Source organism: Marinimicrobium locisalis (assembly GCF_039822625.1).
Taxonomy (GTDB): domain Bacteria; phylum Pseudomonadota; class Gammaproteobacteria; order Pseudomonadales; family Cellvibrionaceae; genus Marinimicrobium; species Marinimicrobium locisalis.
Window position 1 is genome coordinate 1 of sequence record NZ_JBDLLG010000031.1, and the last position, 45,616, is coordinate 45,616.

General features: G+C 55.5%; 41 protein-coding genes, 4 tRNA genes and 1 pseudogene. 34 read left to right on the forward strand and 12 right to left on the reverse strand.

Going from position 1 to position 45,616, the window contains the following annotated elements:
* Window positions 1-152: 152 nt before the first annotated feature.
* Together AAE514_RS16740 and AAE514_RS16745 are read right to left on the reverse strand one after the other, a co-directional pair.
* Window positions 153-644, reverse strand: a complete 492-nt coding sequence (locus tag AAE514_RS16740; protein ID WP_347332709.1) for a hypothetical protein — start codon at window positions 642-644, stop codon at window positions 153-155.
* An 11-nt stretch (window positions 645-655) separates the two neighbouring features.
* Window positions 656-1,870, reverse strand: a complete 1,215-nt coding sequence (locus AAE514_RS16745; RefSeq protein ID WP_347332710.1) for a pyridoxal phosphate-dependent aminotransferase — start codon at window positions 1,868-1,870, stop codon at window positions 656-658.
* Window positions 1,871-1,974: 104 nt separating this feature from the next.
* Between AAE514_RS16745 and msrB the strand changes: the two genes are divergently transcribed.
* Window positions 1,975-2,370 carry a peptide-methionine (R)-S-oxide reductase MsrB gene (gene msrB, locus AAE514_RS16750; protein WP_347332711.1) on the forward strand — a complete coding sequence of 132 codons (396 nt, stop codon included), beginning with the start codon at window positions 1,975-1,977 and terminating at the stop codon, window positions 2,368-2,370.
* Window positions 2,371-2,481: 111 nt separating this feature from the next.
* Here the strand turns inward: msrB and AAE514_RS16755 are convergent, their stop codons facing one another.
* Window positions 2,482-3,264, reverse strand: coding sequence for a hypothetical protein (locus AAE514_RS16755; RefSeq protein WP_347332712.1), 783 nt, complete (start codon window positions 3,262-3,264; stop codon window positions 2,482-2,484).
* Window positions 3,265-3,482: 218 nt separating this feature from the next.
* On the opposite strand from AAE514_RS16755, the gene AAE514_RS16760 reads away from it, so the two are divergent.
* The 3 genes from AAE514_RS16760 to AAE514_RS16770 all read left to right on the forward strand — a co-directional run bounded on the left by AAE514_RS16760 (window position 3,483) and on the right by AAE514_RS16770 (window position 4,560).
* Window positions 3,483-3,558 (forward strand) — tRNA-Glu (locus AAE514_RS16760).
* A 2-nt stretch (window positions 3,559-3,560) separates the two neighbouring features.
* Window positions 3,561-3,635, forward strand: a tRNA-Gly gene (locus AAE514_RS16765).
* Between the two features lie 361 nt (window positions 3,636-3,996).
* Window positions 3,997-4,560, forward strand: a complete 564-nt coding sequence (locus AAE514_RS16770; protein WP_347332713.1) for a type 1 glutamine amidotransferase domain-containing protein — start codon at window positions 3,997-3,999, stop codon at window positions 4,558-4,560.
* A 270-nt stretch (window positions 4,561-4,830) separates the two neighbouring features.
* Here the strand turns inward: AAE514_RS16770 and AAE514_RS16775 are convergent, their stop codons facing one another.
* Window positions 4,831-5,247, reverse strand: coding sequence for a PA2817 family protein (locus AAE514_RS16775; protein WP_347332714.1), 417 nt, complete (start codon window positions 5,245-5,247; stop codon window positions 4,831-4,833).
* A gap of 61 nt (window positions 5,248-5,308) precedes the next feature.
* Here AAE514_RS16775 and AAE514_RS16780 point away from each other — a divergent pair, with 61 nt between their 5' ends.
* The 3 genes from AAE514_RS16780 to queF are packed head-to-tail and all read left to right on the forward strand — an operon-like array spanning window position 5,309 to window position 7,923.
* The gene (locus AAE514_RS16780) at window positions 5,309-6,307 is read left to right on the forward strand and encodes an ABC transporter ATP-binding protein (RefSeq protein WP_347332715.1); all 999 of its coding nucleotides are present in this window, start codon (window positions 5,309-5,311) and stop codon (window positions 6,305-6,307) included.
* Complete coding sequence (locus tag AAE514_RS16785) at window positions 6,297-7,070, forward strand: ABC transporter permease (RefSeq protein ID WP_347332716.1); 774 nt, start codon at window positions 6,297-6,299, stop codon at window positions 7,068-7,070. The genes AAE514_RS16780 and AAE514_RS16785 overlap by 11 nt, the downstream gene beginning before the upstream one ends.
* 19 nt (window positions 7,071-7,089) lie before the next feature.
* Window positions 7,090-7,923 carry an NADPH-dependent 7-cyano-7-deazaguanine reductase QueF gene (gene queF / locus AAE514_RS16790; protein ID WP_347332717.1) on the forward strand — a complete coding sequence of 278 codons (834 nt, stop codon included), beginning with the start codon at window positions 7,090-7,092 and terminating at the stop codon, window positions 7,921-7,923.
* Window positions 7,924-7,944: 21 nt separating this feature from the next.
* Here the strand turns inward: queF and AAE514_RS16795 are convergent, their stop codons facing one another.
* Window positions 7,945-9,339, reverse strand: coding sequence for an adenylate/guanylate cyclase domain-containing protein (locus tag AAE514_RS16795; RefSeq protein ID WP_347332718.1), 1,395 nt, complete (start codon window positions 9,337-9,339; stop codon window positions 7,945-7,947).
* 267 nt (window positions 9,340-9,606) lie between these two features.
* Here AAE514_RS16795 and AAE514_RS16800 point away from each other — a divergent pair, with 267 nt between their 5' ends.
* The 5 genes from AAE514_RS16800 (at window position 9,607) to AAE514_RS16820 (ending at window position 12,129) form a co-directional block, all read left to right on the forward strand.
* Window positions 9,607-10,170 carry a nitroreductase family protein gene (locus tag AAE514_RS16800; protein WP_347332719.1) on the forward strand — a complete coding sequence of 188 codons (564 nt, stop codon included), beginning with the start codon at window positions 9,607-9,609 and terminating at the stop codon, window positions 10,168-10,170.
* 210 nt (window positions 10,171-10,380) lie between these two features.
* Window positions 10,381-10,468: transfer RNA gene (locus AAE514_RS16805), tRNA-Ser, on the forward strand.
* Window positions 10,469-10,987: 519 nt separating this feature from the next.
* Window positions 10,988-11,512: a hypothetical protein gene (locus AAE514_RS16810; protein WP_347332720.1), complete on the forward strand. Its 525-nt coding sequence runs from the start codon at window positions 10,988-10,990 to the stop codon at window positions 11,510-11,512.
* A complete protein-coding gene (locus tag AAE514_RS16815; protein WP_347332721.1) occupies window positions 11,512-11,718 on the forward strand; it encodes a hypothetical protein in 207 nt (68 codons plus the stop codon). The genes AAE514_RS16810 and AAE514_RS16815 overlap by 1 nt, the downstream gene beginning before the upstream one ends.
* Window positions 11,719-12,052: 334 nt before the next feature.
* Window positions 12,053-12,129 (forward strand) — tRNA-Arg (locus AAE514_RS16820).
* Between the two features lie 126 nt (window positions 12,130-12,255).
* On the opposite strand, the gene AAE514_RS16825 is transcribed toward AAE514_RS16820, so the two are convergent.
* On the reverse strand, window positions 12,256-12,657 hold the full coding sequence (locus tag AAE514_RS16825; RefSeq protein ID WP_347332722.1) for an HVO_A0114 family putative DNA-binding protein: 402 nt from the start codon (window positions 12,655-12,657) through the stop codon (window positions 12,256-12,258).
* 439 nt (window positions 12,658-13,096) lie between these two features.
* Between AAE514_RS16825 and AAE514_RS16830 the strand changes: the two genes are divergently transcribed.
* The 4 genes from AAE514_RS16830 to AAE514_RS16845 are packed head-to-tail and all read left to right on the forward strand — an operon-like array spanning window position 13,097 to window position 20,894.
* Window positions 13,097-15,598: a type I restriction-modification system subunit M gene (locus tag AAE514_RS16830; protein WP_347332723.1), complete on the forward strand. Its 2,502-nt coding sequence runs from the start codon at window positions 13,097-13,099 to the stop codon at window positions 15,596-15,598.
* Complete coding sequence (locus AAE514_RS16835; RefSeq protein WP_347332724.1) at window positions 15,591-16,883, forward strand: restriction endonuclease subunit S; 1,293 nt, start codon at window positions 15,591-15,593, stop codon at window positions 16,881-16,883. The genes AAE514_RS16830 and AAE514_RS16835 overlap by 8 nt, the downstream gene beginning before the upstream one ends.
* 13 nt (window positions 16,884-16,896) lie before the next feature.
* Window positions 16,897-20,202, forward strand: coding sequence for a type I restriction endonuclease subunit R (locus AAE514_RS16840; RefSeq protein ID WP_347332725.1), 3,306 nt, complete (start codon window positions 16,897-16,899; stop codon window positions 20,200-20,202).
* On the forward strand, window positions 20,199-20,894 hold the full coding sequence (locus AAE514_RS16845) for a M48 family metallopeptidase (RefSeq protein ID WP_347332726.1): 696 nt from the start codon (window positions 20,199-20,201) through the stop codon (window positions 20,892-20,894). The genes AAE514_RS16840 and AAE514_RS16845 overlap by 4 nt, the downstream gene beginning before the upstream one ends.
* Before the next feature lie 43 nt (window positions 20,895-20,937).
* Here the strand turns inward: AAE514_RS16845 and AAE514_RS18625 are convergent, their stop codons facing one another.
* Window positions 20,938-21,333 (reverse strand): type II toxin-antitoxin system YafO family toxin, encoded by a 396-nt coding sequence (locus AAE514_RS18625; protein WP_430623914.1) that lies wholly within the window; start codon window positions 21,331-21,333, stop codon window positions 20,938-20,940.
* A gap of 681 nt (window positions 21,334-22,014) precedes the next feature.
* On the opposite strand from AAE514_RS18625, the pseudogene AAE514_RS16850 reads away from it, so the two are divergent.
* A pseudogene (locus tag AAE514_RS16850) lies at window positions 22,015-22,209 on the forward strand (M48 metallopeptidase family protein); the annotation flags it as partial.
* A 21-nt stretch (window positions 22,210-22,230) separates the two neighbouring features.
* Here the strand turns inward: AAE514_RS16850 and AAE514_RS16855 are convergent.
* Window positions 22,231-22,593, reverse strand: a complete 363-nt coding sequence (locus tag AAE514_RS16855) for a hypothetical protein (RefSeq protein WP_347332727.1) — start codon at window positions 22,591-22,593, stop codon at window positions 22,231-22,233.
* A gap of 399 nt (window positions 22,594-22,992) precedes the next feature.
* On the opposite strand from AAE514_RS16855, the gene AAE514_RS16860 reads away from it, so the two are divergent.
* The 3 genes from AAE514_RS16860 to AAE514_RS16870 are packed head-to-tail and all read left to right on the forward strand — an operon-like array spanning window position 22,993 to window position 34,059.
* Complete coding sequence (locus AAE514_RS16860; RefSeq protein ID WP_347332728.1) at window positions 22,993-24,696, forward strand: ShlB/FhaC/HecB family hemolysin secretion/activation protein; 1,704 nt, start codon at window positions 22,993-22,995, stop codon at window positions 24,694-24,696.
* Window positions 24,697-24,709: 13 nt separating this feature from the next.
* The gene (locus tag AAE514_RS16865; protein ID WP_347332729.1) at window positions 24,710-33,736 is read left to right on the forward strand and encodes a two-partner secretion domain-containing protein; all 9,027 of its coding nucleotides are present in this window, start codon (window positions 24,710-24,712) and stop codon (window positions 33,734-33,736) included.
* Window positions 33,733-34,059, forward strand: coding sequence for a hypothetical protein (locus tag AAE514_RS16870; RefSeq protein WP_347332730.1), 327 nt, complete (start codon window positions 33,733-33,735; stop codon window positions 34,057-34,059). The genes AAE514_RS16865 and AAE514_RS16870 overlap by 4 nt, the downstream gene beginning before the upstream one ends.
* Before the next feature lie 862 nt (window positions 34,060-34,921).
* Here AAE514_RS16870 and AAE514_RS16875 read toward each other — a convergent pair.
* On the reverse strand, window positions 34,922-35,083 hold the full coding sequence (locus AAE514_RS16875) for a hypothetical protein (RefSeq protein ID WP_347332731.1): 162 nt from the start codon (window positions 35,081-35,083) through the stop codon (window positions 34,922-34,924).
* Window positions 35,084-35,227: 144 nt separating this feature from the next.
* Between AAE514_RS16875 and AAE514_RS16880 the strand changes: the two genes are divergently transcribed.
* From AAE514_RS16880 to AAE514_RS16900, 5 genes are all read left to right on the forward strand, one after another.
* A complete protein-coding gene (locus AAE514_RS16880) occupies window positions 35,228-35,593 on the forward strand; it encodes a hypothetical protein (protein ID WP_347332732.1) in 366 nt (121 codons plus the stop codon).
* 30 nt (window positions 35,594-35,623) lie between these two features.
* Complete coding sequence (locus AAE514_RS16885) at window positions 35,624-35,959, forward strand: hypothetical protein (RefSeq protein WP_347332733.1); 336 nt, start codon at window positions 35,624-35,626, stop codon at window positions 35,957-35,959.
* Window positions 35,952-37,277 (forward strand): hypothetical protein, encoded by a 1,326-nt coding sequence (locus tag AAE514_RS16890; protein ID WP_347332734.1) that lies wholly within the window; start codon window positions 35,952-35,954, stop codon window positions 37,275-37,277. Before AAE514_RS16885 ends, AAE514_RS16890 begins: the two co-directional genes overlap by 8 nt.
* Window positions 37,270-37,512, forward strand: coding sequence for a hypothetical protein (locus AAE514_RS16895; RefSeq protein WP_347332735.1), 243 nt, complete (start codon window positions 37,270-37,272; stop codon window positions 37,510-37,512). Before AAE514_RS16890 ends, AAE514_RS16895 begins: the two co-directional genes overlap by 8 nt.
* Window positions 37,513-37,592: 80 nt before the next feature.
* On the forward strand, window positions 37,593-38,090 hold the full coding sequence (locus tag AAE514_RS16900; RefSeq protein WP_347332736.1) for a hypothetical protein: 498 nt from the start codon (window positions 37,593-37,595) through the stop codon (window positions 38,088-38,090).
* Between the two features lie 26 nt (window positions 38,091-38,116).
* On the opposite strand, the gene AAE514_RS16905 is transcribed toward AAE514_RS16900, so the two are convergent.
* Window positions 38,117-38,353 carry a helix-turn-helix domain-containing protein gene (locus AAE514_RS16905; RefSeq protein ID WP_347332737.1) on the reverse strand — a complete coding sequence of 79 codons (237 nt, stop codon included), beginning with the start codon at window positions 38,351-38,353 and terminating at the stop codon, window positions 38,117-38,119.
* Window positions 38,354-38,515: 162 nt separating this feature from the next.
* On the opposite strand from AAE514_RS16905, the gene AAE514_RS16910 reads away from it, so the two are divergent.
* The 7 genes from AAE514_RS16910 (at window position 38,516) to AAE514_RS16940 (ending at window position 43,722) form a co-directional block, all read left to right on the forward strand.
* The gene (locus AAE514_RS16910) at window positions 38,516-38,884 is read left to right on the forward strand and encodes a hypothetical protein (protein ID WP_347332738.1); all 369 of its coding nucleotides are present in this window, start codon (window positions 38,516-38,518) and stop codon (window positions 38,882-38,884) included.
* A gap of 30 nt (window positions 38,885-38,914) precedes the next feature.
* Window positions 38,915-39,250: a hypothetical protein gene (locus tag AAE514_RS16915; RefSeq protein ID WP_347332739.1), complete on the forward strand. Its 336-nt coding sequence runs from the start codon at window positions 38,915-38,917 to the stop codon at window positions 39,248-39,250.
* Window positions 39,243-40,742: a hypothetical protein gene (locus AAE514_RS16920; protein WP_347332740.1), complete on the forward strand. Its 1,500-nt coding sequence runs from the start codon at window positions 39,243-39,245 to the stop codon at window positions 40,740-40,742. Before AAE514_RS16915 ends, AAE514_RS16920 begins: the two co-directional genes overlap by 8 nt.
* A gap of 310 nt (window positions 40,743-41,052) precedes the next feature.
* Window positions 41,053-41,346 (forward strand): hypothetical protein, encoded by a 294-nt coding sequence (locus tag AAE514_RS16925; RefSeq protein WP_347332741.1) that lies wholly within the window; start codon window positions 41,053-41,055, stop codon window positions 41,344-41,346.
* A 161-nt stretch (window positions 41,347-41,507) separates the two neighbouring features.
* Complete coding sequence (locus tag AAE514_RS16930) at window positions 41,508-41,807, forward strand: hypothetical protein (RefSeq protein ID WP_347332742.1); 300 nt, start codon at window positions 41,508-41,510, stop codon at window positions 41,805-41,807.
* A gap of 637 nt (window positions 41,808-42,444) precedes the next feature.
* The gene (locus AAE514_RS16935) at window positions 42,445-42,936 is read left to right on the forward strand and encodes a tetratricopeptide repeat protein (protein WP_347332743.1); all 492 of its coding nucleotides are present in this window, start codon (window positions 42,445-42,447) and stop codon (window positions 42,934-42,936) included.
* Window positions 42,937-43,164: 228 nt separating this feature from the next.
* Window positions 43,165-43,722, forward strand: coding sequence for an NHL repeat-containing protein (locus AAE514_RS16940; protein WP_347332745.1), 558 nt, complete (start codon window positions 43,165-43,167; stop codon window positions 43,720-43,722).
* Here AAE514_RS16940 and AAE514_RS16945 read toward each other — a convergent pair.
* Window positions 43,711-43,962, reverse strand: coding sequence for a helix-turn-helix domain-containing protein (locus AAE514_RS16945; protein ID WP_347332747.1), 252 nt, complete (start codon window positions 43,960-43,962; stop codon window positions 43,711-43,713). The genes AAE514_RS16940 and AAE514_RS16945 overlap by 12 nt on opposite strands.
* 108 nt (window positions 43,963-44,070) lie before the next feature.
* Here AAE514_RS16945 and AAE514_RS16950 point away from each other — a divergent pair, with 108 nt between their 5' ends.
* Window positions 44,071-44,436 (forward strand): hypothetical protein, encoded by a 366-nt coding sequence (locus AAE514_RS16950; protein WP_347332748.1) that lies wholly within the window; start codon window positions 44,071-44,073, stop codon window positions 44,434-44,436.
* 30 nt (window positions 44,437-44,466) lie between these two features.
* Window positions 44,467-44,742, forward strand: coding sequence for a hypothetical protein (locus AAE514_RS16955; RefSeq protein ID WP_347332749.1), 276 nt, complete (start codon window positions 44,467-44,469; stop codon window positions 44,740-44,742).
* A 76-nt stretch (window positions 44,743-44,818) separates the two neighbouring features.
* Here the strand turns inward: AAE514_RS16955 and AAE514_RS16960 are convergent, their stop codons facing one another.
* Window positions 44,819-45,130 carry a hypothetical protein gene (locus AAE514_RS16960; RefSeq protein WP_347332750.1) on the reverse strand — a complete coding sequence of 104 codons (312 nt, stop codon included), beginning with the start codon at window positions 45,128-45,130 and terminating at the stop codon, window positions 44,819-44,821.
* Between the last annotated feature and the right edge of the window lie 486 nt (window positions 45,131-45,616).

Genomic DNA, 45,616 nt, shown 5'->3' on the forward strand with positions numbered 1-45,616 from the left:
TTCCCTATCTTGGCACATCGCGATGCCGGTTAAAGAGGGGAGGAGACCATCTCATCGCCCTACAGAACGTTGTGTAGGGCGGATAAGCTTGCGCATCCGCCATATCATGGGGCGGACCGGCGCGTCGGAGCCGGAAGGCCCAACGCCACTTCTCAAATATGATGCCGTGCCTGCCGGAACAGCTCCAACACCACCTGCTCAATTGCCGTGGAGGAGCCGTGCTTCAATACGTCCCGGACCAACTGAATACCATTGTGCGCCTCGGCCGCCGCCTGGGTGGCGTCTAATACCGGCGCTTCCTCGCCCGGTTCTTCATCGGGCAGGGGCACATCAAACCCCACCACATCCTGCACCGGCAGGGGCGAGGCCAGCAGGGTAAAGCCCCGTTGGGTCAGCACCGCCTGGTCCATGGCCTCCTGACGAATCAGACTTTGGTAGGTCAGGTAACCGGACTGTACCAGCCAGAGCATGGTCGCCAGGCAGGCTTGGTGGCGGGGGCTGTGCAGACCGAACTCATCCGGGGTATCCGGCCCGGCAATGTCTTCCACGAATATCGTGGTCGGGCGCGGGAACTGGTTGTATAGCTGAACCAGAATCCGTGCCGCGTCTTTGTAGAAGTCCGCGATATGAATGTCCGCCGCCATAACGCCTCCGGCTACTGGGAGTAGTGTTCCAGAAAGCGCCCAAAGCGCTGAATGGCCTTGGTCAGGTCATCTTCGCGGGGCAGGAAGACAATGCGCAGGTGGTCTTTGTGGGGCCAGTTAAAGGCGGTGCCCTGAACCAGCAGCACTTTTTCCTGAATCAGAAAGTCGAGCACCATCTGCTGGTCGTCTTTGATTTTGTAGCGGCTCAGGTCCAGTTTCGGGAACAGGTACAGAGCGCCCTTGGGTTTGACGCAACTTAGCCCGGGAATCTCTTCAATGGCCTTCAGGGCCGCATCGCGCTGGTCCCGCAGGCGCCCGCCAGGGATGATAAGCTCGTTAACGCTCTGGTACCCCCCCAGGGCCGTCTGAACCGCATACATGGCGGGTACGTTGGCGCACAGACGCATGGAGGCCAACATCTCCAACCCTTCGATGTAACCCTTGGCTTTGTGCTTGGCGCCGCTGACGGTCATCCAGCCCGAGCGGAAGCCCGCCAGGCGGTAACATTTGGACAGGCCGTTAAAGCTGATGCACAGCACATCATCGGCGAGCTTGGCCATGGGGACGAATTCAGCATCGTCGTACAAAATTTTGCTGTAAATCTCGTCCGCGTAAATAATCAGGTTGTGTTCCTGAGCCAGTTTGACGATCTGCTCCAGCACATCCTGGCTGTAAACCGAGCCGGTGGGGTTGTTTGGGTTAATGACCACGATGCCCCGGGTCCGGTCGGTGATCTTACTGGCAATATCTTCCACATCGGGAAACCAATCGGACTGCTCGTCGCACAGGTAATGCACGGCCTTGCCGCCGGCCAGGTTCACCGCGGCGGTCCACAAAGGGTAGTCGGGGGAGGGCACCAGCACTTCATCGCCATTGTTCAGCAGCGCCTGCATGGCCATGACAATCATCTCGCTGACGCCATTGCCCAGGAAAATATCATCAATCTCCACGCCTTCGATGCCCATGCGCTGGCTTTCCTGCATAATCGCCTTGCGCGCGGCGAACAGTCCGCGGGATTCGGTGTAGCCTTCCGCATTGGGCAGGTTGTAGATCACATCCTGAATAATTTCATCCGGCGCCGCAAAGCCAAACGGGGCAGGGTTGCCGATGTTCAGCTTGAGGATTCGGTGGCCTTCTTCCTCGAGGCGGTTGGCGTGCTCCAGGACCGGGCCACGGATGTCATAGCAAACGCCTTCGAGCTTGGTGGATTTATTGACGGTGCGCATCTACAGTATTATGTCCAAAACGGCGGGTTGAAAGAGGGTGGGCAGGCCACCAGAAAGTATCTGAATCATCCCGTCTCTCTACAGCCTCTGTCAAGGAGCAGCCCATGAGCGATTTAAAAAAACGCAGCGAAGCCGAGTGGCGCCAAGAGCTCTCGCCAGAGGAATACCACGTCTGCCGGGAAAAAGGCACCGAACCGCCGTTCACCGGTGACTACTGGAATGTGTTCGAAGAGGGGACCTACCGGTGCCGCTGCTGTGGCGAGCCTCTGTTCGACTCCGATACCAAGTACGATGCGGGATGCGGTTGGCCGAGCTTCTATGCGCCCAAGGACGAAGAAGTGATTGAGGAAGCTTTTGATAGCAGCCTGGGCATGCGCCGCACCGAAGTGCTTTGTCGCAAATGCGGCTGCCACCTGGGCCACGTCTTCCCGGACGGCCCCGAGCCCACTGGCCTGCGTTATTGCATCAACTCCGCCTCCATCAGCTTGGAAAAGCCTTGAGCGGGAGCCTGTTGGAAACAGCCTTGAGCGAAGGCAAATGGGAACGGCCTTGAGCGAAAGCCGATGGGAACAGCTCTGAGCGAGAGCGGTTCTATGGGCCCGCGCGGCCCCTTAGTCGTAGAGTTGCTTCTTTTTCCAGTCCGTCTGTTGCTCGAACTCCTTCCACTCTTTCTTCTCCTCGGGGGCTGGGCCCGCTGAGGCGGCGTCGGGGCTGGTGGCTTCTTGTTGAGTCATCTGCGCTTCGAGCTTCTTGATAATACCGTTAATCTGCGCCAGCTGCTTCTGGTAGCCCTGTCCGCCTTTTTCCTGGGTAATCATTTTGCGGGCCAGGTTGTAGTAATGGATTGCCAGGCGAGGCTTTCCCGCGGCTTGGGCTTGGCGCGCCTGAATCGCGTTGGCATCCACCGATACCTGCAATGCCAGACGCCGAATCTGTTCACGGTACGTTTGCCCTTGAGCTTGTCCCAAATTCCCCCGATCCGCCTGCTGGGCAATAAACCGGTACAGCTCCTGCAGAAGGCGCCGGATTTCCCCCGCCTGCTCGGGCTGGTCCAGCCGAGCGCGCTCGGCTTGAGAGCGATGTTTGACCTCCTCCAGCTCCGCGGAGTACTGCGTGAAATCCTGCATGTGGGTCGGATCTTTCGGCTCCAGCCGGCTCAGCTGTTCACAGGCATCCAACAGGGCCCGGTAGATAATCAGCGTCAGATCCTTGGTAAGAAATCCGTCCGGAAAGCCTGAGAGCATGAACTTGAAATTGCGCTCACGGTGCTTCAGAGCCGTCAGCAAGCGCTGACGACGCTGGCGACGCTTCTCCAGCGCCTGGTACACAAAGGCATACCCGACCAGCAGGACAAGCAAGGCAAAGATGATGCTGGCAATGAGCAATGAGGACATAGGCCGCCGGTCTTTAGTAGCGCGGTGAATGGATTTTGGCGTCGGAGGTGAGTATAGCACTAATGGTTACGGGGCCGGAGGGGGCGGTAATGCTAAGTCGTTGTTTCCCCCCAATAAAAAATTTTAAAAAAGTGTTGACAGGTGCCGGGTCGCTCCCTAGAATGCGCACCACTTCTTGAGGGCAACGCCACACGGCAAAGCGCTCACGGAGGTCCAGGGTCCCCTTCGTCTAGAGGCCTAGGACACTGCCCTTTCACGGCAGTAACAGGGGTTCGAACCCCCTAGGGGACGCCATTGCGGGAATAGCTCAGTGGTAGAGCATCGCCTTGCCAAGGCGAGGGTCGCGAGTTCGAATCTCGTTTCCCGCTCCAAACATTAAAAAGTCGGCTTCGCGGCCGGCTTTTTTTGTGTCTGAAATTTGGGCGCGTTCGCTTCGCCCGGAAAACGAGTCTCGTTTCACGAGCCACATCCATGTGGCTCGCCCTTCGGGCAGCCTTCGGCTGTGCAAATCGGCGTCCTGCCGATTTGTCCCGCTCCGGTGCTAGTAGGTTGGCAAGGAGCATGCTCCTTTCCGTGTTCTTCTGGCTACTCATCTCCTCTCTTTGGATTGAAAGGAACGGGGCCCATTTTCTATGGTCCCTCGTTACACGGTCTATTGAAGCGTTTCGACAGTAGTCGGAGGGCTGCCGCTTTTATTGACGTATTTAATTACCGATCTAAGAGGGCTTAGTTATGAGTAAGGAGTTAGAGGGTAAACGTATTGCTTTTTTGGCGACAGACGGTTTTGAGCAGGTTGAGCTGACCGAGCCTTGGGAGGCCGTCAAAGAGGCTGGCGCGCAAGTTGAGTTGATTTCGTTGGAAGCTGGCGAGATTCACGGCTTTAACCACCTGGAGAAGGCCGACAGTTTTAAGGTGAACAAAATAGTCGCTGACGCTTCCGCCTCGGATTACGACGGCTTGGTACTGCCGGGCGGGTTGGCTAATCCCGATGCCCTGCGCATGAACTGGGAGGCTGTCACCTTCGCGAAACGCTTTTTTGAGCAGCACAAGCCCGTGGCGGCGATTTGCCACGCCCTGTGGCTTCTGGTGGAAGCTGACGTGGTGCGGGGGCGCACGCTCACCTCATGGCCCAGCCTGCAAACCGACATTCGCAATGCCGGAGGCAACTGGGTCGATAAGCGGGTGCATGTGGATCAAGGCCTTGTGACCAGCCGAAAGCCGGATGACCTGAAGGCCTTCTGCGTGAAAGCGGTCGAGGAGTTTGGTGAAGGCAAGCATTCGGGCCAAACGCCCTAGCCACTACTCCCAATTGGTGGCGCCTTCCTTACGATGGCTTTGGCACTTAGGTGCCGTGCGAGGTGACCCCTTGCAAGACCGTGGAGCGGGGGACCCGCGATTCGAGCCCCCAGGGGCCGCTCCATGGCATCCATGCCATCGCGGCATTAGTGAATCCCTTCACGTCATGTATTCACGGCGTGTCTTGGAAGGGTGTACCGCACTGCAGACCGGGCGTGATGCCACTCCCACCTAAGATATCTGCTAAACTGTCGCGCTTAATTGCGCGGCTCAATGCATCCCGAAAATCTTGGCACGCTCGTCCTCGTAGGAAAACGCCCGGCCCTCGGCCAGAGCCTCGTGGCGGCGCTCGTCCAGAAGCTGGAAATTAGCAATCTCCTCATCGGGCATGTAATGGAGACAATCTCCGCCGAAAAACCACAGCAAATCACGGTGCAAAAACGGCATCAAATGGCCGTAAGCGGCAATTACGCGGCCCATCAGCTGCTGGCCCTCGTGGAGAAAATGCTCCTCCTCATGGTCGCCGGGTAAAGCCTCAAGCCGCTGGAGAAACTCCAAATCCTCCGCCGGGCAAGCCTCCTCCACGAAAGGTGGCTGCTGTTGCACATGGCGAATAAAATCGCGCAACAGCCGCAAATGGTAATCCCGGTGTTGGGTTTCCGCGTAATGATTCAGTTGAGTCGACACACTAAGCTCCCCGGTGGCACTGCTGCCGCCACCGCTTTAATGAATGAGTGAAACCGACATTATGACAGCTGCACTTTCGATAAGAAATCTCACCAAAGTCTACGACAGCGGTTTCCACGCCCTGAAGGGCATATCCCTGGAAGTCCAGCCCGGCGACTTTTTTGCACTGCTCGGCCCCAACGGCGCCGGCAAATCCACCACCATTGGCATTCTGTGCTCCCTGGTGCGCAAAACCGAAGGCGAAGTGGAAATCTTCGGCCGAAACATCGACACCCACTTCTCCGAAGCCAAAAAAGAAGTGGGCATCGTGCCTCAGGAGTTTAACTTCAGCCAGTTTGAAAAAGTGCAGGACATCGTGCTCCAACAAGGCGGCTTCTACGGCCTGCCCAAGCGCACCGCCCGTGTCCAAACGGAAAAATACCTGAAAAAACTCGGCCTGTGGGACAAGCGCGACACGCCGGCGCGGATGCTCTCCGGCGGCATGAAACGCCGCTTGATGATCGCCCGCGCCCTGGTGCACGAGCCCAAACTGCTGATTTTGGACGAACCCACCGCCGGCGTGGACATTGAGCTGCGCCGCTCCATGTGGGAGTTCCTGCGCGAAATCAACGCCGCCGGCACCACCATTATTCTGACCACCCATTACCTGGAAGAAGCGGAAAGCCTGTGCCGGCATGTGGCCATTATTGACCAGGGCCAAATCGTAAAAAACACCACTATTCGCAGCCTGCTGACAGAACTTAACCGCGAAGTGTTTATATTCGACTGCGCCGATTCGGTATGGGAGGCGCCCAAGATCGAGGGCTTCACCACCCACCTGGTGGACGAGCACAGCTTTGAAGTGGATGTCCAAAAAGGCCAGTCCCTCAACCACGTGTTTGAGGCGCTCAGCGAGCAAGGCATGAACATCGTCAGTATGCGTAACAAAGCCAACCGGCTCGAAGAGCTGTTTGTCGCCATGACCGGTAACGGTCAGCCCGATGAAACCCAGGCACCGAGTGAACCAGAGGGCGAGCCCGCCGCCGCACCATCGACAGGAGGTAATCGTCGTGGAACTTAGAGAACAGTGGATCGCCTTTATGACCCTGCTGCGCAAGGAAATTCGGCGCTTTACCCGTATCTGGGTGCAGACCCTGCTGCCCCCGGCCATCACCATGGCCCTGTATTTTGTGATCTTCGGTAAACTGATCGGCAGCCGCATTGGGGAAATGGGAGGCTTTGACTACATCCAATTCGTGGTGCCGGGGCTGATTATGATGGCGGTGCTGACCAACTCCTACTCGAACGTCAGCTCCTCGTTTTTCAGTGCCAAGTTCCAGAAGAGTATTGAAGAGCTGCTGGTTTCGCCCACGCCTAACTACATCATTTTGCTCGGTTATTGCCTGGGCGGCGTCGCCCGCGGCCTGGCAGTGGGCGTGGCGGTAACGGCGCTGTCCCTGTTCTTTACCGACCTGCCGATTTACAGCTGGTTTATCACGGTTTCCATCGTGATTCTGACGGCGGTTCTGTTCGCGTTGGCCGGGTTTATCAACGCCATGTTCGCCAACACCTTTGACGATATTTCCATCGTTCCGACTTTTGTCCTCACGCCGTTGACCTACCTCGGTGGGGTGTTTTTCTCCATCGAGTTGCTCTCGGGCTTCTGGCAGGGCGTGGCCAAGTTAAACCCGATTCTGTACATGGTGAACGCCTTCCGCTACGGCATGCTGGGTGTCTCCGATGTCAATATCGGCCTGGCCTTTGGGGGGCTGGTGCTCTGCGTCATCGTACTATTCGCGGTGGGCCTGCACTTGCTTAAATCCGGCAAGCGCCTGCGCGCCTAACCAAAGTGGGAGAGGCATGATGACCGATAATACGACCCCCAGCCACGGCCCGCTGGGCCAGCAGACGACCTACGCGGCCCAGTATGATCCCGGCCTGTTGTTCCCCATCGCTCGACCGGACACAAGAGCCCCTCTGGGGCTGAAAGAGGGCGACCCCCTGCCGTTTTACGGGGTGGACATGTGGACGGGCTACGAGCTCTCCTGGCTGGACGAGAAGGGCAAGCCGGAAGTCGCCCTGGCGCGTTTTCGGGTTCCCTGCGATTCGCCCCACCTGGTGGAATCCAAATCGTTCAAGCTGTACCTGAACTCCTACAACCAGACGGTTATGCCGGGCCCGGACGAGGTGCGCGAGCAGTTGGTCGCCGACCTGAGCGCGGCCACCGGCGGCGAGGTGCAGGTGGAGCTGGAGCGAATACACTCGGCGCTCCAGCCGGTGCAGTCCGTTCGGGGGGAGAACATCGACCACCTGCCGGTTGCGATCGAGCACTACCACCCCGCCCCCCAATGTTTGCAAGTAGGGGGCTCGGTAGTGGAGGAAACCCTGAACAGCCATCTACTGAAAAGTAACTGCCCGGTCACGGGCCAGCCGGACTGGGCCACGGTGGAAGTGAGTTATCGGGGGCCGCGTATCGACCGGGAAGGGCTGTTGCGCTACATCGTCTCTTTCCGTGAACATCAGGATTTTCACGAGCACTGCGTGGAGCGGATGTTTCTGGACCTGAGCGAACGCTGCCGGCCGGAGCGCTTGAGCGTGTACGCGCGCTATACCCGGCGCGGCGGGCTGGACATTAACCCCTACCGCAGCTCGGAAGCGGGGGAGGGGCCCGCCTTTGAGCGGTTGGTCCGGCAGTAAGCCGGGCCGGCGGGCGCGGCGCTAGACAATCACCTTGTCTTTTAGCTTTTCCGCGGCGGTCTGCAGGGCCTTGATGACCTTGGCTTTCTCGTAATTGCGGACCTTCTCCAGGTCCAGGTACATGGAGAAGCCTTCGGCCCGGTCCTCGAAGTAACTCTGGTTCTGGCCCAGGTTTTTGCGGAAGTCCGCCACTTGGTATACCTTCACCGGCTGGCTGAAGCCCTTTACGTTAATCTCGCCCTTATCCCGGCACATAATCGACTCCTTCACCAGAGACCAAGTCTCGTGGGAAATCAGAATCTCATCCGGTGAGGCCGCTGACTCCAGGCGGCTGGCCAGGTTCACGTGGGTGCCCAGCACCGTGTAGTCCAGGTGGCTGGAGGTCCCGAAGGTCCCGACGGTGCAGTAGCCGGTGTTAATTCCCATGCGAATTTGGAGGGGCTTCTTAATGCCCTGGTTGTACCACTCCTGCTGCAGGGACTTCATGCGCTTTTTCATGGCAATGGCCATGGAAACGCAGTTTACGCAGTCCTGTTTCACGCCCTTACTGGTGCTGTCTCCGTACATCACCATGATGCCGTCGCCCAGGAACTTGTCGATGGTGCCGCCGAAGTGAGTAATGATTTTCGACATTTCGGTCAGGTAATGGTTGAGCAGCTCGGTCAGCGCCTCGGCTTCCATCTCCTCGGATAATTGGCTGAAATTCTTAATATCCGAAAAGAACACGGTAATGCGCTTGCGCTCGGTTTGCAGCATATGGTCCTTGCCCTGATTAATGGCGCGCCACACTGGCGGGGGCAGGTACCGTGAGAGCTTGTAGGAGCGGATCTTATGCCACTTTTGTTCTTCCTCAAGCTTAATTTGGTTCAGGGTCAGCCTGCGCAGGCGCTGGTGCATATACAGGGCGTAAACCAGAAAGTACGCAATAATGCCGATCAGGCTGGCGGCGCTGATTTCGATGTTGCTGCTGAACACCCACTGGGGCTCGTGCACCAGAAAACTGGCCAAAACCCCCACGCTGAAGGCAATGTTGTCTTCCACCCAGCGGCGCAGCCCCCCGGTCAGCAGGGCGTTGAACTGGATCATCGTCATAAACAGCGCAAGCGGCAGCAGGCTGAAGTCCGTCAGGCTTAACACCAGACCCACAAGCGCCGCATCGGACCAGGACAGATAGCGGGTGACCGTGTCGAGCTTGTCGCGCTCCAACCGGTGGGTGAAGTGGTAGGTCAGGTACGTATAAACCAGCAGAAAAATAATGGTGCCGAGGTACAGCGGCTGAATATCCGACCATTCCAAATACGACGCCAGGGTGCCCGCCGCCGCGAAACAAATCAGCGAGCGGAAGTAGTACTGGTGAAGGGGCGAGTCAGTAGTCTGCGCTTCTTCAGGTTTTTGTGGGCTGGGCTTTGTGGTCATTGTTCTCGAGAGCCTTGGTGGTACTGTCCTGCACGGCGCTCGCCCACCAAAAAACGGGCCTGCTCTGGCGGTGGGGTAGCGCTCCCATATTATTGAAACGTCAAGGTCATTCCTGGAGCCTCGAGTCTATCCCTGCAAGGCCTATTAGACGTTTTTTTACACAAAAAGTCCATGATTGACGCCCTATGGCAGGCAAAGCCACGGAGGCGGCCCCGGAAGGAGACATGTTATCATTCGCCGCCCACACTTCGGTAATCAAAGGCGACTATGGACACACTTACGGTACTGCAAAAGCGCGTTTCCTCTGCGAAGCTGGCCGCACCCGCCCCCTCGGCCGAGCAGCGGGACGCCATCTACCGCTCGGCCTTGCGAGCGGCGGACCACGGGCTGATGCAGCCCTGGCGCTTTCTGGTGATCGAAGGGGAAGGGCTGGACCGCCTCGGCGAGCTGTTTGTTCAGGCCACCCTACACGACAACCCGTCGCTATCCGAGCCGGAGCAGCAGTCCCTGAAAGCCAAGCCGCGCCGCGCCCCGCTGATCCTGGTCGCCATCGCCGCCTGTCGCCAGCACCCCAAGGTCCCTCACGTGGAGCAGCTGCTCTCCACCGGCGCCGCCGTTCAAAACATGCTAAACGCCGCCTTCGCCCAGGGCGTGGGTGCCTTCTGGCGCACCGGCGCCATGGCTTACCACCCAGTGGTGACCGAGGGCCTGGGTGTGGGCCAACTGGAGCAAATCGTCGGCTTCCTCTACCTGGGAACCCCCGCAAAACCGCCCCACGAGCCCAAGTCCGTGAATCCAGAGACATTTTTTCAGTCTTGGCCGGCCCAATAGCGTTGCGTTTAGCGTTCCACTTGTGTACATTACGCCACCTCTGAGCGACGGCCCGTGAGCCGGCTTAGGACAATTAGCACGGTGAGGTGGCCGACAACTTTGTCTGGAACAAAGTTGGACGCCGAAGGCGCCCCGAAGGGGCGAGCCGCAGGACGCGGCGAGTCTGTGGCTGAAGCTTGCTTCAGGCACGAGGCTCAAAAAATTAGTTTTGGTGAGGTGGCCGAGTGGCTGAAGGCGCACGCCTGGAAAGTGTGTAACGGGCAACCGTTCGAGGGTTCGAATCCCTCCCTCACCGCCACATATAAAAAAAGCTCGGTTTATATACCGGGCTTTTTTTATATGTGGCGGTGAGGGAGGGTGAGATCCCTCGCTGGGTTCGACAAAACGGCAGGATAGCCGTTTTGCACGGCCGAAGGCCGCCCGTAGGGCGAGGGCCATGGATGGCCCGAGTGAATCCCGACCGGAGCCGTATTCTACCGAATAGATGATTGATACCTTTCATGCTGGCAGCATTCCGTACCGCCGCAGGCGCCCGGAGGGGCCGTCCGCAGGACAGAAGACGCAGCGCCCCGGTATATCCCTCCCGCTCCCTTTGTCCCTCCCGTCAATCAAATCCAACCTATCGCCCCACCGACCAAATAACGCCTATCCCAAAACCCAAACCTGTGATCCTCTTCGCTGTTATTCCCTTTATTAAAGGTTAATTTAATCGGAAGCGGTAGGTCTGAGCCCCAGCGATAGCTGCAAGCAATCAATAGGCATGGCCCGATTATCCGCCCGAGTAGGCAATGGAAATTTGCACTGAATGAGGATGTTTATGCTGCCTTCCCATATCGAAGCCGAGAATCGCTATCATCAACTCAGAACCCTGGCACTGCAACTCGCTCAAGACGATAGTAAGTCCCAACATCAAGCACCTTTAAAGTTCAAGCTCATTGACTCGCTTGCACTACAGGAAGCTGCTCACTGGGAGTTATCCCCAAGGCGCTTGGTGGATTGGGACTGGTTTGCCGGATACCATGATTTCAAGCGCCGGTACCCTAAACGTTTTGAGGTGGCGCTCTGGCAAGCGGAGAGCCTAGTAGGGCTTTCGATGGGGCGGCCCACATACAACGGGCACTCCCTAAGGCTGGACTTCATCGAGGCCCGGCCCAAAGACTTGGGGCCCCGTCCGTTGGTTGTGAGTGAAACACTGGTTGCGTATGGCGTCTATGCGCGACTGCTAAACGCCTCCCAAATCCGAATTATGCACCCCATCAACCCGGAAGTTAGGGCATATTACGAGCAGTTTGGGTACCATTATCGGCAAGAAGGTGATTTTTTGTACAAAGAGGTGGTTTGATGGGTGACCGAATAGCCAATATTGAGCGAATACGGCGGGAAAAACGCCTCAAGCGTGGCTGGACGCTTGAAGAAATCAAGAAGCGAGCAGCGGAGGAGAGAGAGCGAATGAAGCTCGAGGGCGGTAAAGAGCCTGATGATTTTGCGTCGGGGGGGGATATGTCCAAAATCAATGAGGAATCTGAAGAGGATAGCCATGACCGTTAAAAAACCAGTGTCTGAACAGGAAAAACAATTTCGCCCTCAGCAAGGAGAGGTGTCCCCCGAGGAGGCCCGCTCTAAAGCGGTACTCTATGCGGCTATCGAAAGGCAGCAAGTTAAGACAGGCAAAAGGAATAGTGGTTCTTGAGGGGTCGAAGACGCCCCCGATCGGGGGCGGCACATAGCCGTGCCCAGCTACATCCCTCCAGAGGGTTCACCGTAGCCTCGCGACCCCCAACATTGATCACTAACTACCCAACCCCACCCCACAAAAAAACTTTTTCAATCAACCACTTGACGAATCCGGCTCAGATCTCTAATATTCGCACCCGTTGACGACGCACTCGTAGCTCAGCTGGATAGAGTACTCGGCTACGAACCGAGCGGTCGGAGGTTCGAATCCTCCCGAGTGCGCCACATACGAAAAGCCCTGCTTCGAAAGAAGCGGGGCTTTTTTTATGCGCACTCGGGAGGGTGAGAACCTCAGCGGTTCGACAAATTGCCGGACGCGACATCAAAAACGCCCAAGGCTCCGGGCGGTGCTCAGGCGACATCCTTATTGAGACTTGCGTGGCACACCCTGTTTTCTATCTCTGAGCTAGAAATAATCTCAAAATCTGTGTAGATCGCCACTGGCCTCAGTGTTTTCCCTCTACTCGGCTCCAACCTCACAAACCCCTTGTCGCTTAATGACTTTAACGTCTTCGAAAGATTGGACTTGGCCCGGCCTGAAAGCTCGGCCAATTCAGTTACCGTTTCAGGCTTCTCTGCAGCAATCATGCGCAGCAAGTCTATGTTTTCTTGACAAAGAATCCTGGAGATTGCGTTAAAAGAGGCATACCAAACCTTAGGCTCATCCTCTAATGGCTTGTATGTACCTTGTGCAATGGCCAGTAGCCGCTTTCGTATGAGGTCTTCCCTCATGACGCCAATTTTAGCTTTCATTACCTACCTCTCTCGATATTCTCAATAGTTCTGTCTACTCCCTCAAAAAAGTCGCTCAATAACTGGTAACCATTCACCAGACCTCTATTTTCCACCAGTACCCATCGTCTCTGTGCATCTGGGTACCGTTTATTCCTAGCAGTTCGTCCAGTCCATTCACGGCGAGTTGGCTCCTTTGTGTTATGCGCAAAGCATAACACATGGGTAGAGTGGCTTTTATAATAATAAAGAATAAAAATCAACAAGTAGATCGGTCTGCGTAATACCGAGAGCACTGTTTTTTAAAGCAGTTCGATGAGTACGGCTTGATGCTCGCTTCCGCTGTACCGCTCGCTGTCGCTGAGGTGGTATATTGAGCGTCATTTTAGGTTGGCCAACCCCCAGGCCCCGGCCGCACCGAACAAATAAGTAGCGAAATTACACGAATTCAGGACGTTCCATGCCCCTAACCCTCAGTCAACTCGAACGCCACCTCTTCAGCGCCGCCGACATCCTGCGCGGCAAAATGGACGCCTCGGAATTTAAGGAATACATCTTCGGTATGCTGTTCCTAAAGCGCTGCTCGGACGTGTTCGAAGAGCGCCGCGAGCAGGTGATTGCCAAGCAAATCGAAAAAGGCAAACCTAAAGCACAGGCCGCCGCAATTGCCGAGGCCAAGCAATGGTATATGGACGCCTTCTACGTGCCGGAACAATCCCGCTGGAACTATCTGGTCAAGGAGGTGCACAAAAACGTCGGCGACGCCCTCAATACTGCTCTGGGCGGTCTTGAGCAGGGTAATTCCAAACTGCAGGATGTGCTGGAGCATATCGACTTCAACCGCAAGGTGGGCCAGAGCAAGCTGCCGGATATCAAACTGCGCGGGCTGATCAACCACTTCAATAAACACCGCCTCCGCAACAACGATTTTGAATTCCCGGACCTGCTGGGCGCCGCCTACGAATACCTGATTGGCGACTTTGCCGATTCCGCTGGCAAAAAGGGCGGTGAGTTTTATACACCCCGCCCGGTGGTGCGCCTGATGGTGCGGCTGCTAAAGCCTGAACAGAACCACCGCGTCTACGACCCCTGCTGCGGCTCGGGCGGTATGCTGATTGCCGCCAAGGAGTGGATCGATGAGCACGGCGGCGAGGGCTACCGGCTGGACTGCTACGGCCAGGAGGCCGCTGGCACCGTCTGGTCCATTGCCCGTATGAACATGCTGCTGCATGGTCTCGCCAGTGCCAACCTGCAGAACGACGATACCCTGGAGAAGCCTCGTCATATCGAAGATGGCAAGTTGCTTCACTTTGACCGAATCCTCACCAACCCACCATTCAGCCTCAACTTCGGCAGCAAGGACGAAGACGAGACCGGCCAGCCGGTGTTTCAGCCCCTGCACCGCGAGCGCTTCCAGTACGGGGAGGTGCCCTTGGGCAGCAAAAAGGCGGACCTGATGTTCCTGCAGCATATGCTGGCCGTGTGCGCCCCCGGGGGCATGGTGGCCACGGTACTGCCCCACGGCGTGCTGTTTCGCGGCGGCGACGAACAGCGCATCCGCGCCGGTATTATTGACCACGATCTGCTGGAGGCGGTGATCGGTCTGCCGCCCAACTTGTTTTACGGCACCGGCATCCCCGCCTGCATACTGGTGCTGCGCCAGCGCGTGAGCGAAGGCGCCCAGCAGGTGAGCAGCAAACACCCAAACAACCAGGGCAAGACCCTGTTTATCAACGCCGACCGGGAATACTTTGAGGGCCGGGCGCAAAACTACCTGATGCCCGAACACATCGAAAAAATCGCCGCCGTCTACGAGAGCTTTGCTCAAGGTGAAGGGCGGGATATCCCCGGCTTTGCCAGCATTGTCAGCACGGAAACCCTGCGCGAGAACAGCTACAATCTGAACATCCGCCGCTACGCGGACAATGCCCCGCCGCCGGAGCCCCACGACGTACACGCCCACCTGGTAGGCGGCATTCCCGAGGCGGAAATTGAAGCCAAGCGGCCCCTGTTTCAGGCCCAGGGCCTGAACCCGGACGACTTGTTCCAGCCCAAACCCAATGACCCGGGTTACCAGCTCTTTCGCGAGTCGTTCACGCAAAAAGCGGACATCAAACCCGCCATCGAGCAAAACGCTGGCGTGCAGGCCCAGGAGCAGGCCCTGCGCAATGCCTTTAACCACTGGTGGCAACACCACAGCCAGAGCATCACGGCGCTGGCCCAGCACCGGCAGTACGCCGCCCTGCGCCAGGAACTGCTCAACAGCTTCAGCGAGGCCCTGAAACCCATCGGCCTGCTGGACGACTTTCAAATCAGCGGCATGATCGCCGGCTTCTGGCACCAGCAAAAGTACGACTTTCTCACCCTCATGGCCCGCGACAGCCGCGGCGTGATCGACGCCTGGCGCACCAGCATCCTCACCGCCATGGAGGACAAAAACAACAAAGACGACCCGCTGGAACACAAGCTGGTGAAGTTTTTATTGAGCGGCTTTCTGGAAGAGCTGCAACAACTGGACACCCGCAAAGCCGAACTGGACAGCCAAATCAAAGCCGCCGAGGAGCAACTGCCCAAAACCGGTGATGATGAAGATGAGGGCGATAACGAGCCTCTAAGCGAGGCGGAGATCGCTGAGCTGGAAAAACAGATCAAAGCCTGGAAAAAGCAGCGCACCGCCAACGCCAAAAAGCTCAAGGAAAAGCAGGCCGCCCTGCCGGAAACGCTCAATACCAGCGTTGACGCCCTGGACGATGCCCAGGCCACCGAGCTGCTGCTGAATATTCTGCACAACGATATGCACAGCATTGTCGAGCGCTATATCAGCGCCCAGCGCCAGCAGGTGATCGCTACCGTGGAAAACTGGTGGGATAAATATCAGGTGACGCTGACGGAGATTGAACAGAAGCGGGATCAGGCAGCGAAGCAATTGGCTGGGTATTTGGAGGGTTTGGGGTATGTCTGACAACGTATCTGTTGACCACTACGCCGATTTGAACCCACCGAGGCATATTCCAGGCGACATTCGTAGTGATTCACTGGTTAGTTTTATCCCGATGTCAGATGTTTCCGAGGCGGGTCACTGGTCAATCCGGCAATTGCGGAAATTTGGCGAGGTTTCGTCAGGCTTCACCAATTTCAAAAACAACGATGTATTAGTCGCAAAGATTACCCCGTGCTTTGAAAATGGAAAGGGTGCGATTGTAAAAGGCTTGGTGAGTGATGTCGGCTTTGGAAGCACTGAGTTTCACGTTCTAAGGGCCAAGAATGGTGTTTGTCCTGAGTTTATATTCCATATAGCTCAGTGGCCAAAGTTTCGAAAAGAAGCCCAGCGTTATATGATCGGATCTGCAGGGCAGCAACGCGTTCAGCGTTTGGCTTTCTCTCGGTGCCAGCTGGGTATTTTTGATGGGGCCGAGCAAAAAGCGATCGCAAATATCCTCGACACCCTGGACACCGAAATCCGCCAAACCGAGGCCATTATCGCCAAACTGCAGCAGGTCAAGCAGGGCCTGCTGCACGACCTGCTGACGCGCGGCATCGACGCCAACGGCCAACTCCGCCCACCCCGCGACCAAGCCCCCGAACTCTATAAAGAATCGCCGCTGGGGTGGATTCCGAGGGAGTGGGAGGTTGCTTCACTTGAAAGTTTAGTCTCACCAAGCGACCAAATTACATATGGGATTGTTCAGGCGGGGCCTCATGTCGAAAACGGTATTCCATACATTCGTACAGGGGATATGAAAGGAGATGAACTTCAGAAAGAAGGTCTGCTCTGCACATCTGAAAAAATTGCCAGAAACTTTAAGCGTTCGGAGGTCAGGGCAGGAGAAATTGTCTTTGCGATACGCGCTACGATCGGGAAAGTGTTGATGGTCCCTCAAGAGCTAGATGGGGCAAATCTTACCCAGGGCACAGCACGAATATCGCCGGCTGATTTTATGGACAACAAGTTCTTGTTCTGGTGTTTGAAGTCAGAGAGTGTCCGCAATCAATTGTCTGAAGTTCAGAAAGGCACGACATTCCAAGAAATTACACTCGGCCAACTTAGAAAGCTTCAGGTGCCATATACGAATGATATTAATGAACAAAGATCAATCGCTGACTTTTTGGAAACAAATTTTGAGAGAGAAAAGCTTGAGCTTCTGAGACTACAAAAGCTCAAAAAACAAAAATCCGGCCTAATGGACGATCTCCTAACCGGCCGCGTCCGCGTCACCTCTCTTCTCGACACCGCCAAAGCCAGCTAGCAGGAGTTTGTTTATGGGCCCGGAATTACAGTACAGCGAACAGCCCTTAATCGACCAGTTGGTGGCCATGGGCTGGACCTTTACCCCCGGCAGCCTGGATAACCCGGCGGCCACCGGACGCAAAAGCTTTGCCGAGGTGCTGCAAAACGAGGTACTGCGGGACCAGCTAAAACGGATCAATACCCGTAACCTGGACAATGGCCAGCAAGTGGAATGGCTGGACGAGGAGCGCATCAGCGGTGCCGTGTCCGCCCTGACGCGCATTGCCGCGCCGGGGCTGATGGAGGCCAACCAGATTGCCACGGAATTATTGACCGAAGGCTTTGTGGTGGACGGGCTGGCGGATTGGGACGGCGGGCGCTCGCGGACTATTCATTACATTGACTGGGAGTACCCGGCCAACAACCAGTTCACCGTGATCAATCAGTTCAAGGTGCAGTGCCCGCCGGGGCACGACAGCGTCAAGCAGCATGTGATTCCGGACTTGGTGCTGCTGGTCAACGGTATTCCGTTGGTGGTGATTGAGTGCAAAAGTCCCACCGCCAGCTCCGCGCCGGTGAGCGAGGCCATAGACCAGTTACGCCGCTATTCCAACCAGCGCTTTGCCCAGGGCGAGGTAAGCGATAACGAAGGCGCGCCGGCGCTGTTTAATACCAACCAGTTTATGCTGGCCACTTGTTTTGATGAGTGCCTGGTGGGCACCCTGGCCGCCGGCAGCGGCCACTACCTGCCCTGGAAAACCGTGGTGGGCATCGACAACCCCCAGCGCACCGAGGCCGAATTGGCCGAAGCCCTGGGGGTTAAAAGCCTCTCGCCCCAACAGCGCACCGTGGCGGGCATGCTGGATAAAGCCAACCTGCTGGACATAGTGCGCCACTTTACCCTGTTTATGACCACTGGCGGCCAGACTATCAAACTGGTGTGCCGCTACCAGCAGTATCGTGGGGTGGTCAAAGCCATTCACCGTTTACAAACCGGCAAAACCCGCAAGCAGGACGGCGAATACGACCGCCGCGGCGGCATTGTCTGGCACACCCAGGGCTCCGGCAAAAGCCTGACCATGGTGTTTGCCCTGCGCCGTATCCGCACGGACCCGGCCCTGCGACGATTCAAGGTGGTGGTAGTCACCGACCGCAACGACCTGCAAAAGCAGCTCTCCGGCACCGCCACCCTGAGTGGCGAGGCGGTTCAAGTGGCCAAAAACAGCCAGGCCCTGAAAAACATACTGCGCCAGGACGGGCCGGGGCTGGTGTTCGCCATGATTCAAAAATACCGGGACGAGGCCAGCAAGCTCGGCGACTTTGAACAACTGAACAACAGCGAAGATATTCTGGTGATGGTGGACGAAGCCCACCGCACTCAGGCCGGCGACCTGCACGCCAACCTGCTGGCCAGTCTGCCCAACTGCGCACGCATCGGCTTTACCGGCACGCCCATCATTATGGGCGAGAAAAAGCGCACCCACGAGATCTTCGGCGAGTTTATCGACAAGTACACCATCCGCGAGGCGGAAGCCGACGGGGCGACGGTGCCCGTGCTGTACGAAGGCCGCACGGTGCAGGGTGCGGTGAAAGACGGCAGCAGCCTGGATGAATTATTCGAAGACTTTTTTGCCGGCAAAAGCGAGGAAGAGCTGGAGGCCATCAAAAAGAAATACGCCACCAAAGGCAATGTGCTGGAAGCGCCCAAGCTGATTGAAGAAAAAGCGCGGGACATGCTGCGCCACTACGTCACCTACATTCTGCCCAACGGCTTCAAGGCCCAGGTGGTGGCCTACAGCCGCCTGGCGGCGGTGCGCTACAACGGCGCCTTTGAACAAGCCCGGGACGAGCTGCTGGGCGAGGCCGCCTACCTGAGCCCGGACATCAAAGCTCTGGACGATGAGCAACTGTGCCGCAAATCCCCAAAAATGCAGGCCCTGGTGCAGGCCTGGCGCTACCGGGAACTGATTGGCCGCTTGCAGTTTGCCACCATTATCTCCGGCGATAACAACGACGGCAGTGACTGGGCCGAACACACCGACCGCGCCGCGCAAGACCTGGCCATCGAGCGCTTTAAAAGACCGCTGCTGCTGAAAGAAGGAGCCGGCAAAGACAACACCGACCCACTGGCGTTTTTGATCGTGAAATCCATGCTGCTCACCGGCTTTGATGCGCCCATTGAAGGCGTCATGTACCTGGATCGCTCCATTCGCGAGGCCGAGCTGTTGCAAACCATCGCCCGGGTCAACCGCACCGGCTTTGGCAAAACTGCGGGTATTGTGGTGGACTACTACGGCGTGGCGAACCACCTGAAAGCCGCTCTGGCCGCCTACAGCGATGAAGACGTGGACGGCGCCCTGCGCAGCCTGAAAGACGAAATTCCGGCCCTACGCGACCGCCACCTGCGGGCCGTGGACGTGCTGCGCGCTCGTGGCATTGAAGACCTGAACGATATCGAAACCTGCGTGCAGGGCCTGGACAGCGAACGCCTGCGTCAGGAGTTCGGGGTCAAGGTCAAATCCTTTATGCAGAGCCTGGACCTGGTGCTGCCCCGCCCGGAGGCCTTGCCCTTTACCCAGGACGCCAAGCAACTGGCGATGATCTACGCCGCCGCCCGACGCCGCTACCGCGACGGTCCTGTGCTGGGCAAAGACGTGGGTGCCAAGGTGCGCAAGCTGATCGACGACCATGTAATCTCCCTGGGCATCGACCCGAAAATCGCCCCGGTGAACCTGACCGACGCCAGCTTCAGTCAGCAGATTAACCAAGTGCGCGAGCAGGCCGCCGCTTACACCGCCGACCCGGAGAAAGCGCAAAAGGCCGTGGCCTCGGAAATGGAGCACGCCATTCGCAGCCACGTTCAACAAAAGCTGGATGAAGACCCGGTGTACTACGGCAAACTCAGCGAGCGGTTGAAGGAGATTCTGGATAACTTGGAAGGCCAGTGGGACGAGCTGATTACCGCGCTGCAATCCATCATCGACGAGGTCAACAGCGGCAGCACCCAGCACGAGGCGGGCCTGCCCGATGTGCCGGAGCATTACCTGCCGTTTTACCGCATGCTGCGCGCTGCCAAATGCGGCGACGCTCAGCCGGATATGGCGCTGGAGGCGGACCTGATTACCCTCACCGAAAGCCTGGTGGAATACATTACCCAGGAGGTCAAAACCCCCAGCTTTTGGCAACCTCACCGCCGCCCCATGCAGGAGGCGCTGGAGCAGGCACTGTTCGAGCGTATTGTCGACAGTGAACTTTTGGACTTTAACGACGTGCCGCCGCTGGTGGATAAGCTGCGCGAACTGGCCAAGGCCAACAGCTACAAGTTGGAGCAGGAATGATCGTCACCGTCGATGATTTGACCATTCCCGTGCGCGAAAGCCCGCGTCGTAAAACCCTGCAACTGACGGTGGAGCGGGACAGCTCCCTGCGCCTGACCGTACCGCCGGGTGTCGATCTAGAGACGCTCGAAGCCTTTGTGCGCAGTAAACAGCCCTGGGTGTACAAAAAACTCGCCGAAAAGGCGCTGATGAAGAAAACCATTCGCCACAAGCAGTTTGTGCAGGGCGAGGGCTTTTTATACCTGGGCCGCCATCACCGTCTGAACCTGGTGGATGACGAACAGGCAGAGCCGCTCAAACTGGTCAACGGCCGCTTTCACCTGCGCCGGGACGACTTGCCCGAAGCCCGCCAACACTTTATCCGCTGGTACAGCCAACGCGGCAAGCCCTGGCTCTGGCAACGTGTACAGGACTTCGCCGCCCGCCTGGAAGTGAAACCCGCCGGCCTGAAAGTACAGGACCTAGGCTACCGCTGGGGCTCCTGCGGCAAGGGCCAGATGCTCTACTTCCACTGGAAAACGATCCTGCTGCCGGCGCGCATCGCCGAATACGTGGTGGTACATGAACTCGTCCACCTGCACGAACCCAACCACTCCGCCGAATTCTGGCTGCGCTTAGAGCGCGCCATGCCGGACTATGAAGAGCGCAAACAGTGGTTGGCGGAACATGGGATGGATGTGGAGGGGCTGTAGGGGGAGAGGAGCCCTTCAGAGCCACTTTTGCATTAAAAGCCTTCTAATATTCCAGCCTGAATTCGCTAGCTATTTCTGCGAGTTTAGCCATTAGGTCAATGTTTCTGGCGTCATCATGGGCCTTTGGCTCTAGCACAGCGATTAATAAGTAGGTGTCGCGGTGGTGAAAGCCTGAGCAATAGACCAAATGTTTGTCGCTGGTTTGGTGATATGGGTTCTTACGTTTTAGCCATTTTCGAAGGAGGAATCTGTCCTGAGGTCGAAGGTGGACATGGCGAAGCTCTTCTTCTCTACACTGCTTGGGGCGCACATAGTCGCCATCTCGTCCAAAGATGCCTTGACCGTCATCGGTTTCTTTATAGGTACGGAAGGCGGCTCTTAAGAATTCGGCTTCTGAATGGGATCGAATGGCGGAGTGGAGGAATACTTTTACACCCAATGTTCCTATGCCCAGTCGCCAGTTGATCCTTCACGGATAAGCTTATCCATTTCCTTCTCACAATGACGAGCCATGTTGTCCAAAACGCGGGCAGTAGGTCTCCATTGACCCTCCCCCTTGGGGCGAGAGTGCAGGCGATAACCACGAAACCGGCGTCGGACGCGAGTTTCCAGGGTTTTGTCAACAATAGCTTGTGACATCTCTATATAGCTCTATTGAATAACTGTGCTTGACTTTGCCCGAACGTGGTCTTAGAAATGTCGCTATAGTCACACTTTCAGGGCGTTTCGTTACTATGCTATAGCTTATTAACAGAGTGGTCAATAATTACTCAGTAAGGGTGGCTGTTAGTGGTGGCCGGGTTCTTACGGTAATGCCTGATGCCCCTAAATTGGCCCAAACGTTGTGGTTTTCAGTGTAGTTTAGTGAATTCTTATATAATGTAAGTTTCTGATATTTAAGGAATAGTTGTAAACGGTAAAACACTGTGAAAGCGGTTCAAGGGGGTCCAATCCTTCTGAGTGAGTGCGCCCTGCCCGAAGCCCGCCAACATTTTATCCGCTGGTACAGCCAGCGCGAAAAGCCTGGCTCTAGCAGCGCGTACAGGACTTTGCCACCCGCCTGGAAGTCAAACCCACCGGCCTCAGGGTGCAGGACCTGGGCTACTGATGGGGCTCCTGCGACAAGGGCCAGATGCTCTACTTCCACTGGAAAACCATCCTACTGCCGGCGCGCATCGCCGAATACGTGGTGGTCCACGAGCTGGTACATCTCCATGAAACCAATCACTCCGCGCGCCTGGAGCGTGCCATGCCGGATGCTGAAGAGCACAAACAGTGGTTGGCAGAGCACGGGATGGATGTGGAGGGTTTGTAGCGCCCTCTCAGTAGGATTGAATTACGGTGCTATGTAGAACGCCTCAATCGCTGGGCACTCAAAGGGCTCACCGGTCAATTTGGGCAGTTCGTGCTGAAGGTAAGGATAGAACTCTTCCGCGTTGAGCGCCTGAGCGTCTTCGTAAATGACCCGCTTCATTTCTTCGCTGGTAATGGTTGAGCGAATTTCCTCAGTCAGGCGAATCTGCTTCTCCGTGGGGCCAAGTGCGTTTAGCTCATCCAACTGGTTGGTGTTCTTCCAGTAGTCAATGGAATGGACCCGGCAAAATGCGCGAGCCTCCTCCTGGAAAGCGCTTTGTGGGGGAGAGGCGCTAGAGCAGGCTGCGAGAATAAGCAGCGAGATTAAAAACCAACAAGACTTCATGTCAACAACTCCTGACTGTGGTGGAAGCGTTAGCGCTTAGCCTGAAGCCTGCCATGCCGGCTTTTGATAAGCCCAAACAGTGGCTAGCTGAGCATGGCATGGGTGTGGCTAGGCCGTAGTAGGTGAATAGTTGCTCTCATGGTATCTCCTTACCCATAAGAGTGGTTAAAAAGAGGTGAGGAGCATTATTGTTGTGAAGGCAGTCAATTACTGCGCGTGACGTGTGTCACAAAACCGGCGTTATATCTGTTTGTTATTTCTCATCCGCTCTTCAATACCCGTAGAATTTGACGAATATTGCGACAATCAGCCTTCCGGTGGAGGGACTGCCGTGTTGAGGGCCGCAGTGAGGAAAGTCATAGGAAGAAGCAGATAACCACAGGGGCGGAGCATTAAGTGATGGGAAACGTTATTAGGAAAGCGAGCTACGTCAGCCTCTACCTGAAAAGCTTGCTGGTTGTTGGGGTATTGTTCGCTACCCCGGTGCTGGCTCAGGAGGCGGCAGCCCCCTCTCGGTTGCAGGAGCTTGAGCAGCAGCGCCAGGAAGCGCTTCGGCAGCAGCGCCGGGCGGAGCAGCGAGAACACACGACAATTCCTGTAGAGCTTCCCGAATTGGAGCCCTCTGCCGTCTCGCCAGAGGCCAAGGAGGAGTGCTTACCCATTAACCGTCTATCAGTGGACGGTGTTACCCAGTTCGATTCGGACACCGTCAACCAGTGGTTGGCGCCTTACCAAACCGAGTGCATTACCCGGCACGCCATCAATCAATTGCTGAAGCGGATTACCCGTGACTATCTCGAGCAGGGCTTTGTCACCAGCCGGGCTTATTTACCATCCCAGGATTTATCCGACGGTATCTTTCAAATCACTGTTGTTGAAGGGCGTGTTGAAGCGGTCCGGATTGAAGGCGGCCCCGCCAGAATGGCGTCGGCCGCATTTCCCGGCCTAGAGGGGCGAGTGCTCAACCTCAGAGATATCGAGCAAGGCCTTGATCAAATCAATCGTCTGGCCGGCGTAAGCGCGACTGTCGAATTTGTGCCCGGGAAGAAAGTGGGGGCCACCGTGGTCATGGTAAGCGTCCGGGAGGAGGAGCAAGTTGGTGCCGAGTTTGGGCTCAACAACACGGGGCAGGAGTCTACCGGGCGCAGACAGGGCCTGATTAGCCTGAGTATGAGTAACCTTCTGGGCGTGAATGAGTTCTTTAATTTTAATTATCAGAGAAATACGCAAGGGAACAGCCAGGAAAAGCTGAGCGAGAGCCTTGGCTTTTATTCGGCCATGCCTTTCGGGTACTGGCTATTCTCCGTCAGCGCCAATCGCTTTGAGTACCTGACCATAATCGACGGTGCGACGCAGACATTCAGCTCCAGCGGGGACAGCCGCAGCCAGCGGCTGAGTGCGCAGAGGAACCTCTATCGCGACCAAGTCAGCAAGCTGTCCGGCGAACTGTTGGTAAAACAACAGGAAAACAACAATTTCATTGAGGACACCCGACTGGATACCAGCAGCTTCTCGTATTCAGCCATGGAGCTTTCCTTAAACTATGAGCGTTACTTTGAGGGCGGGGCGACCGCGCTACTGGCGGGGCGTTACACCCGAGGGCTGGAAAATGATCTGCCAGAGCAGTCCACACACTTATTTGATGAAGACTTCAACAAACTATCGCTCGACCTCTCGTACTTTTCCCCCGTGCCGTGGCTCGGCAACCGTGCCCGCTGGACCAGCCGGCTTAGCGTACAGCACTCAAGTGATGCGTTGTATAGCGCCGAAGCCTTGACGCTTGGAAGCCGCTACACCGTTAGGGGCTTTAAGGAGGACAGCATTGACGGAACAGAGGGAGCTTACTGGCGTAATGAAGTCAGTCAAACGTACTTCCCGTCTCCTCACTATCCCGAGTACTGGCTTTCGCCCTATGTGGCGCTGGATGCGGGCGTGGTCTCGGGTGAGGACAGCCTGGCCGGTGCCTCCGTTGGGTTGAGAGCGGGTGGGCGATATTTGAACCTGGAGCTTTTTTATAGCGAAGCCATCAGCGCGCCAGGCTCGATCTCAAAAGACGATAACAAAGATATTGGATTCTCTTTGGCCATGACGGCCAACTGGTAATGGAAGTGAAGCCATGAGGAAACTGAACGTGACCCCGAATCAACTCATCGCCTGGGCGATTTCTTTGTCTCTGGTGGGGCAGCCCTTGGCGGCAACCGCTCAAATTGTGATCGATGGCGGGGCCGACTCCCAGCATCAGGCCGATCTCGACAAAGCTAGAAACGGTGTGGATATCGTCAACATCTCCGCCGCGTCCGAGGCGGGGGTCTCGCACAACAAGTTCAGTGAGTTCAATGTCGACGAAAAAGGCCTCATTCTTAACAACAGCCAAGAAAGTGTCGCGACCGAACTGGGCGGCTATATCGCCGGCAATGCCAACCTGGCGGACGGCCAGGCATCCATTATTCTCAATGAAGTTACCGGCAATAACAGAAGTACCCTCAACGGCTTCACCGAAATTGCCGGTAAACAGGCCGAGTATGTTCTCGCCAACCAATGGGGCATTACTTGCGACGGCTGTGGCTTTATCAACACGCCCAGGGTGACCCTGGCCACGGGCCGGCCCGAAATGAAGAACGGCGCGCTGCAAAGTCTGGCCATCCGGGGCGGCGACGTCGCCATTGTGGGCGACGGCTTGAATGCTTCGAACGTGGACCAAGTCGACATCCTCACCCGGTCGATGACGGTCAACGCCCAAATTCACGCGGACCGGCTGAGACTCTTCACCGGCGCCAACCGTTACCACTACCAAGACGACACCCTCACGGCGCTCGCCGCTTCGGAGGGTAAACCCGCCTTCGCGTTGGACTCCTCCGCGCTTGGCGGAATGTACGCCAACGCCATTACGCTGCGGGGCACCGAGCGGGGCGTGGGTGTGCGCCTGGCCGCCGACATGGCCACCGATGCCGGCCACCTGATCATTGACCAGGCCGGCCGTGTGGAAGTGAACCGCCTGGCCAGCGGCAACCGCCTCAGAATCTCCACGCCCGATGAGGTAGTGGTAAAAGGCAACCTTCAAGCAGAGCGCATCGACATACAGACCGGCAGCACCCTCGAATTACGGGGGGACCAAGTGCTGGGCCATTCCGAAGTGGACTTGAGAGCCGCTACGCTCACCAACAAGAGCGCCATCGCGGCGGGTTACGACGAGGCGGGCGAATCTAACAAGGATGGGCTCCTGCTGGTATCCGTAACAGACGCCTTAAACAATACCAGCCGGTTACTCTCCTCGGACACCGTGAAACTGTTCGGTGCGCAGCTGAACAGCGAAGGCGAGAAAGCCCTCATTCAGAGTGAAGGCGCCCTGCAAGTTCAGGGGGAGCGGCTCAACAACCTGAACGGTGCCACCCTGCTTGCCAGCAACGACCTGAACCTGTCGCTCAGCCAGGGAGTGGACAATACCGGAGGCGTGCTCGCCAGCATCAATGCGCCGCTTAACCTCACCACAGTAAACCTCAACAACACCGCGGGGTTGATCGACTCCCAAGCCGACACCCAAGTGACAGTCACCGGTCGCCTGAACAACACCGGCGGGCGAATCGAGTCCGACGGGGACTTAACACTAAACGTTGAAGGCAGCCTTAGTAACAGCGGTGGCACCATTGGCGGCGACGGCGGGCAAAGCTTGGACGTCTCCGGAAATCTCGACAATCAAGGGGCCAGCACCACCTTTGCCGACCACAGCCTGGTACTGAACCTGAATGAACTGGATAACCGGGAAGGGCAAATCCTCCACTCCGGCGAAGGGCTGTTCGAGCTGAACATTGCCGAGCGCTTTTTAAACCAAAAAGGGTACCTCGGCAGCGCGGGCTCAATCGACCTGTCCGCCGCCCGCATTGAAAACGAGTCCGGCTATATCGGCGCGGCAAACGGGCTCACCCTCTCCGCCAATCAATTGAATAACCATCACGAGGGCACCCTCCAGTCCGCTGCCGATATCAATCTCGACGTTCAAGGGCTCCTTAACAACGCCGGGGGCGGGCTGATTGACGCCGCCGGTGCAGCGACCGTGAAGGCCGGCGAGTTGAACAACCACGCCGGTTCCCTGTTCAGCGTCGGCGCCGGCGATGCCTCGGTCACGGTGGATGGACAGTTGGATAACACCGACGGCCTACTGTTGAGCAACGGCCAACAGCTTTCATTGGCGCTGGGGAACTTGGTCAACGCCCGTGTGGACTCCGAAGCCGGTGGGGTCATCAGCCATGCGGGAGAGCAGACATTTAGCCTCACGGCCAGCGCCAGCATCAACAACCAAAACGGCACGCTCGGTAGCGCCGGAACGCTGAACCTCGAGACACCCGGAACACTGAACAACCAAAACGGAAGGCTGAGCGGCAACACAGCGCTGGTCGTCTCCGCCGGGGATATCGACAACCAACGCGGGGCCATCAACAACTTCGGCCAAGGCGCCAGTGACATTACTGCCCGAACTTCCCTGAATAACACCTCCGGCAGCCTCTACTTCAACGGCGGCGCCAACGAGGTCACCTTGCAGGTGGGAACCGACCTGACCAACACCGACGGGGAAATACTCCACAGCGGCACGGGGGCGTTCACCCTCTCCGCCCAACGGCTTGATAACCAAACCAACAACGGAAGGGTGGATGGCGAAGGCAACCGACAGGGCGCACAAATCGCCTCCAATGGGCAGCTGCTGATCTCCGGGTTTGAACAAGTGACCAACCAGGGCGCCCAACTGGACGAAGCCCTGAGGCCCTCCCTTATCACCGCCAGCCACTTGACGTTTGCCGGCGCTGACCCGACGGCCCGCGTTCAGAATGAACACGGCCAAATCGTCGCCTCGGGCCCCGACAGCTTGAGCATGGACAACCTTCGGCTGCTGAATGACCGGGGCCTGGTTCAAAGCCTGGGCCACGCCACCTTAAACCTGGCCGCGCTGGAAAACGCCGAAGGCACCCTTCACTCCCTCACGGACATGACCCTGAGCATGGACGAGTTCAGTTTTGGTGATGGGGAACTTCTCGCCGACAACCGCTTGACCATTAACACCCCGGGGGACATCCACGTAGGCGCCGGCCGCGCCATCAGCGCCCCGGGAAGCCTGTACTTGAACCTTGGCGGCAACTTTAGCAACCGGGGGTCCCTCTCTGCCAAGGAGGTCCTGTCTGTCCGACAGGAAGCGGGACAAAAGCGCTTCTCCAATGGCCCCTCGGCGCAAATGAGCGGCGGGCAAGCGCTGGTGATTCACTACGGGAATGTAACCAACGACGGCACCCTGGGCTCCATGGGCAACGTCAGCCTGGAGGGCAACGCTTTTCTAAACCGCGATAAGGTTATTGCCGGCAACGCCTTGGCGGGCACGTTTGAGACCATCGACAACTACAACCTGCTGTTCTCCGCCGGCACCTTGTTCCTGGGCGGCAACCGGGGCGATGAAAGGTTCGCGGCCACCATTGATAACCATAAAGAGGCATCCATCTACGCGCTCGATGATGTGGACCTCAGAGCCAGCGGAACGCGCAACCTGTCTGCCCGTATAGACAGCCGAAACGGCAGTATCTTTATTAGCGCAAGCCAGCTCATTAATGATCAGGAGACGATTAATGTCGTTCGCGGGGAGGAAGAAAAAGAGTTCGGCATCCCTTCCGGCACGGGGTCGAACCAAATGATCACCCAGCAGTTCTGGACGCCGGTGGAGAGTGTTGAATTTTCAGGTGAGGCGGAAATCAATGCCGGGGAGAACCTGAACATTTCCGCAGGCTACATCACCAACAAAGTCAGCACCTTAACGGCGGGCGAAAACATTGTGATGAACGGGGTTAATTTAAGCAATGTCGCCTTTGAAGTGATCGAGGAAGGGTACCAACAGACGTTCCCGCGAGGAGAAGGCGGTAACGAAGAGGCGATTACGATCACGCCCACCACGCGGCTTCACTCAACTTATGATTCCAAGATCCTCGCGGGCGGCCTCATCCAGGGCGACTTTACCGACCGGGTCAACAACACCACCGTGCGGGAAGGCCAGCACACCCCGGGTGATCTCAAAGACCATAGTGTGTCCGTCAGTGCCGACACCGTTGAAGGCGTCACCGTTTCATCGGTTGAGGAACAACAAAGCGAGCCGCTGACCGCCGGCAACACCGGCGCCGGTGAACAGGAGTCCGGCGGCCCCCCGAAACCGCCACCGGCGCCCGTCGCCAGTGAAAACGATGTGGAACTGGCGGACATCTACAAACCCGCCGAGAACCTAACCCTCCCCAAAGACGGCGGCTTATTTGTGGTCAAGCCGGACCCGCAAGCCAACTACCTGGTGGAAACCAACCCCCAGCTTACCGGGTACCTGGACTTCCTCTCCTCCGACTACCTACTGGAGCGCCTGAACGTCGACCCCTCCGCGCTCGCCAAGCGCCTGGGTGACGGCTTTTACGAAACCGAACTGCTCCGCGAATCCATTTGGAACACCCGCGGGCGCCGCTACCTGACGGACACCAGCGGCGTTGCACTCGAAAACGACCGGGACCAGTTTCAGTACCTGATGGACAACGCTGTCGCCGCCAGCCGGGACTTGAACCTCAGCCCCGGCGTGGCGCTCACCGCCGAGCAAGCCTCTCGGCTGACCCAGGACATCGTCTGGCTGGAGGAGCAAGTCGTTAACGGTGAAACCGTACTGACTCCCGTCTACTACGCCACCACCGCCAACGGGATCGACTTCAACCCACAGGGCCCGGTGCTTGCCGGCGGGCACGTCGACCTCAACGCCGACGGCGGCATCAGCAATGACGGCACCCTCAATGCCGACGGCTACGTGAACCTTCGCACCGCCGGCGGCTTCAACAACGCCGGCCGGGTGAGCGGTGGCTCGGACCTCGTCATCGACGCCGGCGCCATCACCAGCGAACAAGTCAGCGACCACCGCGAAGCCATCCTTGAAAGTCGCCAGGGCAATATGAACCTGCTGGCCCGAACCGGCGATATCAGCACCTTGAGCGGTCGGGTCAGTGCCGGTGACTTGTCCATCCAAGCCCTCCAGGGGCGCATCGAAAACCGAGCCGATATTGAAGCACGCGGCGACCTGGTGGCTACCGCCAAAACTCATATCGTTTCAGTGGTACAAACCGACGGGGAAGGCGGGCGCATTCGTGCGGGGAATGACCTCACCCTGGTGGCCGAAGAGGGGGATATCGTCAGCCAGTCCACCACTCGTAACGTCGACTACGTGGCGGGGGACATGACCGTCCTGGCCGGGCGCAGTGAGCTGAGCGCGGGCAACGACCTGACGCTCAACGCCGGGCAAGACATCCAAGTCACCGCCGGCGAGGTGAAGGCCGGTGACGATGCCAGCCTGAAGGCCGGGAATGACATCAAGCTTGAAGCGCTGGAAACGCGCCACACGCACATGGAGTTTAATCGCGACGGCTATACCCTCTCGGCCAAAGACGGCCACGAAGTCACAGAAGTCAGCGCCGGGGGCGACCTAAGCCTGGTCGCCGGGCGGGATCTCACCTCCCATGGCGCCCGCCTGAGCGCGGAGGAAAACGTCGACCTGCAAGCCAAGCGAGACACGCGCCTGTTGTCGGTCACCAACACCTACACCCAGGAGTCGGAATCCTTCTCCAAAGGCAGCTTAGGTCGGCGCAAAAGCCACTCGGAAAACATCACCCAAACCGAAGTCATGGGCACCCAGGTACAGGCTGGCGGAAACATCACCGTAAACAGCGCCCGTGACGAAGAGGGCAACATCGCCCTGCACAAAAGCCGGGATGTTTACATTCAAGGCGGCCAGTTGGTGGCCGGGGGCGAGCTGCTCGTGGGCGCCCGGCAAGACATTCGCATAGAGGGCGAAACCGAGGTCAACCGCACCGCCACCCAAACCCGCAAACAGGACTGGAGCGGCCTGAAAAGCCGCCGGGACTGGAACGTGGAAGAAAACACCCGCTACGCCGGCAGCGAGCTGACCGCCGCCAACGATGCCGTTATTGCCTCCGGCCGGGACACCGACATCACTGGCAGCCAAGTGACCGCCGGAAACAACTTGAACGTGCAGGCTGGCGTGCTGGATGAGGGCGGCAACCTGACGCTGGACGAGGGCCTGGAGTCGCAACACCGCCATCAGACCACCCAAAAACGCTCCCCCACCGCCAGCCTCGAGGCGGACGAGAACAGCGTCAACGCCTTTGTGGGCAACCAGCGCGAGCGCACCAGTACCGGTCAAACGCACACCCGCGGGCAGGGCAGCACCCTGGCGGCGGGCAACAACGTCGTCGCCCACGCGGCCAACAACCTGGTCGTGGTGGGCGCCACCGTGGCCGCCGGCAATGACGCCAGCCTAACGGCGGACAACGACGTACTCATCAGCCCTGGGCGTACCGAGACCACCACCGAACAGAACCAACGCACCACCCGGGACGGCCTGGGCCTGACCCTCAACCACAACGTTGGCCAGGCCAAGGACGCCCTGGAAAACCTGGGCCAGGGCGACAACACCGTCAGTAAGGCGAGCAGCGTGCTGCGCACTGCCGACGCGCTGAACAACGTCCAGCCCAGCGCCAGCGCCCACCTGGGCAAAACCACCACCACGAGCGCCACCGAGCAACAGGCCCAAGGGGCCCGCGCCAGCCACATCACCGCCGGCGGCAACATCACGGTGGATGCCGGCAATCGCGCCCAGATTACCGGCACCGAGATGGACGCGGGCGGGGATATCACCGTTACCGGCAAGGATGTGTTCATGCTCCCGGCCGATACCGACAGCCGTCACCAGCAAAGCACGGACTTCAAACAAACCGGCACCACCCTTCAGGCCAGCACCACCAACGCCAGCCTCACCGCCGGCTACGCCAAGGCCGACAGCCAACAGGTTACCCAAACCACCGGGCAGCTGCGCAACCAGCTCAACGCCGGCGGTTCCATTCTCGTGGAAGCGGACAACAACGTTCGGGTCCGGGGCAGCGACTTCACCGCCGAAGAAAACATCGACGTAAACGCCGGAAACGACCTCGACATCCTCGCGGGCACCGGCACCGAACACACCCAAAGCCACTCCGACCACGAAAGCGCCAGCGCCGGGGTCAACTTCGGGCAAGACGGCTTGGGCGCCACCGCCCGGGGCGCCGGCGGCAACAGCCGCCTGGAGCGCGACAGCCTCACCCACCAGAACAGCCAGTTGACCGCTGGCAACACCGTCTCCCTCACCAGCGGTAACGACGCCAACCTCAGCGGCGTCAACGCCAAGGGCCGCCACCTGAACGTGGACGTCGACGGCGACCTCACCGTCGCCTCCGTGCAAGACACCGGCAACGTGGACGGCCGCCGGGAAGAATACTCCGGCAGCGTTACCGTCGGCGCCGGTGTCAGCGGCGGCGCCAGCGTCGGCCAGGGCGAGACCGACGGCTCCACCGCCTGGGTCAACAACCAGACTAGCCTGATCGGCACCGAAAGCGTCACCGTCCACGTGGAAGACCACACCCAGCTCGACGGCGCGCTCATCGCCAACCTCCAGGAAGACGGCACTGACGGCGGCAACCTCACCTTCAGCACCGGCACCCTGGGCTACACACACCTTGAGGACCACGACAAAGAATCCGGCACCTTCGCCCAGGTAGGTGTGAGCACCGGCGGCAGCGCCGGCGCCAACGCCAACACCGGCGCCCCCGAAAGCGCCCCCGGCGGCAGCGCCAACGTGGCCTACACCGACCGGGATAAGGACCGCGAGCAAATCACCCGCGCCACCCTCGGCGACGGCGCTATCACCGTAAGAGACAACCCCAACCAGGACCTAAGCGACCTCAACCGCGATACCGACAAGGCCCAGGAAGTCCTCAAAGACAAAGACGACACCACGGATGTGTATGTCAGCACCAACTCGGTTGAGGCTGTGAAAGGACTGGCAGAAAAGGGCGAGGACAATACGGCTTACAAGTGGGCGAGCAATATCGGGAGTGTGGCCGATCCGGACAGCTATAAGGACATTGTCAATAATGGATCGGAAGTCATTGTTCGCACCCAACGAGTTGTTGACTCGTTGGGCCATAATCTGGATCAGAGCCTTGAAGGCCAGCTGGCTCAATCGGGTGAACAGGCAATCAACGCCTTGATGCGAGCGGGCTTGAGTGAAGCGCAGTCCAACCAGTTCTTAAAAGAACATCCGGAAACCATCGCGGTGATTACCGAGCTACAAGCGGTTCGCGGCGCAATGGAAAGCGGCTCAGTAGATAGTGGCGCGGTGGCCGAGAAAGCGAGCGACAATGCTCAATTCGAGAACGGTGTCTGGACTGCCACCATTACCGAAGGCCGACCGCAAACCCAAACGGAAGCAGCTGTTCAGGTCCTCGGTAGTGCCCAGCAATACATGGATAAGCTGTTGTTGGAAAATCCAACCGCCGCTCGGTTCACGGAAATCGCGATTTCGGGCGCCATGGGTGGTCCGGTTAAAGCTGCTGTGACCATTCCGATTAACGAAGCACTCAACCAAACGGTTGGTGAGCACATCGCTCAGGCGATGGATGCCGTCACTGACGTGGCTGGTTCGCATGTAACGAGCGACGACGAGACGGTCGACCAATTCCGTGATAATGTAGATTATATCGGCCCCGAGGGGCGCGAAGGAAAGATCAAGGATGGATCTCGGTTTGTGTTGACGACAGTGTTGGGGATTGGGATTCCGGGTAAGGCGGCGGTTTCGAAAAACAAAGGTGGTAACGATAAACCCAACGAAGCGTCCGAAAAACCAGAGTGGGATAACGCCGTATCTCAGGCGGATGGTGATTTTGGTTATTTAAATCAAGACCCCCCTAATCATACGTTGTCGAATGTTGAGGCTAGGAAATGGTATTTGGAGCAGGAGTCGCGTATCCCAGGAAGGATAGATCCAAATGCTTCTCTTGATAAGCAGGCAAGGCAAGCTTTTGACCTTCGGAATCAAGCAAGGACGAAAGCTAGAGATCTGATGGGCGACCGGGAGGCAGCAGAACTTATCACCGAGAAAAACCCGAATCTTACTTGGGATCAAGTTATTAGGGAAACGGAGTCCAAACTAATAGAGCGTGGCGCTAAAAATATATCTATGGATGATATATATGCGGAAATCATTGAAAGCTCTCAGCGATCCAGAAAGAGCGTTAACAAAGGTTTAGGACTATGAAAATAGATCCAAGAAAGGTTATATCAAAAAGACGAAATGAAGAAGGAAAGATGGAGTACCATGTCATCGGAGTTGGGGGGTGGGACCATTTTGACTCTCTCGTTGATTTTCTAAAAAAATACTACGAAGCGGAAGTGAAATATTTAAAAGATGCCATTTTTATTAGGAAAGCTATTTTTCTTGTGGGTGGGGAGGAAATAACGCTAATTCATCACGATGATATAGGGAATTATTTTTTTTCTTCAGTTAAGGAAAATTCAACTGTTTGTGAAAAGGTTTCACAAGACTTAGAGGTTAGGCTTATGGGTTCGGAATATCAATAATAAAGAAAGAGTGAGGCGGCGTTCCTAAAAAACGATCCTGTTCTAGAAGGTGGTGCAGCGTAATATCACGCATTTGATTGGGGTTAATTTACATGGGAAAGATATTTGAATCTTATGGACGCTCTGATTAATTCCAAAAATTTGCGATAATACGCCCGTTGTTAAAATCGCTGGTTGTGAGGAGGGTGTTCAAAAATCTGTGTCAGACAAGGCGACTCATTTTTTCGCCAGTTTCAAGGAGGGTGCTCGGAAAGCTGTGTCAGACGAAAGAGAATGCACTTCTCATGGGTCTTGTCTAACGAAAGCTGGAACGGTTGAGAGCTGCTTGGCTGGGCTCGTCGAGGCCGAAGATAAGCGACGCTGTTTAGTAATGATCACAATTGTTTTTATTTTGGGTATATTTTAATGGCATTTTCGGGAGAGGAATAATGGCTAGGCATAAAGTCGGTGATAGCTACTTATCGGATGGAGAACTGAATCAGCACAATTACGAGTGCTGGGTCACCTTTGTGTTTGTGTGTGGCGCTGTAGGTTGTTCCGCCATTACATACTACGCTATCGACCCTGACTGGGAAAAGTGGATTCGGTTTTCGTTGATAATTCTATCGGGAGTTATCGGTGGGTTCGTATTTGCGGCTCTAAATCAAGTATTGGCTCGCATGTTACAGGTAGTTGTATTTTTTGGGATAGCATATTTCGTGGGGAAATTCATTTGGTCAATAATCTAATACGCTTGGCGATTGGCCTTGCCTCCCAGAGAGGAATAAGTTCGTTAAATCATTTGGCAAGTGTTTCGCCAAGGCTGCTCATTACGGTGCTTATTTGTTTTACAAGAGAGAAGTAAAAAGCATACAAAAGAAGCCTATGCCGATGACTTGGTTAAACCACGTTTCTCCAGCGCCTCAAGAATCAGCTTCCGAGTCATCCAGGCCACGGACCGGTCATCCTCCTCAGCCAAGCGCTGAATGATTTGGCTGACGTCGGCCTCGACACGGACGGTGATAACGGCATCTTTCTTTTTCATACAGCAAGCCGGACCAGTAGGTAGTACCAGAATCGATGATTTCAGAGAATACAATGAAATCATCTGGGTTGACTTGCAAAGATTACTTTGTAATCATTGAATTCAAAGGGCGATGAATCGGATCAACCGCCAACAGAGGACGCTATGCTAAACAAGGATACTGTCAGGTCCCGCCTGGAGCTGACCCACTACTCCCTCGAAGGTGATGTACTTCCTCAGTTCGCCGATTGGGCCGAACATCAATGCGACAAACTGATTCTGGCCCGGCTGGATGACGTCGAACAGGATTTAGCCCAGGAGTTGGAAGCCTCCTGGGCGGTGCGGGCCTCCCCGAAAGGCCGCGAGACACAGGCTCGACAGGTCGATCCGGTGGCCGACGGCTCGCTGATCGAGCTGCTGGGCCACTGTCGGCAGGTGCGCCGGTACTACCAGGCGGTGTGTGAAAACCCCAACAACCGGGCGGGGCTGGCGTTTTTGCGTCAGCCGCGCCGTTTTCGCTCAAGTCGCTGATTTTCCCAGCCAATTCAAGGATGTTGAGGTATGTCTGTCTTCTCCGAACTGAAACATCGCATCTGCCGGTTTGAGATGTCGCCGAACTTTCCGGTGGGTGGGCTGGTCCGCTGGGCGGAACGTGAAAACCTCTCACCGGAACTATTGCTGGAAATCGCCCGACAAGTAAAAGCTCAGTTGGAAGTGGAGTTAGAGGCATTGCAGCGCTGTGGAAAAACCTCCCCGACGACATTGATTCAACACGAATATTGGTGCTTCTATGCGGAGCAGGTGTGTGGGTTCTACCGCGCCTTGCTTCATCACCCGGAATCAGCGGATCGATTGGCGTTGCTTGAAAAGCTTTCAGGCGCGGAAAGCAATGACTGAGTGGCGGAGCGGCCTTTCGCGTATTGGCTTAGCTATTGGCGTAATTGCCGTTATTTTCCTTTTTGCCGGAGCCGCCAACGCCCAGGAAATCCTCAAAGACAAAGACGAAAACACGGATGTGTATGTCAGCACCAACTCGGTTGAGGCTGTGAAAGGGCTGGCAGAAAAGGGCGAGGATAATACGGCTTACCAGTGGGCGAGCAATATCGGGAGTGTGGCCGATCCGGACAGCTACACCCAAATGGTCGATAATGTTAAGGCCGTCACGGATCAGGAGGCGATCAGCGAAGCTTGGACAGAAGTCGTTGCAGACGCTAAGCATACATTCGGCATCGAAGAGAAATACCTGAGTGCCGAAGAGTACGAACAGCAAAACCCAATGGCCTCCGGCGGACTAATGAACATGTTGGAGGCGCCTGGGCGCCAACCTACCAAGGAAGAATTGGTGCTGCTTGAGGGTATCCGGACGTTGAAAGCCAGAATGGACGGCGCTGAGGACAAAACCATGTACGGTTCTATTGACTGGGACCAAGTGGTTGAGCACGCTTGGGACCTGGACAATGGGGGGCCAAGGGCCGCATTGGAAGCGTTGAATGACCAGATTGACGCAGAAAAGTTGAATGACTTGGGCAACATTCGGCTGCTGCGCAAACAGGTTAACGACTTGAACGCTCTGGCCAGAGATTTCGACGCCACTGTTGGCATGGCGGAAAACATAGCGACCATGGGCAGTGCAGTGCACCGCGTGGGTTTGGTTCTGGCGGAGGCAGCTGGTGAAAGCAAGGCGGTTCGAAACGCTAAGGACTTAATTGAGGAAGCCAGACGCTGGAATGTTGAGGAAAACGCTTCACCATCTAACTTAAGTTATCAGTTTCTACAGGAAAAAATAAATACTTTAAACATTAAAACGGAAAAGAATAAGGCGGTATTCTATTCGGGAAGAGGAGCTAGAGAGGCGGCGGAGAATTTTGCCGAAAAAAATAATCTTACAACTCTGGAGAAAACTGAAGGCGGCGGCTGGCTAGATGATCTAAGGCTGTTTGAGGGAACTGTAGACGATGTTGATGGAGACAAAGCCCGAACGTTATGGGGAAAGATTTCTAACAACTACGCAAAGTCGGCCCAGGGGGAGGTTCTTTCTGTAGTGAATAATCCAAATCCATCGGGAGTATTTTTAACTGAGGAGCTTCCAACTCTACTTGATAATGATAATGTTGATAGGGTTATCATCAAGTCTTTGAAGGGGAATGAAGTTGTTCTAGACGGGGGGCTTGGGCTAAAAGAGGCAATAGAGCTAATCAAGAGAATAGATGATTGAGGAATATATGGTCGATAATCCAGAAATAACTATGCCGCATCGTCATACGGTTAAATGCTCGTTGAGGGGGGGGGGTATTGAATATGAAACTGAGTTAGCTTACGACGGAATTATACTCTACTTAAATTCGGCAAAATCCAATGGGTTATCTAGAGAGGAGTTGGATGAAGCGAGTGAGAAAGTAATACGTTGGCTGGAGGTGAAATTTAAAAGAGTTATAGTAGATAGAAGTTGACTTTCTCAATAAGGGAGTATTTTGATGGATTTGGCAGAAAGGTTTGATTGATGGGGGCGGTGATATGGAGGGTAACTTCTTTGATCGCCGGAGGAAAATTCAAGGGCGGTTTGATGAATTCAAATAAATACCTAGAAGGTGTCTTTCCTGGGGGAGATTTGATATCAATCGTAAGGCCCCTCTGCTTGGAGTGGTGCTGGCATAATGGGTCTTTATTTATTTTCGATAGTAATGTGGCGTTAATTGTTAGTGATGATGTTAATGACTTCGATATTTCCGTTTTGCTTTACGATAGGAATGAAAAGAAGTTTATTCAGAATTTGTATGGAGTCTTAGAGGTTATGGGGCTTAGCTATAATGACCTATTAAAAGAGGAAAGGGGAGTTGATTTTCCGACTGAGGTTAATCTTAATAGCGAAAAAAAATATAATACTTTGAAGGTTTTATCTGTTCTTTTGGTAGATTACGGCGATAGGTTTTTGGGAGTTAGAGCGGCTGATTGTGAATATGCGTTCTCTTCTTTGCCAGAGACGATTTTTCAAGAATGGGACTCAGTTATGGAGAAAAGAGCTGCGTAGTAGTAGGAGGTTTAAGGGCGCTCCGGCTAGCTAACACTTAACTCACCACCATAAACCGCCCAGTCCAAGGAGATTTCCAGTACATGGACCAAAGCCACCAGCTGGTGGACATACAAATTTCGCTCGCCACGCTCGACCTTGCCGATGGCGCTCTGGTTGAGTCGTACACCGTGCTCTTCAAGGGCGACGACCAAGTCCATCTGGCTCATGCCTTTGCGGACACGGGCGATTTTGAGTCTTTCACCGAGGCGTTTGCGGTCCATAGTCTTTGCGATATAGAGGCTTATTTGAATTGGTTATAAATATCATGAATGCTTGACCGGAGGTGTCTTTTAAATATACTTGTAGTCTTTTAAAGACTTTTGAGGTCTGTATGGCGCTCCTTTGAGTCTTTTAAATAGGTGTTTTAGGGACATGGAGGGAAGATGAAGTTAACGCAGAGCGCCATTCGGGCTCAGTTGGAGTTTGCGTGCCGATCGCCGGAGGGCGACATGTTGCCTCAGTTTGCCGATTGGGCTGAGCAACAATGCGACAAGCTGATATTGGCTTGCCTGAATGACGTGGAGCGGGAACTGGCCAGGGAGTTGGATGGGGCTTGGGCCGCCCGCGCGTATTCAGGAGGGCGTTCCGCTCCAGCTCGGCAGGTCGATCCATCAAGCGACGGCTCGCTGATCGAGCTGCTGGGTCACTGTCGGCAGGTGCGCCGTTACTACCAGGCGGTGTGTGAAAACCCCAACAACCGGGCGGGGCTGGCGTTTTTGCGTCAGCCGCGCCGTTTTCGCTCAAGTCGCTGATTTTCCCAGCCAATTCAAGGATGTTGAGGTATGTCTGTCTTCTCCGAACTGAAACATCGCATCTGCCGGTTTGAGATGTCGCCGAACTTTCCGGTGGGTGGGCTGGTCCGCTGGGCGGAACGTGAAAACCTCTCACCGGAACTATTGCTGGCAATCGCCCGACAAGTAAAAGCCCAATTGGAAGTGGAGCTAGAGGCATTGCAGTGCTGTGGAAAAACCTCCCCGGCGACATTGATTCGGCACGAATATTGGTGCTTCTATGCGGAGCAGGTGTGTGGGTTCTACCGCGCCTTGGTTCACCACCCGGAAGCGGCGGATAGGTTGGCGTTGATTGAAAAGCTTTCAGGCGCGGAAAGCAATGACTGAGTGGCGGAGCGGCCTTTCGCGTATTGGCTTAGCTATTGGCGTAATTGCCGTTATTTTCCTTTTTGCCGGAGCCGCCAACGCCCAGGAAGTCCTCAAAGACAAAGACGAGAACACGGATGTGTATGTCAGCACCAACTCGGTTGAGGCTGTGAAAAACCTCGCCGCCGGCGGTGATAAAAACACTCTCAAAAAGTGGGGCAACAACCTGGGCGGCGTGGTTGACCCGGACAGCTACGCCAAGATGGCCGATAACGCCTCTAAGCTCGGGGACGACACTGAACTGAAAGCGGGCTGGGAGCAGGCTAAAAAAACGCTGGGCGTGACCGGTGATCTGACGCCGGAACTGGATGCCAGCAACCAGCAGTTACGCGCCCAGCTCCTTCAAGAACTGACAGAGCAAAATGGCGGTGAAGTCCCGGAGAACCTAAAGCTGTATTTGGACCAGAACGGTGATATTGCCGCCATGGAAGTAGGCGGTGTTCCGGTTTACATGGACGAGCAGTTGGAACAACAGTTTGCCGCCGAACTGGAAAACCGATCTGAAAGGCTGATAGCTGAGATAGCCCAGCAGGAGCAGTCCGATGCGTACATCGCTTCTTTGGAAGACACTCTGAACGGGGTTTGGAGCGACACGGAAGAGCAATACTTTACCGCTCAGGGTGAGAGCAATCAAAAGCTGAAGGATTTCCCCCTCCCAATCTTGGGCTCTCTCCAAGAGCAGGCCAGCCGCGAGGAGTATTCGAGCTGGCGTGCGCCAGCTATCGAGGAGCATGAAGCACAGTATGGCCCCCGCCGGGATATGGGGGATCTGGACGGTGAACTACGGGACATCGGGTTAACTCTGCTCGGCGGCGCTAGTCGTTCTACTCTGGATAACACCACTGAGCTGGGGGGAATGCTGTTTGATGGCTTGGCTCGTGGTAGCCAGGGAACACCTGGTTATCTGCCCTATGCGTTCCCCGGAGAAACCCCGATGGAGGTTGAACCCATCGGCGCCAAGTGGGCCGATGGAATTCAAAATTGGGCCAACACAGAGGCCGAAACTGGAGAAAGGGGGATGATCCAAAGAATATATGGCGCATTACGTGCCTCATACTTTTTAAATAGAGCGTTTCGGTGTGTCGCAAGATCGGATGACGATGAAGCGCTTCACTTCTTGAACAAAGGGAAAAAAGCCTTTCCTGAAGAGACCTATACGGAGTTGTTGCTAAGAGGTTTTTTGTATTGTGAAAAAAAAGAATGGAACAATGCCATATCTAATTCTTTGTTGGCACTAAAGAAGATTGAGAGTTCTAAAAGATTGAATCATGATGAAAAAAAGTATCTTTCCGCGTACGCGAAAGACACTATAAACCTTTCGATAGTGCGTGGTCGACTGGAGAAAGAGTTAGTTCCCGTTGATCTGAACTTCAAAACTGAAAATGTAAGTGAAAGAAATAAAAAACGGTTTAAAGTAGTGTTGGAGGGCAGGCCATGTAATCCAGAAAAATAATGAAAACATTCTATTAGATTAAAACAACGTGTGTGAAAAGGTAAGGGAGGGTGTTAAAAAATATGTGTCAGACAAGGGCGAGAATTCTATCGCCAGTTAGCAGTATAATCTGATTTTGAATTAAGTGTCCAAATATGGATCGATTCGACTTTCGAAGTGAATTATGAGCTGCAACAGCGCTAGGTTCCAGTGTTGACCCGGATGGGTCTACTTTTCCGAAGCGTTGAGCGTGTCATTAGAGGAGTCGATATCATGGAAATCTTTTGGGGTGATTCCGAATGCCCTGTTAAAAATAAGTGAGGAATAAAATATGAAAATAGCTTTGACTATAGTTGTGTCGTTCATCTCTATATCTGCAAACGCTAAATCTGCCCTCGAAACTCAGATTATTCTATTTGAGTCTTCCTGTATTGAATATTACGAGGGCGTCATTGATAGAAAGGTAGGGAATAACAGCTCCCCAGAGGAAAGGAAGAAGTGGGAAGATACGCTTTTCAAGGACTATAAATTTTCCAAGAACCCAGATAATCCTGAGAAAGAACGACTAAAGAGAATAAAACAAGCTAATATCATATGTGAGACTCAGCGCAAACTTGGGATATGAATGTAGAGCGTTTAACAATCCGCCGAACTTTGCACATTTCGTGTGCCAGAGATTCGAAAGATCGAGCCGTTGCGCTCTGCGATATAGGAAAATACGGACGCCGAATGGTTCTCGCGGCATCTGCGATTTAGGGCGCCGTGGGCCGACCGGTTAAGGCTGCTGTGACCATTCCGATTAACGAAGAACTCAACCAAACGGTTGGTGAGCGCACCCCCCAGGCGGTGGACACCGTCACTGACGTGGCCGGTACGCATGTAACGAGCAACGAGGAGACGGTCGACCAATTCCGCAATAATGTGAATTACATCGGCCCCGAGGGGCGCGAAGGAAAGATCAAGGATGGGGCCGGGAAAGGCGGCGGTTTCGAAAGACAAAGTGGTAACGATAAACCCAACGAAGCATCTGAAAATCCGGAGTGGGATGACGCTGTATTTCAGGCGGATGGCGATTCTTGTACTTAAATAAAACCCCGATTGATCATGCATTGTCAAATGTAGAAGCTAGAAAGTGGTGCTTGGAACAGGAAGCTAAAATTCCAGAGTAGATTGATCCGAATGCTCTTCTTAGTGCCTACGCTAGGCAAGATTTTGAGTTACGAAGTGAGGGGAAAATAAGAGTTAGAGAGCTATTGGAGGGCCGAGAGGCCGCAGAGCTTATATCTGAACGAAACCAAGTGGAATAAGGTGATCAATAAAACCGAGAATAAAATAAAAGATCTCAGAGGTCTAGAGAAAGTGTAAATAAAGGTTTAGGGTTGTGAGAATTAATCCAAAAAATTTTATAGCAAAAAGGAAAAGCGATGATGGAAAGGTTGAGTGCCATGTCCTAGGTGTTGGAAGTTGGGATTACTTCGAGTCGTTGGTTCTGTTTTTGGAGAAAATACAAGGCGGAAGTTAAGTGCTCGAAAGATGTCATCGTTGTTAGAAGATTTGTATTGCTTATAGAAGGAGAAGAGGTGAGTCTCAAGAATAGTGAATATATAGGTAACTACTTCTTTTTGTCATTCGAAGGGGTTTCAAATGTTTGTGAAGAGATATCGAAAGATCTGTCTGTTAGGCTTTCGAGTGCTGATTATCAGTAGTGGTTGGAGTTCTTATAATGCTTTCAAAAAATAGTATATTATTTGTCGCTCTTTTTTTGGTTTCAGGGCACTGTCTTTCCGGTGTGGAGGATGAGTCTTATAAAGAGCTTGTGAACATGATAACGGACAAAAACAGGATTGATGCTCTCAGCGGTTACGTTGAATCTATTGAAAATGATCTTCCTGTGGCGGAAAATGGCGATGCTTCAGCTATGTATAGGCTTTACAAGGATTTTAATTTGTTGGCGAATATCTATGGTATAGATGAGGCGTTTCCCCTTGCTATAAAGTGGCTCCGAAAATCCGTTGAATTGGATTATCCAGAGGCTCTCGAAACAATGGGGCACTTATATAAGAGCGGAGATGAAAATCTTGGTGTGGAAAAGAATCTCAGAAGGGCATCCGAATACTTTAAGTCGGCATGGGATAAAGGCGATACCTCCGCAGGGTCGGAATATAGATATATTGTTGAATGCGAACTGCCTGATGATAAAGCGTGGGATTGCTAGTACTTTGAGGCCGAAAAAAGTCTGTTTTAGCCAATATGGGCTATAATTGTAAGTGCGTTTTAGTAAGATAATATAGTTCAAAAAGGCGCGCATATATAATCGAGAAATATCTTTCCCGTTTGCTATGTGTTGGTAGAATCGCCGGACATTGCGCCTTCGGTGGAAAACTATACCAGAGGTGGTGTTCAGAGCGTTGTATCGGGCCCCGATTTAGGCTCAATCAAGGATATGGCGTTCGGTGACAACCGGTCGGAGATACTGGTTGTAGACCATGATTCCGCGGCACTGCTTCGGATTGATGTGAACACCGGGGATCGAGAAGTGATCATTGATGCCTTTGCCGGCGGTTATCCACCTGTTGAACCCATGCGGTTAGCCTATGATAAAGACAACCGGATTCTTTATTGGTCTGAGTTGGAAGCGGGAGTGGCCGTAGTTCGGTCCGTGCACCTGGACTGGGAGACACCGGTAGGGCTGGCATTGACGGGCAACGCTGGGGACTATGCCGGGCCAGAACTCGAGGGGTTGAGCCAGGGAATTGCCATGACGGATAAGGGAAGGTTGTTATATCTGGACTCAGTGAATGACAGCGTTGTAGAAGTCGACCTGAGTACGGGGGATAAGCGTCTAGTGGCGAGCTCGGTCTCGGGGAGTGGTGCTTCAACCACCGTCTCATCCCGGGCACTCGAGTATGCGCCTGAGTGGGAGGCGGCCCTTGTTATGGCAGAGGGCCACGTGTATATCGTGGACTTGGAAAGCGGGGCGAAAGTGACCTTACCGGATTGATGGGGCCGGCTCGCCGGGTTCATTGGGCGCAGCTTGGAACAGCTGCTCGACAGGTGTTCCAAGCGCCTTGGCCAACAGCATTACCTCCACATCGGTCACCCGCCTCACCCGAGCCTCGATTTTGGCCAGGGTACCCCGGCTGATGTCCCACCCGAGCAGGTTGCAGCGTGCCACCAGCTCACTTTGGGTCAGGTTTTGGGTCTCACGCATGTACTGGGCCCGGGGGCCGATAATATTCATAGAGTGCTCCGACATCGGAGCTTGATTTTCTCAGGGAATTGCCCCAATATTGCTCCGGTATCAGAGCATTTTGATGTGTAAACCCTTCTCTGGACATGGAGAGCCTATATGCTGAACAAACAAGCGGTCCGGTCCCGCCTTGAGCTAACCCGGCATTCCCTGGAGGGGGACGTCCTCCCCCGGTTCGCCGATTGGGCCGAACGGGAGTGCGACAAGCTGATTCTGGCCCGGCTGGATGACGTCGAACAGGATTTAGCCCAGGAGTTGGAAGCCTCCTGGGCGGTGCGGGCCTCCCCGAAAGGCCGCGAGACACAGGCTCGACAGGTCGATCCGGTGGCCGACGGCTCGCTGATCGAGCTGCTGGGCCACTGTCGGCAGGTGCGCCGGTACTACCAGGCGGTGTGTGAAAACCCCAACAACCGGGCGGGGCTGGCGTTTTTGCGTCAGCCGCGCCGTTTTCGCTCAAAGCGCTGACTTTCCCAGCCAATTCAAGGATGTTGAGGTATGTCTGTCTTCTCCGATCTGAAACATCGCATTTGCCGGTTTGAGATGTCGCCGAACTTTCCGGTGGGGGAGTTGGCGCGCTGGGTTGAGCGCGAGCAACTCTCTCCGGAAATGCTGCTGGAGACCGCTCAACAGGTGCAAGCACAACTGGAAGTGGAGCTGGAAGCGTTGCAGCGTTGTGGAAATACATCTCCCGCTACGCTGATACAACACGAATATTGGTGTGTATACGCCGAGCAGGTGTGCAGTTTCTACCGCGCCCTGGTGGACGACTAGCCTCGCTCCGGGCTCACCGGCCATGGCTGAGCCCGGAGCGTAACCCCGGCCACCGACCGGTGGCCGGTACCGCCGGCTAATGCTCCGTCGCTGGCTCCAGCGCCCTGGCCGCCAGGGCCTGGAACAGGTCGTAACCGTCGGACAGCAGCAGGTAGGCCGCTTCGGATACCACTCCAAGCGCCTGATTATCGGCGTCCTGCATGTGGCAGGACGCGGTGAGCTCCAGCAGCTTCTGGGCCGCGCCCAGCCGGTGAGTGGCGGTATCCACCAAATCGAGTGTATTGGCGGCCGGGTCAAAGAACAGAACCGGCTTAAGGGTGGGAAGGGCTGTCAGCGCCTGAAGGCTGTGACAGCTGGACGTATTTTGAGTAAACTTCGCGTCAGCCATTATCGACTCCTTTGCAGTCGGTGATGGTCAGCTAGTCTTGGGTGTTGGCGCACCCAAGGCTAGCGCCTTTTATGTATGAAAGAGGCCTGCTATTGCATTCGGCCTCCTTCCCTTCGCTACCCACCCTCTTTGGCACACTTTTGGCACATTCTCCGGCAAGCCCTCGAACCTGAATGACACAGAGCATGGCGTACCGGAAAGCAAAACGGCCAAACTACAGAAGCTGGATATACAACCAGTCTACGTAAACTTTGCGCCTAAATAAAGTGTTGAGTGCACAAAAATGGGCTTATTTCAAAGGCAAAATAAAGGTGAACCAGGGCGTCAGTTTTTGCGGCAACTCTTCAGGCCTATAGGGAAGGCATCGCCGTGCCTGGCCTGGTTAGCAGTTGGGGCTGCCATACAGCACCTTTTCAATGAATGTGTTAATGGCCATCTAAACTGACCCACCTCTGGCCAATAATTTTGACCCACCCCAGGTGGCTT

Coding starts and splice junctions, on each gene's coding strand:
- AAE514_RS16815 (WP_347332721.1), top strand. CDS start 11,512: ATGGGTGACCGAATAGCCAATATTGAGCGAATACGGCGGGAAAAACGC.
- AAE514_RS16905 (WP_347332737.1), bottom strand. CDS start 38,353: ATGGACCGCAAACGCCTCGGTGAAAGACTCAAAATCGCCCGTGTCCGC.
- AAE514_RS16925 (WP_347332741.1), top strand. CDS start 41,053: ATGAAAATAGCTTTGACTATAGTTGTGTCGTTCATCTCTATATCTGCA.
- AAE514_RS16865 (WP_347332729.1), top strand. CDS start 24,710: ATGAGGAAACTGAACGTGACCCCGAATCAACTCATCGCCTGGGCGATT.
- AAE514_RS16955 (WP_347332749.1), top strand. CDS start 44,467: ATGTCTGTCTTCTCCGATCTGAAACATCGCATTTGCCGGTTTGAGATG.
- AAE514_RS16835 (WP_347332724.1), top strand. CDS start 15,591: ATGTCTGACAACGTATCTGTTGACCACTACGCCGATTTGAACCCACCG.
- queF (WP_347332717.1), top strand. CDS start 7,090: ATGACCGATAATACGACCCCCAGCCACGGCCCGCTGGGCCAGCAGACG.
- AAE514_RS16855 (WP_347332727.1), bottom strand. CDS start 22,593: ATGAAGTCTTGTTGGTTTTTAATCTCGCTGCTTATTCTCGCAGCCTGC.
- AAE514_RS16935 (WP_347332743.1), top strand. CDS start 42,445: ATGCTTTCAAAAAATAGTATATTATTTGTCGCTCTTTTTTTGGTTTCA.
- AAE514_RS16945 (WP_347332747.1), bottom strand. CDS start 43,962: ATGAATATTATCGGCCCCCGGGCCCAGTACATGCGTGAGACCCAAAAC.
- AAE514_RS16910 (WP_347332738.1), top strand. CDS start 38,516: ATGAAGTTAACGCAGAGCGCCATTCGGGCTCAGTTGGAGTTTGCGTGC.
- AAE514_RS16940 (WP_347332745.1), top strand. CDS start 43,165: ATGGCGTTCGGTGACAACCGGTCGGAGATACTGGTTGTAGACCATGAT.
- AAE514_RS16810 (WP_347332720.1), top strand. CDS start 10,988: ATGCTGCCTTCCCATATCGAAGCCGAGAATCGCTATCATCAACTCAGA.
- AAE514_RS16800 (WP_347332719.1), top strand. CDS start 9,607: ATGGACACACTTACGGTACTGCAAAAGCGCGTTTCCTCTGCGAAGCTG.
- AAE514_RS16875 (WP_347332731.1), bottom strand. CDS start 35,083: ATGAAAAAGAAAGATGCCGTTATCACCGTCCGTGTCGAGGCCGACGTC.
- AAE514_RS16960 (WP_347332750.1), bottom strand. CDS start 45,130: ATGGCTGACGCGAAGTTTACTCAAAATACGTCCAGCTGTCACAGCCTT.
- AAE514_RS16890 (WP_347332734.1), top strand. CDS start 35,952: ATGACTGAGTGGCGGAGCGGCCTTTCGCGTATTGGCTTAGCTATTGGC.
- AAE514_RS16880 (WP_347332732.1), top strand. CDS start 35,228: ATGCTAAACAAGGATACTGTCAGGTCCCGCCTGGAGCTGACCCACTAC.
- AAE514_RS16745 (WP_347332710.1), bottom strand. CDS start 1,870: ATGCGCACCGTCAATAAATCCACCAAGCTCGAAGGCGTTTGCTATGAC.
- AAE514_RS16770 (WP_347332713.1), top strand. CDS start 3,997: ATGAGTAAGGAGTTAGAGGGTAAACGTATTGCTTTTTTGGCGACAGAC.
- AAE514_RS16895 (WP_347332735.1), top strand. CDS start 37,270: ATGATTGAGGAATATATGGTCGATAATCCAGAAATAACTATGCCGCAT.
- AAE514_RS16885 (WP_347332733.1), top strand. CDS start 35,624: ATGTCTGTCTTCTCCGAACTGAAACATCGCATCTGCCGGTTTGAGATG.
- AAE514_RS16740 (WP_347332709.1), bottom strand. CDS start 644: ATGGCGGCGGACATTCATATCGCGGACTTCTACAAAGACGCGGCACGG.
- AAE514_RS16780 (WP_347332715.1), top strand. CDS start 5,309: ATGACAGCTGCACTTTCGATAAGAAATCTCACCAAAGTCTACGACAGC.
- AAE514_RS16950 (WP_347332748.1), top strand. CDS start 44,071: ATGCTGAACAAACAAGCGGTCCGGTCCCGCCTTGAGCTAACCCGGCAT.
- AAE514_RS16755 (WP_347332712.1), bottom strand. CDS start 3,264: ATGTCCTCATTGCTCATTGCCAGCATCATCTTTGCCTTGCTTGTCCTG.
- msrB (WP_347332711.1), top strand. CDS start 1,975: ATGAGCGATTTAAAAAAACGCAGCGAAGCCGAGTGGCGCCAAGAGCTC.
- AAE514_RS16840 (WP_347332725.1), top strand. CDS start 16,897: ATGGGCCCGGAATTACAGTACAGCGAACAGCCCTTAATCGACCAGTTG.
- AAE514_RS16830 (WP_347332723.1), top strand. CDS start 13,097: ATGCCCCTAACCCTCAGTCAACTCGAACGCCACCTCTTCAGCGCCGCC.
- AAE514_RS16860 (WP_347332728.1), top strand. CDS start 22,993: ATGGGAAACGTTATTAGGAAAGCGAGCTACGTCAGCCTCTACCTGAAA.
- AAE514_RS16795 (WP_347332718.1), bottom strand. CDS start 9,339: ATGACCACAAAGCCCAGCCCACAAAAACCTGAAGAAGCGCAGACTACT.
- AAE514_RS16920 (WP_347332740.1), top strand. CDS start 39,243: ATGACTGAGTGGCGGAGCGGCCTTTCGCGTATTGGCTTAGCTATTGGC.
- AAE514_RS16825 (WP_347332722.1), bottom strand. CDS start 12,657: ATGAAAGCTAAAATTGGCGTCATGAGGGAAGACCTCATACGAAAGCGG.
- AAE514_RS16845 (WP_347332726.1), top strand. CDS start 20,199: ATGATCGTCACCGTCGATGATTTGACCATTCCCGTGCGCGAAAGCCCG.
- AAE514_RS16870 (WP_347332730.1), top strand. CDS start 33,733: ATGAAAATAGATCCAAGAAAGGTTATATCAAAAAGACGAAATGAAGAA.
- AAE514_RS16915 (WP_347332739.1), top strand. CDS start 38,915: ATGTCTGTCTTCTCCGAACTGAAACATCGCATCTGCCGGTTTGAGATG.